The sequence below is a fragment of the Nocardioides euryhalodurans genome, from assembly GCF_004564375.1.
Taxonomy (GTDB): Bacteria; Actinomycetota; Actinomycetes; order Propionibacteriales; family Nocardioidaceae; genus Nocardioides; species Nocardioides euryhalodurans.
In genome coordinates this window covers 113,962-170,461 of sequence record NZ_CP038267.1, presented here as the reverse complement: position 1 = coordinate 170,461, position 56,500 = coordinate 113,962, and the positions used below count along the sequence as shown (strand labels likewise).

Sequence of the window (56,500 nt, the reverse complement as noted above, 5' to 3'; positions counted from 1 at the left end):
CGGACGCGTCCTCCACCAGCACTCGCCGGGCCAGGGCAATGGCTGCCAGGGACACCGGAACGGTCACCAGGAACACGGCCCGCCAACCCACGGTGCCGGCGAGCACTCCCCCGCTCACGACGCCGGTGGCTCCACCCAGCGTCGACGCAGCACCCCACGCCCCCATCGCTCTGGCGCGTTGCGCGGCGGGGAACGTGCCCAGCAGCAGGGACATGGCCGCCGGGCTGAGGCCGGCGGCACCGACCCCCTGCACGACACGGCCGATGATCAGCAGCTCCTTGTTGACCGCCGCTGCTGCGATGAGGGTGCCGACTGTGAAGAGGGACGCCCCGACGACGAAGATGCGGCGGCGGCCGAACAGGTCTGCGGCCCGGCCCGACAGCAGCAGCAGCCCCGCAAAGGCGAGCACGTAGGCGTTCACGACCCAGGTCACGGCCGCCGGACCGAAGCCGAGCTCGGACTGGATCGAGGACAGCGCGACGTTCACGATCGAGGTGTCGAGCATGACGAGGAACTGCGCGGACACCAGCAGGCCGAGCGCGACCCGGTCCCGTCGCGTCATCCTCGCTGTTGTCACGGATGAGGGGCTGGTCACCGTGGCGTTCATGGAGCTGTCCTCACGCGGCCAGTCGGGGCAGAGGGGCGTCGAACCGGGCTGCGCGGGCGGTGCCGCATCGGGGGCAGTGACGGCCTCGCACGAGATCCATGTCCTGACCGCACCAGCAGACGTCGGTGGTTTCGCCCGCTGGGGGCCGCACCTGCGTCGTGTCCGAGATCGTCGAGATCCTGTCCATCGTCCTCACCGCCTGGGTCGTGGTTGCCTGGTGTCTCCACGGTGCCGTTGCACCACGTCGGTCGAACCGGTCGAATGGCCGGGTTCCACGGGGTTGGCGCGGGTTCAGCGAGTCGTGAGGGGCGTTCCGGTGCGGACCGCCCGGACCACGGAGGTGATGGCCTGCACGGACGCTGCGGCTCCGCCCGGGTCCTCGACGATGCCGGCGTGGCTGGTAGCGGCCTCGCGGGTGACGGCGTCGCTGGACAGCTCTGCCATGTGCTCCTGTGCCCGGGTCCAGCCATCGGTGTCGCGGGCGTTCTCCGCGCTGGCCAGCACGACGAGCGGTCGGTCTCCGAGAGTGGTGAGCGCCCGAGCCTGCTCGAAGACCACGGGCAGCATCGAGAGCTCGTCGCGGGCGTTGCGCCCGGCGCGGGGTGTCGCCGACATGGCGTCGACGGGTGCCGCGTCCCCGGCGGGAAGGTGCGAACCGGCCAGCGCCACTCCGAGCCCGAGCCGCGCCAGCGTGGGCATGACGCCGTACGCGCGCCGCATCATCGCGTACTGCGTGGGGTAGCTGGGGATGGCGGTGAACTGCTCGGGGCTGGTGCTGTCCAGCAGCACCATGCCTGCAACCTCGTCGGCGTGGTTGGCGGCGTACGTCATCGCGTAGGGGCCACCGATCGAGTGGCCCACCAGCACGAACGGGCCCGTCTCGCCGGCAGCTGCGAGCAGTGCGTGGAGGTCCTCGGCCGCAGCAATGCCGTCCTGGGGGTGCTCGACGTCGTCGCTCCAGCCCTGACCCGCGCGGTCGTACGCACAGACTCGCGTGGTGGGGGCGACGCCGTCGACGATGCGCGCCCACGACGCGGAGAACTCGCCGAGGCCACTGACGAGCACGACGGTCGGTTGGCCGTGGCCGCGGCAGTCGAGGTGGAGGTCGTGGTCGCCGACGGAGCGGATCGTGCCCGGCGCCGGGAAGGTGCTGGCGAAGGAGTCGGTGGCGACGTTCCTGAGGCCGGCGCCCGCGGAGGCGGCGGCGAGGAGGACCAGCGCGATCGTCACCAGCCACCGACCCGGACCTGACAGGTGCCGGCGCATCTGGACGTACGTCCACCCGGACAACGCCAGGGCCAGCGGCGGCCAGACCCACGTGAGCAGGCTCATCGTGTGGTCCGAGGGCGCAAGCGAGATCAGCGCAGCACCGGTCGATGTCATCGCGACCGCGAGCACGACGGCCCAGGGCTGGGGGTGACCCTTTCGCCCGCCGAGGACGTGCAGCATCGCCCAGCCGAGGCCGAACCCCACCAGCGCCGCACCCACCGTCACGCCTTCTGTCGCCCCCGGGAGGACCACCATCGTCAGGAGGAGGGCGGCAGCCAGTCCACAGGCCAGCGAACCGAGGACGACCCGGCTACCCGGTCGGCCCCCGGGGCTCGTGGCGTTCGATCGGACGCGGCGGTGGACGTCGATGCTCATGGACTTCTCGCTCTCGCAGTGGTGGGTGGTGGCACTGCGGTCGAGAGTGGTCGGTCGGGCGGACGGTCACCCCGGTCAGATGGCCGGGATGTCTCGGACAGGGCAGCGAGCGACTCAGCCCAGGTCGAGCCCGGCCAGCTCGCCGCGCGAGGTGACACCTGCCTTGGCGAAGACGTTGCGAAGGTGGAAGGCCACCGTGCGCGGAGAGATCCAGCACTGCGCGGCCACGTCCTTGTTGGACATGCCCGAGCTGACGAGCTGGGCGATCTTGAGCTCAGTCGGCGTGAGCTGCAGCAGGGTCGAGGGGTCGCGCTTGCGCGCCGTCTCTCCCGAGGCCCGCAGCTCCGACTCCGCCCGTGAGGCCAGCCACTGGGCCCGGACGTCGTGGAAGGTCTCGAGGGCGCGACGCAGGTGGATGCGGGCGTCCACGCGCCGCTGGCTGCGACGCAGCCACTCGCCGTACGCCAGCTCGACGCGCGCCACGTCCAGAGGTCGACCTCCGGTGGCAGCGTCCGACAAGGCTCGCTCGAACAGCAGCTCGGCATCGACGTCGGCCGTGAGCGCCTTGCCGAACGCCACGGCGGAGAGCGCCCACGGGCGACGTGTGGCCTCGGCGAAGGCCGCGAGGTCCTCGGCCCAGGCCCGTGCCGTCGCGGCCTCACCTGCGCGGACGGCGGCCTCGATCCGCTCGGTGGCCGACAGGCGCTGGAGCACCGGCATCCTCATGCGGCCGAGCTGGTGGAAGGCGCCGGAGGCGTCTCCCGAGCTCGCCGCGCGTATGCCCATGGCCCACCGCGTCAGGTCGTGCACCGGATCCGCCATGATGCCCAGCGGATGCGCCGCGACCAGCTCCTCGAGCCGCAGCAGCAGGTCGTCGTAGTCGTCCCGGTCCTGCTGGGCCGCCAGGAGAACCAGCCAGGCGATCGGGAGCGCGGTCACCGCGGGTTGGCCGATGCTCGCGCCCAGGGCCACGGCTTCCTCGGCACTGACGCGCAGGGCGACGTGATCTCCCCTTGTCCAGTGCCCGAAGCAGAGCCGCTGAAGGCAGTAGGTCACCGCGGTGGCGGCGCCCACCTCCCGCGCGCGTGAGAGGGCGAAGGAGTAGAACTGCTGCTGCCGGTCGTCGTCCCCGAGCTGGAGGGCGGCGTTGCCGAGGTTCCACAGCACGTCGCGATCGTCGACAGCGGCACCGATCTCGAGGGCGACGTCGAGCGCATCCGCTGCGGCTCCCCAGTCCGCGTCCGCGACCAGGGTCATTGCCACGAGCATCTGCCGCAGGCACCGTGTCCGCGGAGAGCGGTCCGCGGTGGTTGCCGTCAGGAGCTCATCGGTGTGCATCGGCGTACCGCTGTCGGCACCGAAGGTGCGCATCACGGCCGCGGCGACGCCGATGTCCAGAGCTCGGACCGGGTCGGTCGGCAGCACCGCGTGCGCAGCGTCCACGAACATCCGGTGCGCCTCCGGGGCCGAGCCGATGTTGACCTCGATGTGCCCGCGCAACCGTGCCACGTCACACAGCAGGAGTGCGTCCTCCGTGCCCTCCCTGGCAGCGCCGAGCAGGGACTGCGCGCGGGCCGCCTGCCCGCATGCCCAGGCACTGCGTGCCGCGGCGAAGCCCAGGTGGGCGCGTCGAACGGCGTCGGTGGACAGCTCCGCCGCCCGCTCGTACGCCGCCAGTGCCGAACGGTGCCCACCGCGGCGTTGCGAGCGCTCCCCCACCCGCTCGAGGGCGTCGACCAGGTCGGCGTCCGGTCCCTCGGCGGCGCAGGCACGGTGCCAGACCTCGCGGTCCTCGTGCCCCGACCCGGCCAACGCCCCGGCGAGCGCCCGGTGAGCTCCCCGGCGGTCCGCCGCGGTGGCAGCCTGGTAGATCGCCGAGCGCACCAGAGGGTGTTGCAGGGACACCGAGCCTCCCGAGTCCACCAGCAGCCCGGAGTCGATCGCACGCTCCACCACGTCATCGTCCAGTCCCCAGTGGACACCCGCACGACGCAGCACATCGGGCTGGCCTGTGTCGTCGGCGGCCGCGAGCAGCAGCAGGCGCTGCACCGGGGCCGGCAGTCGACGACTGCGGTCCAGCAAGGCCTGCTCGACCCGGGCGGTGAGGTGAAGCGTCGTCGGCAGAGCGGCCGATCCATCGAGCTGGGCCGCCGTGAGCTCGCCGGGCAGCTCGAGGAGGGCCAGCGGGTTGCCGCCTGTCTCCGCGATGAGCCGTCGGGCAACCTCGTCTGCCGGGTCAGCGCCCAGCCTGGCGGCCAGGAGGGCGCGGGAATCCTCGGCGTCGAGACCAGTGAGGAGCAGCTCAGCCAGTCCGGGTGCCTCGAAGACCGCCCCCGCAGCGTCGCGCGCCGCGAACACCATGGCCACCCGGTCCGCCCCGAGTCGCCGGGCACAGAACAACAGCGCTGCCGCGCTGGCCGGGTCCAGCCAGTGTGCGTCGTCGACGGCGCACAGCACGAGGCTCTCCTCGGCAGCCGCCGTCAACAGCGACAACGTGGCCACACCGACCAGGAAGGGCTCGACCGAAGGGCCGTCATCCTCCCCGAACGCGACCGCGAGGGCACGTGCCTGAGGAGGCGGAAGCTGCTCGCGCAGACGGGTGAGCGGACGCAGCAGTCGGTGCAGTGCGGCGAAGGCGAGCGGCGCCTCGACCTCGAGGCCCTGGGTGCGCACCACGGTGGCTGCGTCGTCGTCGGCGACGATCGCGTCGAGCAACGCAGACTTGCCGACGCCCGGCTCGCCTCGTACGACGACGCTGCCGGCCGTCCCGTGGCGGGCAGCGTCGACGATCTCCGCCAGGAGCGCCCGCTCGGGGCCCCGGCCGACCAGCACGTGCCGCACGTACACGCTCACGAGCCCGAGTATTCCGTGCAACCCGGCATTTTGACCGGGGCGACCCCACCGGTCCAGCCCGCAGGATCGGTCACGTCGGGCGTCATCGCGCCCCACCTGACGATCGCCCACGAGGAGGCCCCATGCACCCCCAGTCCCCCACTGACCCCGCCCACGACCGACCCACGCGGTTGGCGCCGCGTCGGCAGATCGGCGTCCTCGTCTTCGACGGGGTGGAGGAGCTGGACGCCGTCGGCCCGTGGGAGGTCCTCTCCCATTGGACCCAGACCTTTCCCGAGGACGGCTGGGACGCCTTCTGCCTGTCGGCCGACGGGGCGCCCGTCGTCGGTGCGAAGTCCCTCGTGCTGGGGGCGCACCACTCGTTCGACGACGCTCCGCCACTCGACGTACTCATCCACCCGGGCGGGCCCGGCACCAGGCCGATGCTCCTGGACCCCGACCACCTCGGATGGGTCCGCAGCCTCCGGGACTCGGTGCCCCTGATGTCCTCGGTCTGCACCGGAAGCCTCGTCTACGCGGCCGCCGGCCTGCTGACGGGCCGTCGGGCCACCACCCACTGGGCGTCCCTGAACCTGCTGTCCGAGCTCGACCCCACGATCATCACTGACGTCGCAGCACGCTTCGTCGACGACGGCGACCTCATCACCAGCGCCGGCGTCAGCGCCGGCATCGACATGGCCCTGCACCTCGTGGCGCGGCTCACCGACGTCGAGCGTGCCCGCGAGGTCCGTCGCTACATCCAGTACGACCCCATGCCCCCGATCTGATCCCCCACCCCCGTCTGCACACCCGACAAGAAGGACACGCTCCATGAATCACGAAGCCACCGCCACGTCGACCGACGCCATGCGGGCCGTCACCCAGACCCGCTATGGCAACTCCGAGGTGCTGCGACTCGCGCAGGTGCCTCGCCCCGTCGTCCGGGACGACCAGGTGCTGATCCGCGTGCACGCCGCCGGGCTCGACCGCGGCACCGAGCACCTGTTGACCGGCAGGCCGTACGCCGTGCGCCTCGCCTCTGGCATCCGCCGACCGAAGAACCCAGTGCCCGGCCGCGACGTCGCCGGGACCGTCGTGGACGTCGGTGCGAACGTGACACGCTTCTCCCCCGGCGACCAGGTCTACGGGGTCGCGCCCGGATCCTTCGCGGAGTTCGCCGTCACCGGCGAGAACCGGTTGGCGCACAAGCCGGCCGGCCTGTCCTTCGCGGAGGCCTCCGTCATCCCGATCTCGGCGGGCACCGCCCTTCAGGCACTCACCGACGCAGGCAAGGTCCAGCCCGGCCAGTCCGTGCTGATCACCGGCGCCTCAGGCGGCGTCGGCAGCTACGCGGTGCAGCTGGCCGCCAGCCTGGGCGCCGACGTGACCGGCGTGTGCAGCAGCGCCAAGCTCGACCACGTCGCCGCCCTCGGCGCCCACCACGTCATCGACTACAGCCGCGACGACTGGGCCGACGGCACGCGCCGCTACGACCTGATCCTCGACATTGCCGGTAACCCGCCCGTGGGTCGGCTGCGTCGTGCCCTGACGCCGCGCGGGACGGCTGTCTTCGTCGGCGGCGAGAGCAGCGGCGTCATCACGGGTATGCGTCGACAGGTCGGCGGAGCGCTGCTCTCCCCCTTCATCGGCCAACGCCTCGTCCTGCTGCTGGCTCGTGAACGCTGCACCGACTACGAACGGCTCGCCCGGCTCGTCGAGTCCGGCCAGCTCATGCCTGCCCTGGACCGCTGCTACCCGCTCGAGCGTGCGGCCTACGCGGTGCAGCGCCTTGAGAACGGGGCCATCCGCGGCAAGGTCGCCATCACGATGTGACCGCACCAGCGGGTGCCCGAGATCGAGCTCCCGGGCCGGCCGGTGCGCGCTCCGGTGCAGGTCGCCTTCGCCGCCAGGGTCGGGCATCGCGTGGCATGGGTGTGGTGGCACTCCCGGATCACACTGCCCCTGACCTGCACGCATACCCGAGTCGCGACCGGGCCGCGACACGTCCTCGAGGTCCCCGACGTCACCCCGCCAGGCCGACCAGAGGGCGCGACCGCCGAGCCACACCAGGTAGAGCACCCCGATGGCCCGGATGACGGTGAACACGGTCACCGATACCGCGACGACCGCACCCAGACCGGCGACGACGCATGTACGCCCGGGCCATCGACCTGACATGCGCGGCGATTCGGATCGAACCGCTCTACGAGCCCGCCCATGCGGCGCTGATTTCCGCGCACCTGCTGGAAGGCAGCCGGCCGGCCGCCCTGCGCCAGTTCCACGTCTACGAGAGGCTGCTCGCCGAGGAGCTCGGGCTACCGCCCTCGGAGCAGCTGCTCGAGCTCGTTCTCCCGCTCAGGACGGCCTGACTGAACCCCACGGCCGCGCCGACCTGCCGCACGCGCCGCCCGTTTCGTTGCGAGCTGCAGCAGTCGCAACAGCGCCGTGGCGGCGGTGCCGCAAAGGACCGCGAGCAGCATCGGCGCCCGGGGCCCTCGGGCGAGGCCGGCGACGGCGACGCCGAGCACCTGCTGCCAGTTCCGCTCGCACGGAGTCCGTGAGAGCAGTCCCGGCCGCTGGTTCGAACCGAGCCGGGAACACTGGCGGCAGCGCACACCGGGGGCGCCCCCGCCCACGGGCGGGGGCGCCGGGGCGCCGCCCCGCCCGCGTCGCTCAGTGGCCGGTCAGCGCCGCCGGCTCGGGCACGTCGTCGTGACCCGGCGGAGTGTTGAAGTTGCCCTTGCCGCGCTCGCCGTTCACGGCCTGGGTGCTCTGGGCCAGCGTGATCGTCGCGTGGGCCGCTGCGTCGCTCATCTGGTCGAGGGCCTCCAGGCTGAGGTTGTCGATGTCGTCGCAGCCGAGGTGGTAGCACGGGTCGTACTGCTCCCCCGCGGTTCCGCCGTAGATCTCCGCCTGCGCGTCGGTCTTGATTCCCTCGGCGCCGGTGAACAGGCCGCCGGCCGGGATCCCCGCCTCGATGAACGGGCCGTAGTCGGACCGGCCACTGAACTCGGTCGGCTCGGAGGCCAGGCCCCGGGAGTCGAACCAGTCGACGAAGATCTCCTCGATCGCCGCCGACCCCTCCGGTGCGCCGCTGGGCGGCGGCACGGAGTCGGACAGGTCACCGTCGTAGACGAACCGGACGAAGTTGGGCGAGCCGACCATGTCGAAGTTCAGCATCGCGGCGATCCGGTCGAGCTCCTCCTCGCTCAGGCTGTCGACGTACGCCTCGGACCCGAGCAGCCCGGACTCCTCGGCGGCGAACCACAGGAAGCGCACCTTGTTCCGAGGCTTGACCTTCTGCATCTGCTCGGCGATCTCGAGGATCGAGGCGGAGCCCGACCCGTTGTCGTTGATGCCCGGGCCGACCCCGACGCTGTCCAGGTGCGCGCCGACGGCGATCACGTTGTCGGGGTCGCCGGTGGGCGTCTCCGCGATCACGTTTCGCGTGGTGTACGTGCCGGGTCGCCAATCGATACGGAACCGGGCCTCCCTGCCCGTGTCACCATCGGCGACTCCATCTACCAGCGTGGTGGCGGCCTCCAGGGTGATCGCAGCGGTGGGGATGTCGACGCCGTCGAAGTTGAACCAGACCGTGCCGCTGTCCCCCGGGACGGCGCTGATGAACGCCATCGCCCCCGCGCCCGAGTCCTGCGCATTGAAGATCTTGGTCGCGACTCCGCAATTGCCACGCTGCACCACCACGATCGCGCCATCGGGCACGCCGTCGAAGTCGGACACCTCACACCCGGACGTCGTGGTCGTCGGGTCCTCGAGCGCCAGGTCGATCGCCCACACCGGCGCCGTGATGTCGGTTCCGTAAGGTGTGGTCTTGTACATGCTGCCGAAGTCGCCGCCGGGCTGCGCACCGGCGATGCCGGGCACCAGTGCCGGACCACCCTCCACCGCGAGGATCGGCGCCTGCCAGTCGGCGAGGAAGTCGAGCTGGTAGTCGAAGTCCTGATATGCGACGTCGTACCCGGCCGCCGCGAGCCGGTCATGGACGTACTCCGCGGAGTCCTCGTAGCCCGCGTTGCCCGACAGCCGGTTGCCGCCACCCCACCCGTCGGCGATCGCCTGGAACGCCTGCTCGTGCTCGAGGATGCCGCCGACCGTCACCGCCCGGGTGAGCTTCGCGGAGTTGTTGTTGTTCGACGGAGGCTGCGAGACCGCTGGCAGGCTCGCGGCCAGGACGACCGCTCCGGCGCCGATGATCCCGACAAGTGGACGCTTCATGTTCTCCCCCAACCGCGGCCCGGCGACCAGTTCGGCACCGGGCCGGCCGCAGCGTCCCGGTGCCTCATCGTGACGCCCGTGCACTGTGACGTCAATCACATCCAGGCGAGGTCAGCACGCCCCGTGCGGAAGGTTCTCACCACGTGGAGGCGTCGCGCGAAGGTGCACAGTGCGGCCGAGGGCGGGATCGGGATTCCAGGTCACGCCAAAGTCGTCGGATGTGCACTCCGGTCATGGCGGGTGCGCTCAGGGCGATGTCAGCGCGTCCTTTCGCCGCATGCACGGCCGAGTTCCTGGCCCGAATGATGCCCGCGGTGATCCCCGCCTCCAACACGGCCAGCGCTGCCCACAGCGGGCGCCGCCGATCGCTTCCTGGACCTCCCACGCGCCGGAGTGCATAGGCGGAAGCGCCACAGGACCCGGCCAGTGAGAGCCGGTAGACGACAGGGTGATCGGCGAAGAACCGGCCAGGTCCATCTGCGGCCACTCGCGCATCGAAGACGGGCATGTCGTCCCTCGCGTGTGAGCGAACAGGTCAGCCTCCAGCATGCCGTGCGCTGCCGAGTGTGCAGAAGCATCACCCGGCACCGCCGTGCGTCCAACCGTCGCTTGTGGGCGCGTAGGCATGGGCGGCAACGCCCGACTGCTGACGTCGGGCGCGCCTAGACCGATAACCTGCTGACGGTCCTGGTGACCTGCCCGCCCGTGTTCTCGAGGAACACGATCTCGCCGAACTCGACGTACGACCAGCCCTCGGCGTCGTCCGTCAGGGCCTCGGAGGCGAAGATGGCGGCCGTCGCCTCGTCCTCGTCGCACGCCTCGAAGTCGTAGGTGGTGTCGTCGCTCGGGACGTGGCTACCCATCAGCATGTACATCGGCTCCAGGAGCATCGAGAGGGCGAAGTCGTCCGTGCCCGGGCCGGACTCCCGCAGCTTCTTCCAGTCGCCGACCGGGTTGGTCTCGCCCTGGTGCCCGAGACCGACGTTGACCCCGATGATCCGATTCGGCGACACCAGGGCCAGCTTCAGCTTGGTCAGGGCAGGGAGGTCGAGGTCCTTCATTGCCTGGGCAATGTGTCCGACCATCGCCTCGATCGCGCGTTGGACGTCCTGGTCGCTGTCGCCGTCGAGCAGGGAGAGCAGGAGCACGTAGAGGAATTCCGTGTCCGTCGAGCCCCGCATCTGCTTCAGGTATCTGTCCTCGCAGTGCCGCAGCAACTCCCTTTGCAGGAGCATCCAGTTCGGCAGGTCGCCGTTCTGGGCCATGATCCAGGGGGTCTCGTCGAAGGAGAAGGGGTGGCAGTTCTCGTCGACCAGGACGGTCGACGAGTTGTACAGGGCTGCCCGCACATGGGCAAGCATCGTGCTCGCCTGGAGGCTCGGGATGATGCCGTCGGCGTTGTCGTCGTAGAAGGCCGCCATGGGCCGGCGGTAGATGAATGGGGCCTCCGGCTCGAGCAGGTGCTCGCTCCAGGCACCGAATCCCCAGCCTGCCAGCTGGAGATCTGGGTAGTGCTCAGGGTCGAGGGCCTGGTTGACCAGACTGTTCGACGGTGTGAGCAGCAGGCTCTCGAGCGGGGCTTCGGGTCCGATGTAGGCGAGTACTCGGCACATGCATTTCCTTCACTGACGAGCTGACATGCCGCGGTCGGCGTCCACGAGCGTCGCCACCCTACGGGTGAGGTGCTCGTGGGGGAGACCCCGACAACGTCCGGGGGTGGCCCCTCCTCGGCGATCCGGTGCCTGCTCGACGCAGCGCGTCCCGCCCTGGAGTGGCGCATGCAAGCAGCGGCCGTTGCGGTCGCCGAGCCGAGCGAGCGGGCGTGAGTGCTCGACGAAGTGCGCTCGAGCCGTCGCCTCGCCATTCTCTTGACCACCGAGCGGCCGCAAACCTCGATGGCCCACGAGCCACCAGGCCCCGCCTGAAATGTCGGGACCACCCAAGGCCGCGGGCACGTCGTCCTGCGATCCGCCGGAACAGAATGGTTGAGCGTCCGTGATCCGCGTCAATCCGCCGCGACTGCACTCCCCCACGAGGCTGGATAGCGGCCCCCGGTGCAGCGCCCGCTCCGCGGCCTCAAAGCGAGCCATCAGGGCCTCAAAGTGAGCCTCAAGGCCAGACTTCGGCTTTGGACCTGCTGCGCGGGAATCGCATCACCGCAGGTCAGAGCAGCTCTTCGTGAGCAAAGCGACGCATTCGACGTGATGCGTCATCGGGAACAGACACATGGCGCTGAGCGTGATCGCGACTGATTGCGATCCATTGCGGCCGCCGGGGAGAAAGTGACCGCTGACCTGCGACGATACAGATATGGGCGTGCCAGCGACGGCCCGCCGCTGCGGCCCTTTGCGAATCAAAGCGAGTCCAATCCGAGCCCTCGTGTCAGCGGTCACCGACGCTCGCAAACAACTACGGCCCTCCCTGCCGCGCGGCGCGGGTAGACTGGGAACCAGTCCGATCACACGAACTCAAGACGTGCTCGATGACAGTTCTTCCAGTCGGATGGCGAGCGATCACGAAGTCCCCGGCCATGGCTACCGACCCGCAGCCACGGCCTGTACGCCGATCCCGTGCGTCCGGAGGACCTCGGCCTGTCCGTCGATCACCGTCCACTCCTTCGCCCGACGCTCGCGGAGGTCGGGCAATCCCAGCCACGGGGCAGCCTGCTCCGTTGGCACTTGCGGAACCACGATGATCGCTCAGGTCTCCGTCGCTCGGTTGGGTGCTCAGAAGCCGAGCAGCTTGCCGAGGGCCGAGAAGAGTGCGTTGAACGCCTTGACGATGGGGTTGGTGGGGCCGCGGTCGCTCGACTTCTGCCAGAAATACGGGTACGGGCCGGTGAACTCGTCGTCGACCAGTGGCGTGCTGCCCCAGAAGTACGGCCAGAACACCTCGGTGCGGCTCACGCCGACCGACAGGCGGGAGTCGAAGCCCATCACCAGGTTCTGCTCCATCTTCATGGGCCGATCGCCGGGGCTGGTCGCCTCGACGTTGCCGCTGCCCTGGACGATGAGGCTGCCGGTGCCGACGAACATGATGTAGCGCACCTGCCACGTCGCGAGGGCGGCGACGCCCCACCGCCACCGTGTCTCCAGTTCCGGTGTGCCTATGACGCCGACGAGGTGCCTCGGATGCATCACCAGACCGGGGTGGTCGGCGAAGTCGATGCGCATCAGGTAAGAGTCCGGGTCGTCAGGCGTCGCCAGCGTCGCCTCGGTGCCTTCCTCGTCGCCGATAACCCGGCTCAGCCCGTAGAGTCCGGCCGCAAAGCTGATGAACGGTGCGGTCCAGTCATAGAGCAGTCGGCCCTTAACCGTGCCGCGCACCGGCCGGAGGTGCTGCGACCGCACAGAGAGCACCTGGCCCGGGGCCAGGCTGAGCGTCAGGGTCCGCTCGGCCGGACCGGCGTGGAGGCTGGCGGCGCCGTGCTCGGACGCAGCTGTCAGGCGGATCCGCTTGTGCGTCGCCGTGACCAGCGGCATCAGCAGGACGTAGCTGACGATGCGCACGACCGGAGGAAGGAAGATGGCGAGCAGGGCGATCCCGAGGAGCCATCTCCAGACCTTGTCCCACTGGTCGACGAGCCACCCCGGCCCGGACTCCTGGGCCTCCCGCAGGTCGCCCTCCTCGGCCTTCGCCTGATCGATCCTCTGCTCGACCTCGGCCAGCTGGTCCTCCACCTCCTCGACCGCCTCCTCTGCGGCCTTGCAGGCGTTCCCGGGCATGGGCTTCGCCAGGAGGTTCTCCCAGAAGCCGCAGATCTCATCGCGACGCTTGATCTCGGCCTTCTTCAGCTCCTCCAACTCGGCCTTGAGAGCGAGTTGCTCCTCGCTCACCACCTCTAGCCGCTCCCTTTGTGCCACGGCCTCCTGGAAAGCCGGGACCACTGCCCGAACGGCCAGGTAGCCGAGGAACAGGACGACCAGCATCAGCACCAGGAACCCGAGCTTCCGCAGGAGGAAGCCGACGACGCTCAGGACCAGATGCACGCGCGGGATCCTAGTTGCGTGCCGCGGCTGAGATCGCAGAACGACTCGAACGCGCTCGAGGCGATGGGCAGGTGAGGCTCGGCTCCAATCCCTCGCGCGACGTGGCCCCTGGGGCGTCGCGTCCCGCTCACCTGAGAAGCACCCGCCGCAGGGTCTTCCTGAGCAGTTTCACCGTGCGCTCCGCGTGCGACCGTTCGTGCTCGCAGGCGTCCCGCTCTCCGAGTCGTGCCGCACGCGGTCGCGCGCCTGCCGCCAGGGGATCTCCTGCGCCTCGTTCCACGTGATCAGCTCGGTGAATGCGGAGAAGCGCAAGGGACCCAAGAGCGTCGACCTCCCGGACATCGTCGAGATGCTCGTCGCCACAGGCATGCGCATCGGCGAGCTGCTGGCCCTGCGATGGTCCGACATCGAACTGACCCCCGCCGCCCGCGCGACCGCGATTCTGCGCGTACTCACGCCTTCGAGTGCGCCTGACGTGCGGATTGCCACAATTCCGATCAGGCGGCGGGTCGGCGCAAGGCGAGCCCAAAGCGAGCCATAAGACGCCACCAGTCGGATTGTCGGAGGCAAATTGCGTAATCGCGAACCACGTCATGGAGGTCAGAGCTGCTTTTCTCAAGCAGCCCCACACATTCGACGTGGTGCGTGAAGACCCAAATGATCCTGAGCGTGACCTCGATCCTTTGCGATCGGCCGCGATCATGAGCCCAAACTAGCCGCTGACCTGCGGCGATGCCGTATGAGGCCTGTAGCGGCATCAGCACACCGCGGCGGGCCATTGCGATTCAAAGCGAGCCCAATCCGAGCCCTCGTGGCAGCCGGCTCCGACGGTCGCAAGCGACCGCAGCCTCATGTTCCGCCGCAGCTGCGGCATCGGCTCCGGCTACGCACACATGATCAGACAGCCCAGGAAGTCCGAGCCCGCGATCTAAGGCCGCCACCGGAAGAAGTCGAACAATTGCCAGGCGGCCCACAGCCTCCCCGCGCCTCTTGGCGGTGACACGGGTCGTCCGGCCCCAGCCCCTTTCGCCGCGACTGCACTCCCCCACGAGGCTGGATAGCGGCCCCCGGCGCAGCGCCCGCTCCGCGGCCTCGAAGCGAGCCATCAGGGCCTCAAAGTGAGCCTCAAGGCCAGACTTCGGCTTTCGACCTGCTGCGCGGGAATCGCATCACCGCAGGTCAGGACCGGTTTTGGTGAGCAAAGCGACGCATTCGACGTGATGCGTCATCGGGAACAGGTCGAAGGCCCGCAGCGTCCTGAGCCCGTAGCCGTGCTCGGCGAAGATCGCGACGTCCCGGGCGAGCGCAGCTGGGTCGCAGGCGACGTACGCGACGGCGCGGGGCGCCCGGTCGACGACCTGCTCGACCACCGCGCGCCGAGCTCCCTCGCGGGGTGGGTCGAGCACCACCAGGTCGAACGGCTCGTCGTACGCCGTGGCCAGCACCCGGTCGACGGGGCCGGTCGCGACCTCGACGCGGTCGCCGAGGTTGAGCCGGGCATGCCGGCAGGCCTCGCGGTCGGCCTCGACGGCCACCGCACGCGGTCCCGGGCCGGCGGCCTCGGCGAGGAATGCGGCGAAGAGGCCCACGCCGGCGTAGAGGTCGAGCACCGACTCCCCCGGCTGCGGCGCCAGCAGGTCGAGGACCGTCGCCACCAGCACCTCGGGCGCTCCCGGGTGGACCTGCCAGAAGCCGCCGTCGGCGACCGAGAAGGCCCGCCCGCGCACCTCGTGCCGCGGCGGCTCCGCCGACTCCAGGAGGCACTCGTCGACCGGCACGACCTCGTGGGACCGGTGCTTGCGCATCCCGATCCGACCGTCGGGGAGCGCGACGTAGCGCTGGCGGGTGCGCCAGTGCAGGCCCTGGTCGTCGCCCGGGACGGCCTCCACGTCGACGTCCACCTCGAGCCGCGCGAGCCGGGCGAGCTGCTCCCGGACGACAGCGGCCTTCAGGTCCCGCTGCGCCGGCAGCGCGACGTGCTGGAAGTCGCAGCCACCGCACGCGTCCGGTCCGGCGTAGGGGCACGGGGCGTCGACCCGGTCCGGCGAGGCGGTCAGGACCGCGACCGCATCGGCGCGCCAGAACCGATCACCCTCGGTGCCCTCGGTGACCACGATCTCGACGGACTCGCCGGGCAGCGCGTGCCGGACGAAGACGACGCGTCCGTCCTCACCGGAGTCGCCGTCGGCGACCCGGGCGACGCAGTGGCCGCCGTGCGCGACGCCACCCACCTCGACGGTGAAGCGCTCCCCCACCCGCGACCGGCCGCGGGCGCGGCGGGCGCGGGGGTGGCGGCTCACCGGTGCACCTGGCGGTCCGAGCCCGTCCGGTCCACGACGTTGCCTCGCCGCAGGTCGCCCGGACGGCTGCGGGCGTCCTCCCGGCCCGCACGCTCGCGCGCGATGGCCGAGGAGCGCAGCTGGTAGGGCACCGAGATCACCATCACGCCCGGGGCGAACAGCAGCCGGCCCTTGAGCCGGAGCGCCGTCTGGTTGTGGAGCAGCTGCTCCCACCAGCGGCCGACGACGTACTCGGGGATGTAGACGGCCACCACGCCCCGCGGGTTGGCCGCGCGGATCTCCTGGGCGTAGTCGACGATCGGGCGCACGATCTCGCGGTAGGGAGAGTGCAGCACCTTGAGGGGTACGCCGAGGTTGCGCTCGTCCCACTCCGAGAGCATCCGGCTGGTGGCCGCGCCGTCAACGGAGACGTAGACGCCCTCGAGGACGTTGGGCCGGGACGCCTTGGCGAAGGCGAGCGCCCGCAGCGTCGGCTTGTGCAGCTTGCCGACGAGCACGATCGCGTGCACCCGGGTGGGCAGCACCTTGTCGTCCTCGTCGGCGGCGAGCTCGAGGGAGACGTTGCGGTAGTGCTTGCTGATCGCCTGCATGATCACGAAGAAGATGCCCATGGCCAGGATCGCGATCCAGGCGCCGGCGAGGAACTTCGTCACCAGCACCACGACGAGGACCACGCTGGTGAACGAGAGCCCGATCGCGTTGATCAGCCGGGAGCGCTGCATGTGCCGCCGGGCGTTGGCGTCCTTCACGGTCCGCAGGTGGCGCGTCCAGTGCCGGATCATGCCGAGCTGGCTGAGGTTGAAGGACACGAAGACGCCGACGATGTAGAGCTGGATCAGCCGGGTCACCTGCGCGTCGAAGGCCCAGATCAGCGCGATCGCCATCACCGCGAGGAACACGATGCCGTTGCTGTAGGCGAGCCGGTCGCCGCGCGAGGCCAGCGCCCGCGGGGCGAGGCCGTCCTCGGCGAGGATCGAGCCGAGGACGGGGAAGCCGTTGAAGGCGGTGTTGGCGGCGAGCACGAGGATCACGCCGGTCACGACCACCACGAGGTAGTAGCCCGGGGGGAAGCCGCTGAACAGCGCCTGCGCGATCTGGGCGATCACGGTGTCCTGGTTGTAGCTCGCCGCCACCGGCGTGCCGTCGGCGTTCAGCAGGCGGTCGAGCTCGTGGGGGTCGACGTAGCGCAGCCCCATCTGACGGGCGAGCGTGATGACGCTCATCATCATCGCGATCGCGACGAGCGCGAGCAGGAGCAGCGTGGTCGCGGCGTTGCGGCTCTTGGGCTTGCGGAACGCCGGCACGCCGTTGGAGATCGCCTCGACACCGGTGAGCGCGGCACAGCCGGACGAGAAGGCGCGGGCGAGCATGAACATCAGCGCCAGTGTCGTCAGCTCGCCCTCGTAGCCGGGCGCCGCCTCGATCTGCAGGGAGGCGCTCTCGACCTCGGGCAGCTGCCCGAGCAGCAGCAGCAGCATGCCGTAGCCGCACATCGAGAGCATCGCCCCGATGAAGAGGTACGTCGGGATCGCGAAGAACGTGCCCGACTCGCGGATGCCCCGCAGGTTCATCGCCGCCAGCAGGACGACCAGCCCGATGGCGAAGGTGGCCTCGTGGTCGTGCAGGAAGGGGATGGCCGCCGCGGCGTACTGGGCGCCGGAGGAGATCGACACCGCCACCGTCAGGACGTAGTCGACCAGCAGCGCGCTCGCGACGGTGACGCCGGCGGTCCGGCCGAGGTTCTCGGTCGCCACCTCGTAGTCGCCACCACCGCTGGGGTAGGCGTGCACCGTCTGGCGGTACGACGCGATCACGGCCGCCATCACCAGCGCGACGGCGATGCCGATCTTCCACGAGAACGTGTAGGCCGAGGCGCCCGCGATCGAGAGCATGATGAAGACCTCGTCCGGGGCGTACGCCACCGACGACAGCGCGTCGCTGGCGAAGACCGGGAACGCCACCTTCTTGGGCAGCAACGTCTCACCCAGCTGCGAGCTGCGCAGCCTCTGCCCAAGCAGGATCCGCTTGGATACGTCGCCGACACCCACGAGCGGAAAGGCTAGACCCTGCCGGGCCGCGGCGGGCCATCGACGCCCGAACGGCTGGGATACGGTGTGCAGCGTGCACGTCGTGATCATGGGCTGCGGCCGCGTCGGCTCGACGCTCGCCCGCAGTCTCGAGGACCGCAACCACACCGTCTCGATCATCGACAGCGAGCCCGACTCCTTCCGCCGGCTCGGCCCGTCCTTCAACGGTGACAAGGTCACCGGGTACGGCTTCGACCAGGAGGTCCTGCAGAAGGCGGGGATCCGGCGGGCCGAGGCCTTCGCCGCGGTCTCCAGCGGCGACAACTCCAACATCATCGCCGCGCGCGTCGCCCGGGAGACCTTCGGGATCGAGAAGGTCGTCGCCCGGATCTACGACCCCGGGCGCGCCGAGGTCTACCAGCGGCTCGGCATCACCACCGTCGCGACCGTGAAGTGGACCGCCGACCAGGTGCTGCGCCGGATGCTGCCCGCCGGCGCCGAGCCCGACTTCCGCGACCCCTCCGGCACGATCAGGGTCGACCACGTCCCGGCCCCCGAGGCCTGGATCGGTCACCGCACCGTGCAGTTCCAGGAGCAGGCCAAGTCCCGCATCGCGTGGATCGACCGCCTCGGGGAGGGCATGCTGCCCACCCGCGACTCGGTCATCCAGGAGGGCGACCTCCTCCACCTGGTGATCCGCGAGGAGAACGCCGCCCACGCCTACTCCGTCCTCGACGACGGCCCCGAGGAGCAGTGAGATGCGCGTCGCCATCGCCGGAGCCGGGGCCGTCGGCCGTTCCATCGCCCGGGAGCTGATCACCAACGGCCACCAGGTCCTCCTCATCGACAAGAAGCCCTCGGCCATCCGGCCCGAGCGCGTCCCCGACGCGGAGTGGCTGCTCGCCGACTCCTGCGAACTCTCCTCCCTCGAGGAGGCGCAGCTCGACCGGTGCGACGTGGTCATCGCCGCCACCGGCGACGACAAGGCCAACCTGGTCACCTCGCTGCTCGCCAAGACCGAGTTCGGCGTCCCTCGCACCGTCGGCCGGGTCAACCACCCCAACAACGAGTGGCTCTTCAGCGAGGCCTGGGGCGTCGACGTCAACGTCTCGACCCCGCGGATCATGTCCGCGCTGGTGGAGGAGGCGGTCACGATCGGCGACCTGGTGCGGCTGTTCACCTTCCGCCAGGGCAACGCCAACCTCGTCGAGCTGACGCTGCCCGAGGACTCGCCGTACGTCGGCAAGCCGGCCGGGCTGATCCCGTTCCCCGAGAACTGCGCGCTGGTGACGATCCTGCGCGACGGCCAGGTCTACGTGCCGAGCCAGGACCAGCCGCTGGAGTCCGGGGACGAGCTGCTCTTCGTGGTGAGCGCCGACAAGGAGGAGGAGCTCGAGCGGCTGCTCGCGCCCTCCCTCCACGGAGGCTGAGGCCGCACGATCAGGTCGAGGCCGGGCGCGACTCGATCGGCGTGTGGTTGCGGGCGAGCAGCCAGACCATGGCCGCGAGCGCGGCCAGCTGCAGCGGCCAACCCAGCCCGACCTTGAGGATGCCGAGCACCGCGACGGCGGTGTCGGCCTCCATCGTGCCGGAGCGGCCGGCGAGGTAGACCGGCGCCTGGGCGGCGACCCGCACGATGCACGGCAGCACCAGCAGCCAGGTCAGGCGCGTGGTCAGCCGGACCACCTGCTTGTCGTCGTGCCAGGCGGTGGGGTCACCGGTGACGCTGCCGACCATGAAGCCGACCAGCGGCCAGCCCACCAGGCAGGTGAGGGCGAGCACGACGGCGTAGCCGGAGTTGTAGAGGATCCCGGGCAGGAAGTACGCGAGGGCCTGCTCGTCCTCGCTGGCACCGCCGCGCGCCGACATCGACACGAACAGCCAGCCGATGCCGATGCCGACGAGCGCGTTGACGACGAACTGGACGGTGGAGCGCTGCACGAGCCGGACCACGAGCATCAGCAGGGCCGCGGCCACGCTCACCACGAGCGCCGTCTGCAGCTCGCGGGTCGTGATCCAGAGCACCGTGAAGACGATGGTGGGGACCGCGGCCTCGACCATGCCGCGGCGACCGCCCAGGGCCTTGGCCAGCTGGCCGCGGACCACCTGCTCGACGGTCTGCACGTCCGGGTGGGGGCGCGTCTGGTCGCCCTGCTGGCCGCTCATGGCAGCAGCTCGTAGCGCGGGTTGTAGATCACCCGTGCGCCGTCGTGGACCCCGATCCGCCCGCGCACGCGCAACGACCTGCCGGGCGCGATGCCGGCGATCCGCCGGCGGCCGAGCCAGATCAGGGTCAGCACGGCCGAGCCGTCGAACAGCTCCGCCTCGAGCGCGGGGACGCCGCCGCGCGGACGGAGCGTGACGGTGCGCAGCACGCCGCGGACGGTCACGAGCTGGCGGTCCGGGGCCTCCTCGATGGCGAGCTCGCCTGAGGCACGCTGGTCGCGCTGCAGCTCCCGGGCGTGGAGCTCCGAGCTGCTCGCCGACCACCGGCTCAGGCTGCGCCGCAGCCGCCCTGCGGCGTCCATGTCAGGTCGATCCACCGTCGGGGCCGGGGGCCGCGGCACCGGAGCCGGGCTGGGCCGGCGGCGGGGTCACGCGTCGCGCCTGCTCGGGCAGCACGATCGGGAGCGGGTCGCCGACGGGCATCGCACCCTCACCCCGGCGTACGGCGACGCCGGTGAGCGCCTCCTCCCACGTGGCGGCGCTCTCGGGGTCGACCGCGGGCTTGCCGAGGAAGGTGGCGCGCAGCATCCAGCGGGAGCCGTTGATGCCGATGATCCGCGAGGGCTGCTGCCCGGTCCGGCCGTCGGGCGCCTTGACCGAGAGCTGGCAGGCCAGCTCGGTGCCGAACGGGCCGTCCTGCTCGGTCGCGGTGCCGCCCCGCCGAGCCATGTCGGCGGCGAGCTGCGGGCGCACCTGGCTCCAGAGGTCACCGTTGCGGGGAGCGGAGAAGGCGCGCAGCTCCAGGGCCCCCTCGGGGCCGGCGAGCACCACGGCCTGCACCTGCTGGGTGCGCTCGTCGACCTGGATCCGCAGCTCGCGGCCCGGGGTCGGCGGGATCAGCAGCGAGCCGAGGTCGACCCGCTCCACGCCGTCTCCCTCGACGTCCGCGGCGTCGTACGGACCCGGGGCCGCCGGCTCGGGCGCCGCCGTCGCGTCCGTCGTGGCACCCGGTTCCTCCGGTGCCTCGGACCGGGACTTGCGACGAAACTTCACGACTCCTCCGACGGGTCTGGCTGGGATGAGAACCCTCCGGTAGAACCGTAGCCCCCGGCCCCTCGGACGGAGTCGGGGAGTCGGTCGACCTCGACGAACCGGGCACGCTCGAACCGCTGGACGACCAGCTGGGCGACACGGTCCCCGCGCCGGAGCTCGACCGGCTCGACCGGGTCGTGGTTGACGAGCAGCACCTTGACCTCGCCGCGGTAGCCGGCATCGATCGTGCCGGGCGTGTTGACGATCGAGAGCCCGTGACGGGCCGCCAGCCCGGAGCGCGGGTGGACGAGGGCGACGTACCCGTCGGGCAGCGCGAGCGCCACGCCGGTCGGCACCATCGCCCGCTCCCCCGGCTGCAACGTCACGTCGACCGCCGTCACCAGGTCGGCGCCCGCGTCGCCGGGGTGGGCGTACGCCGGGGCGGGCAGGTCGGGATCGAGCCGGAGCAGCTGGACGTCGAGATCGTGGGGCACGGGGCGTGACCCTACCTCCAGCGCGCCACCGCCCGGCTCCTACGATGCACCCCGTGGAGAACGGCACTGACACCCACTACTCCGAGCGGCTCGCCGTGCCGCTGCGGTGGTGGGTGCAAGGGACGATGCTGGTGGCGAGCCTGTGGCTGGCCGTCGTCGTCGCGCTGCCCGAGGCGCTCGCCTGGGCGATCAGCGGCGCCGCGATGGCGCTGCTGGTGGTGCTGCTGCTGGCGTACGGCTCCGCACGCATCGTCGTCGGCGACGGCGAGCTGCGCGTGGGTCGCGCCCGGATCGAGGCCCGGCACCTCGGCGGGGCCAGCGCCCTCGACGCCGATGCCACCCGCCGGCAGGCCGGGGTCGACGCGGACGCCCGCGCCTACCTGCTGCTGCGGCCCTACCTCAAGCGCTCGGTCCGGGTGGACGTCACCGACGACGCCGACCCGGCGCCGTACTGGCTGGTCAGCACCCGGCACCCCGAGCAGCTCGCGGGCGCGCTCTCCGCGATGACGAGGTCCACCCCGGCGGGGTGAACCCGGGCGCCCCACCGTGCCCTAGGGTCGGGAACATGGCAAAGGGTTCTGACAGCTCCAAGGTCTGGTCGGCGTTCTCGCTGGTCGCGGTGCTCGGCGCCGCCGCCGTCGCGAAGAAGGCCCTCAACACCTCGTGGAAGGCGGCGACGGGCAAGACCCCGCCGGCCAACCCTGCCGATCCCGACGTCGACATGAAGGAGGCCGTCGCGTGGGCGGTCGTCAGCGGCGCCCTGATCGGGCTGGCCAGGATGTACGCCGCCCGGCGGGCGGCCGGCTACTACGCCAAGTCGACGGGCCACCTGCCGCCCGAGCTGAAGGCGGACCGGCAGGACCCGGACGCGGAGACCCCCACGACCTGAGCGGGATCCCCGGCGGCCGCGCCCGGACAGGCGCGGCCGGTCAGCGCGCGATCACGCGCGCTCCGTGACGGCGCTCAGGCGCAGTCGGTGCAGATCATGCGGCGCTCGTCCTCGAGCTGGCTGCGGTGGCGCACCAGGAAGCAGCTCATGCAGGTGAACTCGTCCTCCTGCTTGGGCTTCACCTCGACGGCCAGCTCCTCGTGGGAGAGGTCGGCTCCGGGCAGCTCGAACGACTCGGCGGCCTCGGCCTCGTCCTCGTCCACCTTGCCGGAGTTCTTGTCGTGGCGACGCGCCTTGAGCTCTTCGATGCTCTCCTCGGACTGGTCCTCTTCGTTCTTGCGAGGCGCGTCATAGTCAGTCGCCATATTCGTGTCTCCACTCCCCTCGCGCCGCGCCCCTGTCCGCGGCATGCGTACGTGTCTCGTCGGCGGGCCAGATTGTGCACCATCCGTCCAAGCCGGTGCACACCGGATTCCGACGCGTGGGCTGAACCCGGGTGACGTCGGTGCTATTCCCGCTCGTCGGCCACGAATCCGCACTCGGTGAGCAGGCTCACGAAGTCGTCCCAGCCGTCCGCCGGGGCCGCCGTCACGAGGGTGCGTCCGGGGTGGCCCAGGAGCTCGGTCGCGAGGGTCCCGGGGAGCAGCTCGAAGCGCGCACCCGCCTCGGTCGCGACCAGCGAGCCGGCGGCGTGGTCCCACGGGTTGGGGCCCTCCTCGACGTACCCGTCGGCACTCCCCTCGGCCACGTGGCACAGGTCGAGGGCGCAGGACCCCATCCGCCGGATGTCCCGCACCCGCGGCAGCATCCGGGCGACCCGCTCGGCCTGTCCGGCCCGGACGTCGGTGCGGTAGCCGAAGCCCGTCAGCACCAGCCGCTCGGCCACCGGGGGCGCCGGACGCACCCGCAGCGGCACCCCGTCGCGGGTCGCGCCCAGGCCGCGGGCGGCCGCGTACTCGACGCCCGTGGCGGCGTTGACGACGGCGCCGGCCACCACCTCCCCGGCGACCTCGGCCGCGATCGAGACGGCGTACTCCGGGAGGCCGTAGAGGAAGTTGACGGTGCCGTCGACGGGGTCGACGACCCACCTGACGTCGCTGGTCCCGACCAGGTCGTCGCCCTCCTCGCCCAGGACCGAGTCGTCGGGCCGGGCCGCCAGGAGCAGCCGGCGGACCAGCTCCTCGCTGTCGCGGTCGGTGTCGGTGACGACGTCGACGGTGCTGGACTTGGTGTCGGCGACGAGGACCTCGCCACGGCTGCGCTCGCGCACCAGCGCGGCCGCCTGCCGGGCGACGTCGAGGGCCAGGTCGCGCAGCGCCTCGGGCGTGGCGGCGACGCTCATACGGACAGCCCGCCGACGGTGGGCCGGTCGGCGCGGGGGTTGGGGCAGCAGGTCCGCGGGCACCGGTCGTGCGACGCCGGCATCCGGCCGACCGTACGCCGCCTCGGCGCCTCGCCCCGCTCGGCGGCGGCCCGCTCGACCAGCAGGTCCCGGACCAGGGAGACGAAGCGGGGGTCCACCCCGGGGGTCGCCGCACGGGCCGCGGCCAGGCCGAGCTTGTCGGCGGTCGCGAGCGCCTCGGTGTCGAGGTCGTAGATGACCTCCATGTGGTCGGAGACGAACCCGAGCGGCACGATCACCACGCCGGCGGCCCCCTGGCCGGAGAGCCGCTCGAGGTGGTCGTTGACGTCCGGCTCCAGCCACGGCACCGACGGCGGTCCGGACCGCGAGCAGTAGACGAGGTCGTGGGCGGGCCGGTGGCCGGTCTCCTGGCGGACGCGCTCGACGACCTCGGCCATCGCGGCCTCGTGCTGGGCGACGTAGGCACCGCCCTCGGGCCCGCTCCCGTCGTTCATCGCGTCGGGCACCGAGTGGGTGACGAAGACCAGCCGGGCCGCCTCGCGGACGTGGTCGGGCAGCTCGGCCAGCGCGGCCAGGGTGGCGTCGACGACCGGCTCCACGAAGCCCGGGTGGTTGAAGTAGTGGCGCAGCCGGTCCAGCTGCGGCGCGCCCTCGACGCCCGCCGACGCCTCGGCGAGGTCCTCGCGGTACTGCCGGCAGCCGGAGTACGACGAGTAGGCGCTCGTCACGAAGCAGGCCGCCCGGGTCACCCCGTCGGCCGCCATCTCGCGCAGCGTGTCGGCGAGGTAGGGGTCCCAGTTGCGGTTCCCCCAGTAGACCGGCAGGTCGATCCCCGCGCCGGCGAGGTCCTCACGGATCGCCGCGAGCAGCGCGCGGTTCTGGTCGTTGATCGGCGACCGGCCGCCGAACTGGAAGTAGTGCTCCCCGACCTCGGCGAGCCGCTCGCGCGGGATGTTCTTGCCCCGGGTGACGTTCTCGAGGAACGGGATGACGTCGTCAGGCTGCTCGGGTCCGCCGAACGACACCAGCAGCAGCGCGTCGTACGGGCTCACGTCGGGACTCATGGACCCCATCGTAGGAAGCGTCGCCGAGTGGGAGGCCGGCCGTCCTCGGTCGTACGCTCACGAGCGCCATGCTCTCGACGTACCGCCGGATCCTCAGCGTCCCCGGAGGCCTGCGCTTCTCGGCCGCCGGGATGGTCGGCCGGCTGCCCATCTCGATGATGGGGCTGGGCATCGTGCTGCTGGTCCAGGCCGCCACCGGTTCCTACGGTCTGGCGGGATCGGTGGCGGCGGCCTACGTCGTGGCGAACGCGGTGTTCGCGGTCGTGCAGGGCCGGTTGCTCGACCGGCTCGGCCAGGCGCGGGTGCTGGTCCCCGTCGTCCTGGTCTTCGCCGCCGCCGCGATCGCGCTCGTGGTCTCGGTCCAGGCCGGCTGGCCCCGCTGGACGTCGTGGCTGCTGGCCGCGGTCGCCGGCGCCGGGCTGCCGACCGCCGGTACCTGTGTCCGGGCCCGCTGGTCCTACGCCCTCCGCGGGCGACCGCGTGACCTCCAGACCGCGTTCGCGCTGGAGGCCGTGGTCGACGAGAGCGTCTTCATCCTCGGGCCGATCCTGGTGACCGTCCTCGCCACGGCGGTGCACCCCGTCGCCGGCCTCGCCACCGCCGTCGGCACCGGCCTGCTCGGCACCCTGGCGCTCGCGGTCCAGCGCGGCACCGAGCCACCCCCGGCCCCACCCCGCGACCCGGCCGTGGCGCACCAGCCGCTCCCCTGGCGGACGCTGGTGCCGCTGCTGGTCGTGCAGCTGGCGCTCGGCACCCTCTTCGGGGCGGCCGAGGTGGTCACCGTCGCGTTCGCCGACGAGCAGGGCAGCCAGGCGTACGCCGGCCCGCTGCTCGCGGTGTGGGCGCTCGGCAGCCTGCTCGCCGGGCTGGTCACGGGGGCGATCACCTGGCGACGCGGACCGGACGTGCGGGTCCGGGTCGGCGCCGTCGGGATGTTCGTGGCCATGGCGCCGCTGGCGTTCATCGGCTCCGTCCCCCTCATGGGCCTGGCCCTCCTGGTCGGCGGCTGCGCGATCGCCCCCACCCTGATCGCGTCGACGTCGCTCACCGAGCAGGTGGTGTCACCGGGGCGGCTCACCGAGGGGATGGCGCTGCTCCACACGGGCATCGTCGCCGGCGTGGCGCCGGGTGCGACCGCCGCCGGCTTCGTGGTGGACCACGCCGGCGCGAGCGCTGCGTACCTGGTGCCGCTGGGCGCGGGGGCGGTCGCCGCCGTCGCGGCGCAGCTGCTCCCGCGCCGGGCGCAGGAACGGTCCCCCGTCACCGCCCTCGACCAGTAGCCTCGGGCCCGTGGAGTGGCGCAACTGGTCCGGACTCGCGTCCGCCACCCCGCGCGAGGCCTACGCGCCGCGCACCACCGACGACGTCCGTACCGCCGTCACCGCCGTCCGGGCGGCCGGGTCCACGGTCAAGATGGTCGGCACCGGCCACAGCTTCACCGCGATCGCGGCGCCCGAGGACGTGCTGCTGCTGCCGACCGCCCTCACCGGCATCGTCGGGGTCGACCGCGAGGCGATGACGGTGACGGCCCGTGCGGGCACGCCGCTCCACGTCCTCAACGACGAGCTCGCCCGCCTCGGGCTCTCCCTGCACAACATGGGCGACATCGCCGAGCAGACGGTCGCCGGAGCCGTGTCGACCGGCACCCACGGCTCCGGCGGGCGGGTCGCGTCGCTCTCGGCCCAGCTGCGCGGTCTCGAGCTGGTGACGGGGACCGGTGAGCTGCTCCGGGCCTCGGCGACGGAGAACGCCGACGTCCTGGAGCTCGGCAGGATCGGGCTCGGGGCGCTGGGGGTCCTCACCACGGTCACCTTCGCCGTCGAGCCCGCCTTCCTGCTGCGGGCCCACGAGCGGCCGCTGGGCTGGGAGGAGTGCCTGGCGGGCTTCGAGGAGCTGGCCGCCGCGCACGACCACGTCGACGCGTACTGGTTCCCCCACACCGACCTGATGCAGGTCAAGACCAACGACCGGCTCGCCGTGCCGGTCGAGCAGGCCGAGCCGCTCCCCCGCTGGCGGGCGTGGCTGGACGACGACTTCCTCGCCAACACGCTCTTCGCGGGCCTGGTGCGGACGGGCCGCGCCGCGCCGCGCACCATCGCGCCGATCAACCGGTTCGCCGCCCGGGCGCTCAGCGAGCGCAGCTACATCGACGTGTCCCACCGGGTCTTCACGACTCCGCGCCGGGTCCGCTTCCGTGAGATGGAGTACGCCGTGCCCCGCGAGGCCGGCATGGCCGCGCTGCGGGAGGTCCGGCGCGCGGTGGAGGCCTCCGACTGGCGCATCGGCTTCCCTGTCGAGATCCGGGTGGTGCCCGCCGACGACGTGCCGCTGTCGCCGGCGTACGGACGCGACTCGGTCTACCTCGCCGTCCACACCCCGGCCCGTACCGACCACCTGCCCTACTTCACCGGGGTGGAGCAGATCCTGCGCGACCACGGCGGCCGCCCCCACTGGGGCAAGCTGCACACCCTCGGGCGCGAGGACCTCGCGCTGCTCCACCCGCGCTACGCCGACTTCCTCGCGCTGCGCGACCGGCTCGACCCCGACCGGGTGTTCGCGAACGGGCACCTGCGGCGCGTGCTCGGGGAGTGAGCGGGCCGGCAACGACGCAGGCTCAGACGCTGGCCGGACCCGACGGCAGCGGTGCCTGCCACTGCCGCCACATCGCGAGCAGCCGCCAGACCAGGCAGACCCCGCCTCCCAGCAGGGTGCTGACCAGGACCGGGAGGTCGAGCTCGGCCCCGGCGACCGCGATCGCAGCGCCGGCCAGCGCGGGTGTGGCGTAGAGCTCGCCGCGGAACACCACCGGGACCCGGCCGGTGAGCACGTCGCGGAGCATCCCGCCGCCGATGCCGGTGACCATGCCCATCAGCGCCGACGGGACCGGGCCGAGCCCCAGCTCGAGCGCCTTGAGGGCACCGGTGACGCAGAACAGCGCCAGGCCGAAGGCGTCGAAGACCGACACCTGCCGCTCCACCCTCCCGACCGCCGGGTGGAACCAGAAGGTGAGCAGCCCGGCCGCGACCGGGACCATCAGGTAGCGCCAGTCGGCGAGCGCCGCCGGGGGCGTCGCGTCGATCAGCACGTCGCGCAGGAAGCCCCCTCCGAGACCCGTCGCCCCCGCCAGCACGAGCACCCCGAAGACGTCGAGCTCCTTGCGCACCGCGACCAGCCCGCCGGAGATCGCGAAGACGAAGATGCCGGCGAGGTCGAGCACGACGAGGGTGGGCGAGGACACGGCCGGAGGTTACCGGGGCGCGCCGGTGCGGTGAGCCCGGCGTACCCCACCGCTGGCGTAGGCTCGCTCCATCCGGACGACGACCAGGAAGAGCGACACCACCCATGGCCCACCTCACGCTCGCAGGACTGAGCGATGACGGGAAGCGCCTGCTCCTGGTCAGCGACAAGGGCGTGGAGTTCACCCTCGACGCCGACGACCGCCTCCGGGCCGCCCTCCGGGGTGACCACGCACGACTCGGCCAGTTGGAGATCAAGATGGACAGCGCCCTCCGCCCCCGCGACATCCAGGCTCGGATCCGGTCCGGCGAGACCCCCGAAGCGGTGGCCGAGGCCGCGCAGACGACCGTCGACAAGATCATGCCCTTCGCCGCGCCCGTGATGGCCGAGCGCCAGCACGTCGCCGACCGCGCCCAGCGCTCCTCCGTACGCCGCAGCGGCCAGGCCGGCGGCGCCCGCACCCTCGGCGACGCGGTCGCCGCTCACCTCCGGGGCGCCAACGTCGACCCCGACTCCGTGGAGTGGGACGCCGCCCGGCGCGAGGACGGCCGCTGGAACCTCACCGCGGAGTTCTCCACGATCGCCCGCAGCGGCGTCGCCCGGTTCACCTTCGACGCCCCCGGCAACTACGTCGTGGCCGACAACGACGACGCCGGCTGGCTGCTCGGCGAGGTCCGCGCCGCACCTGCCCCGACCGCGGCCGCACCGGCCGGGAACGACCTCGCGCGGGCCCGCGCCCGGCGGCTCTCCGTCGCCGGCGAGGCCGAGCTCCCCCTCGGCGACGACGCCATCTCGCTGGTCAGCGACGAGGACGCGCCCATCGGCTCGGAGCAGCCGGTCGAGGCCTACCTCGACGACGACCGACCCACCACCGAGACGCCCGCGGTCCGCGACGAGCCCGCCACGGACGCCGTCGCCGAGCTCGACGAGGCAGAGCAGGCCGAGACCGACTCCGAGGACCCCTCCCGCGGTCCGGCCCCGCGCAAGCCCGCCAAGAAGCGTGGCCGCGCCTCGGTGCCGAGCTGGGACGAGATCATGTTCGGCGGCGGCAAGTCCGACTGACCGCCGAGATGGGCCCCCGCAACGTGTGAGCTGGGCGTCTGCACCACGTGACGGGTTGCGTACGCCCAGCTCGAGGGTTGCGCGCGCCTCACTCGACGAGTGTTGTCGGGGAAGGCCCACGAGTAGTCTCCGGCCATGTCGTACTTCGTCACCGGCGCCACCGGCTTCATCGGCCGCTTCCTCGTCGAGGAGCTGCTCGACCACCGCGAGGGCGACATCCACGTCCTGGTCCGTGAGGGGTCCCTCCCCCGCCTGCAGCGCATGATCGACCGGTGGGAGACCACGCGGGTCGTCCCCGTGCTCGGGGACCTGTCGCAGGACCGGCTCGGGGTCGACCCCGAGTGGGTGGCCGCGCACCGCGGCTCGGTCGACCACGTGTTCCACCTCGCGGCGATCTACGACATGACCGCCGACGACGCCACCAACGACGCGATGAACGTCGACGGCACCCGACACGCCCTGGCCCTCGCCGAGGAGCTCGACGCCGGGTGCTTCCACCAGGTCTCGTCGGTCGCCGCGGCCGGCGACCACCGCGGCGCCTTCGACGAGACCATGTTCGCCGAGGGGCAGCACCTGCCCTCGCCGTACCACCGGACGAAGTACGAGTCCGAGCGGATCGTGCGCGAGGAGGCAACCGTCCCGTGGCGGGTCTATCGTCCGTCGATCGTGATCGGCGACAGCCAGACCGGCGCGATCGACAAGATCGACGGCCCCTACTACTTCTTCCCGGCCATGAAGCAGCTGCGCGAGCGCCTGCCTGCGTGGCTGCCGCTGCTCGGCGCCGACCTCGGCGACACCAACGTCGTGCCGGTCGACTACGTCGCCAAGGCGATGGACCACCTCGCCCACCTGCCCGACCGTGACGGCGAGGCCTTCCACCTCGTCAACCCGGAACCGCAGCCCGTCGTCGAGATGATCAACCTCTTCTGCGCCGCGGCCGGGGCCCCTCGCTTCGCGACGCCGGTCGACCGGACCCACACGCACGCCGGACCGCTCGCCCTGCTGCCGCGGGCGCTGCGGCCGCTCGAGCTGGTGAGCTCGGTGGTCCGCTCCGCCCCGGGCCAGCTGGTCCTCGACCAGACCCTGGGGCGGCTCGGCGTGCCGGCCGAGGTGCTCGCCCACACCCGGTTCACCGCGACCTTCGACTCGCGGCGGACCGAGAAGGCCCTCGCGGGCTCGGGGATCGACGTGCCGGACCTCGAGTCGTACGCCCGGACCCTGTGGTCGTACTGGGAGGAGCACCTCGACACCTCGACCGCCCGCGACGCCGCGGCTCGGGCGGCGCTCCAGGGCAAGTACGTCGTGATCACCGGCGCCTCGTCGGGGATCGGTCAGGTGACGGCCCTCAAGGTCGCCCAGGCCGGCGGCATCCCGGTGCTGGTCGCGCGTGGCAAGGACAAGCTCGAGGCGACCCGGGCAGCCATCGAGGACCGGGGCGGGACGGCGTACGTCTTCGCGTGCGACCTCTCCGACCTCGAGGCGATCGACCGGCTCTGCGAGCAGATCACCACCGAGCTGCCGGCCGTCGACTTCGTGGTCAACAACGCCGGCCGCTCCATCCGGCGCTCGCTGAAGCTCTCGCAGGACCGGTTCCATGACTTCGAGCGCACGATGCAGCTCAACTACTTCGGCGCGATCCGGCTCGTGATGGGGCTGGTGCCCGCGATGCGCGAGCAGCACCGCGGCCACGTCGTCAACGTCTCCTCGATCGGCGTCCAGACCAACCCGCCTCGGTTCTCCGCCTACGTCGCCTCGAAGGCGGCGCTCGACTCGTGGAGCAACGTCGTCGCCTCCGAGCTGGTCGGCGACGGGATCTCCTTCACGAGCATCCACATGCCGCTGGTGCGGACGCCGATGATCGCTCCGACCAAGCTCTACGACAAGTTCCCGACGATCAGCCCCGCGCAGGCCGCCGACCTGGTGGTGAAGGCGCTGGTCGAGCGCCCGCACGAGATCAACACGCTGCTCGGCAACGCCGGCGCGGTCGCGCACACGGTGGCCCCCAAGACCGCCTTCAGGATCCTCAACATGGCCTACCACGTCTTCCCCGACTCCGCCGCCGCCCGCGGGCAGGAGGGCGCGTCCGGGACGCGGGAGTCCGAGCAGATCATGCTGGCGCGGGTGTTCCGCGGGGTGCACTGGTAGGCGGGACCTGGGGTGATGTGCTTTTCCCCGGCCGGCCGGGGAAACCCGGGGTTCGTCACGCAACCGAGGGGCACGAACCCCACGACTCGCGGACCAACCTCGTCCCGGACCGGCGCCGCCCCGACCGTGCCGCCCCGACCCGTGCCGCCTCAGCCCGTCTCGACCGGCCGCCCCGGATCCGCCACCCAGTCCGACCAGCTCCCGGGGTAGAGGGCGGCCCGGATGCCGGCCACCTCCATCGCCAGCACGCCGTGGCAGGCGGTGACGCCGCTCCCGCAGTACGCCGCCACGTCGGTGTCCGGCCCGGCCCCGACCGCGGCGTACGCCTCGGCCAGGTCGCGGGGCGACCGGAAGCGTCCTGACGCGTCGAGGTTGGCCTCGGTGGGCACGTTCACGGCGCCCGGCACGTGGCCGGCGACGGGGTCGATCGGCTCGGTCTCGCCGCGGTAGCGCTCGGGCGCCCTGGCGTCGACCAGCACGGCCACGCCGGGGGCGTCGAGCGCGTCGACGACCGTCATCCGCCCGGGCGGGCCGGCCAGGTCGCCGGCCTCCCGGTCCCGCGAGCCGCCGGTCTCGACGTCGCCGCCCGCCGCGACCCAGGCCGCCCAGCCCCCGTCCAGCACCCGCACCTCGTCGTGGCCGTGGTGGCGCAGCAGCCACCAGCAGCGCGACGCGGCCCGCCCCTGCCAGTCGTCGTAGACCACGACGGGGTGGCCGGCCGAGACCCCGGCGCGCCGCATCGCCGCGTGGAAGACGTCCGTCGGCGGCAGCGGGTGGCGCCCACCTCGGCCCGGGGGCGCAGCCAGGTCGGCGTCGAGGTCGACGTACGCCGCGCCGGGCACGTGCCCGGCCTCGAAGTCCTCCCGGCCGGGCGGACCGCCGGTGCGGTAGCGGACGTCCAGCAGGGTCACGTCGCCGAGCTGCGCGCGCAGCTCGGCCACCGAGATCAACGGTCCGGTCATGCCGCTCATCCTGCCCGAGGGGCCTGTGACAGGATCCTCCCCCGTGGCCGAACTGCACTTCTTCACCGGAACCATGGACTCGGGCAAGAGCACCCTGGCCCTGCAGACCAACCACAACCACGCCGCGCGCGGACGGGTCGGTCGGATCTTCACGGCGCACGACCGGGCCGGCGAGGCGACCCTCTCGAGCCGGCTGGGCCTCACCCACCAGGCGACCGAGGTGCCGGCCGACTTCGACTTCTGGCGCTACGTCGTCGACACCCTCACCCAGGGCGGCCGGATCGACTACCTCATCTGTGACGAGGCGCAGTTCTACACCCGCGACCAGATCGACCAGCTCGCGAAGGTCGTCGACGAGCTGCAGATCGACGTGTTCACCTTCGGCATCCTCACCGACTTCCGCGGCAGCCTCTTCGTCGGCAGCGCCCGCCTCGTCGAGCTCGCCGACCGGATGCAGACCCTCCAGGTCGAGGCGCTGTGCTGGTGCGGCAAGAAGGCGACCCACAACGCCCGGACCGAGGACGGCGTGATGGTGACCGAGGGCGAGGTGATCGTGGTCGGCGACGTCGAGGGCGACCACGTCCCCCCGTCCGACGAGGTGAACGTCGCCTACGAGGTGCTCTGCCGGCAGCACCACCGCAGGCGGCTGACGGCCGCGCGGGCCAAGGCGGTCAGCCTCGCACCCGAGCCGTTGCCATTCGGCTGAGCCGGCCCACTGGTCCAGACCAGCCGGAAATCGGGTTCCCAAGCAAGCTCGATGCGAGGAAATTGCTAGGCGGAATCATTCGTCGAGCCGGGGGGACTCGAGATGAGGGCTACTTACCGCGTACTCGCGTACGCCATCGCACTACTCGTCGTGGTGCAGGCCGGGGCACTCGCCTGGGCCTTCTTCGGGATGACCGACTGGATCTCCAACGAGAACGGCGTGGTCGACAAGGCGCTGCTGGAGTGCACCGACTGCGAGCAGCGGTTCACGGCCGAGTGGGGCTTCGCGATCCACATGTTCTTCAACGGGCTGCTGCTGATCCCGCTGATCTCGCTGCTGCTCCTGATCGTGTCGTTCTTCGCGAAGGTCCCGGGCGGCGTCCTGTGGGCGCTGGGGATCGTGCTGCTCATCGTGCTGCAGGTGATCCTGCTGCCGATGCTGTCGCGCGAGGTCGACCCGGCCTTCGGCGCGCTGCACGGCGTCAACGCGATCGTGCTGCTCGTGGCGGCCGTGATGGCCGGCCGCAAGGCGTCGGCGGTCCCGAGGGACGCACCCGAACGCACCGCCGTCACCGCCGGCTGACCGGCGGATGGCGCTGCGCCGCCGGATCCGCGTCACCCTCGCGGCCGTGGCCACCCTCACGGTGGTCGCGCCGCTGGGGTGGATGTGGCAGTCCAGCCTGCTCCCGGACAGCTACGACCTCGCGGCGATGGGGTACGCCGACTGGGGCGGCGGACCGCGCCCGGAGTCGGGCCACGACCACGGCTCGGGCGAGGGCGAGGGCCCTGGCGAGGTCGCGGTGGCCGACCTGGTCGCCGACCCGGCCCTGACGGCCGACGTGACCGCCGAGCTCGTGGTGCGCGACGAGGGTGACCGCGTCACCGTCAACGGGTCCACCCCCGGACCGCTTCTGCGGGCGACCGAGGGCGACCTCGTCGAGGTGACGCTCGTCAACGAGGACGTCGCCGACGGGGCCACCCTCCACTGGCACGGTGTCGACGTGCCCAACGCGGCCGACGGGGTCGCCGGGGTGACCCAGGACGCGGTGATGCCTGGCGAGGAGTTCGTCTACCGCTTCGTGGCCGAGCAGGTCGGGACCTACTGGTACCACTCCCACCAGGTCTCCCACGAGCAGGTGCAGCAGGGCCTGTTCGGCGGCCTGGTGGTCGATCCGGCCGACCCCGAGCCGGTCGACGTCGACGAGGTCGCGCTGGTCCACCGCTACGGCGGCGCGGGCACCCTCAACGGTGCCGAGGGCACGACGGCGATCGAGGCCGAGCCGGGCGACGACGTACGCCTGCGGGTGGTCAACACCGACAACGGCGTCGCCACGGTCTGGCCGGCCGGGGTGCCGTTCCGGGTGCTCGCCGTCGACGGCACCGAGGTCAACGGCCCGGACGAGGTGACCGGTGAGGCGGTGGCGGTGCCGGCCGGCGGGCGGGTCGACCTCGGCTTCACGGTCCCCGAGGAGGGCGTCCGCGTCGACTTCTCGGGCGGCACGTCACTGACGGTCGGGTCCGACCCCACCGGCCGGCGTACGCCTGCACCGTCGACCGTCGTCGACCTGCTGCACTACGGCGCGCCCGCCGACCCGCCCTTCGCCGTCGACGACCCCGACCGGCGGTTCGACTACGTCATCGACCGTCGACCCGGCTTCCTCGACGGGCGGCCCGGGATGTGGTGGACCGTCAACGGCGGGCTCTACCCCGACGTGCCGATGTACATGGTCGAGGAGGGCGACGTCGTGGTCTTCGAGATCGACAACCGCAGCAGCGACGCCCATCCCATGCACCTGCACGGCCACCACGGCCTGGTGCTCTCCCGCGACGGGGAGCCGGCCACCGGCAGCCCCTGGTGGGTCGACTCGCTCGAGGTGGGCGTCGGTGAGACCTACGAGGTCGCCGTCCTGGCCGACAACCCCGGCGTGTGGATGGACCACTGCCACAACCTGCCCCACGCCACCGAGGGCCTGGTCGCCCACCTGATGTACGCCGGCGTGCGCTCGTCCTTCCGGGTCGGCGGCGACCACGGCAACCACCCGGAGTGACGGCTCGGGCTGGGTCCGGGCTCAGCTCACCAGCAGCGGGATCAGCATCTCGGCGGGGGTCAGCGAGCCGTGCAGGCCGACCAGCGTCGCCTCGTACGGGAAGTCGCGGGTCGAGAGGATCGCGGTGTCCCCGGTGCAGGCCACGACCACGTCGCCGAGGCGGGGCCGGACGCCGGGCTGGACCGCGCCGAACCAGCCGCGCAGGATCGCCTCGTCCCGGGTCAGCACCTCGGCACGGGTGCCGAGGTGGGCGCGCCAGGCCGCGAAGACGTCGTCGACGGCACCTCCCCGGGCGTAGAGGTGCCGGAAGCGGGCCTCGCCACCGACCAGCACCAGCCCGTCGCGCAGCTCGGGGTGGTCGGCCACGTCGACCCGGCTCTCCGGCGGCGAGTCGATCATCCCGTGGTCGGCCACCACGACCAGGCGGACGTCGTGGGGGAGCGTCTCGCGCAGCTGCTCGGCCTCGGCGTCGACCATGGCGAGCTGCTGCAGCCACTGGCTGGAGGCGACACCGAACTTGTGGCCGGTCCAGTCGAGGTCACCGTCGTACATGTAGGTCAGCGACGGCCGCTGGGACGAGGCGGCCACGACACCGGCGATCCGCTCCCCCACCCGGTCGGCGCCGACGAACTCGGCGCCCCGGTGGGCTGCGATCGTGAGTCCACTGCCGCGGAACTCACGCTTGTTGACCGCGGTGACCGTCACGCCGGCCGCCGCCAACCGGCCGAACGCGGTGGGGTGCGGCTGCCACGCGACGGGGTCGACCGACCTGTCCCACGCCAGCGCGTTGAGCAGCGAGTCGGTGCCCGGGATCCGCGAGGTGAAGCCGACCAGCCCGTGGGCGCCGGGCGGAAGGCCGGTCCCGAGCGAGGTCAGGCTGGTCGCGGTCGTGGACGGGACGCCGGCGGTCATCGGCTCCTGCTCGTCGAGCAGCGAGGCGAGGAAGGGCGCGGAGTGGGCGTAGCGGCGCAGCAGCTCGGTCCCCATCCCGTCGACCAGGAACACGACGTACGACGACGCCGCGGGCAGCGTGAGGCCGGAGGGTGCCGCGCCCAGCGGGTGGCCGAGCGCCTCGGCCACGGCGGGGACCAGGTCCCCGAGCGAGCGGCAGTCGTAGGCGGGTTCGACGAAGCCGGCCGGGCCCGGCGGCTGCGTCACGCGGAGTGGGTCCTCGCCGACAGCGACTCGGCGAACTCCAGCAGCCGGTCGACGCCGTCGGCCCCCTCCGCCGCGGCCGAGACCCGCAGCGAGAAGTCGTCGGAGGTGAGCGACCCGGTGTAGCCGTGGTCGGCGTCGCACTCGGGGTCGGAGCAGCCTGCGGGTTCCAGCTCCAGCCGGCCGACCGCACCCCAGCCGATCGTCAGCATCGCCTCGGCGGGCAGGCTCGGCCCCTCGGCGGGGCTGGTCACCATCCGTGTGACCAGGACGGACTTGACCGCCGACAGGGCGATCGCCTCGGTCGAGGTCGACGTGTAGGGCTCGGGCAGCAGGTCGTCGCCGGCGTGCTCGTCGGTGTGGGCCAGCACCAGCCGGCTCGGCGTCAGCACGACCACGGTCAGGTGGCGGCGTACCTCGTCACGGTCGAAGGTCGGCTCGTGGTGGACGAAGAACGCCAGCACCGGCTCCCCCGCGACCGCGGCCCGCACGCCGTCGGCGACGACCTCGGGGTAGTAGCCGGTGCGGTCGATGGCCTCGCGCAGCTCGCTGGCGCGGTCGAGTTCGGAGGACGTGCGGGAGCGCATGGTCGCAGTCTGTCACGGCACCGGGACGCTCACCCGGGGAGCGTGTCCCCCGGCACCGTGGGCATCCGGCGCGCGAACCAGTCCGAGCGCGAGTCGGCGACCGGGTCGACCCGCACCGAGGCCCGCAGCACCGAGACCCGGTCGGCGCCCACGAGCACCAGGGGCAGGTCCAGCGCGCTCACCTGCGGCAGGTCGTGCTGGAGCTGCGCGATCTGCAGGATCAGCCGCTCGACCTGCGCCACGTCGACGATCTCGGAGCCGCGGTAGCCGAAGAGCATCGGCGAGGCCTTGATCTCGCGGACCATCGCCGCGGCGTCGCGCTCCCCGATGGGCGGGATGCGGTAGGCGCGGTCGCCGAGCAGCTCGGTCATCGGCCCGGCGATGCCGAAGGAGACGACCGGCCCGAACAGCGGGTCCTCCAGGCTGCCGACCGCGACGGGCACGCCAGGCGGGGCGTTCTTCTGGACCACGAAGCCGGCCTTGTCGGTGCTGGTGATGAGCGCGTTGAGCGACGCCCAGGCGTCGGCCATCTCCTCCGGGGTGTCGATGTTGCGCCACACGTGGGCCAGGTCGGGGCGCTCCCGGAGGTGGCCGGCCGTCGCCTTGAGGACGACGTCCCAGCCGAGCTGCTCGCCCGCTTCCTGCGCGGCGGCGAGGGTGTCCGCGGCCCGTTCGGTCCAGAGCGTGATGCCGTACGCCGCCAGCAGCGCGACCACGTCCTCCTCGGAGAGCTGGGTGCCCTCGGGGTGGCGCTGGAGGGCCGCGCTGACCAGTCCCCGGGCGCGGGCCGTGTCGAGGTCGGAGGTGTCGAGCGCGGCACCGTCGGGGGTGCGCAGCCACACGGCGTACCCGACGACGCGCGCGAGCGCGCGCACCGCGGCCTCCACCGCGGGGTAGGACGGCACCGACCCGCGGCCCGCCGACTGCCCGGCGACGTCGGGGACCCGGAGCAGCTCCGGCACCCCCTCGGCGCCCAGGAAGCTGGAGACCAACGGCTTGTCGGACTGCTCCCCCACGGCGGCCAGGACGTTGGCGACGTCCTCGCCGGAGACGTTGAGGGGCGGGATGTAGACGGCCACGACGGCGTCGACGTCGGGGTCGTCGATCGCCTGGTCGAGGGCGTCCTCGAAGTCCTCGGCCGTCGCCTCGGCACCCAGTGCGACCGAGCGGTTGACGACGAGCCCCACCTCGGCGGCCGCGTCGGCCGCCAGCAGCCCGAGCGCGTCGGAGTTGCCGACCACCGCCACCCGCCGGCCGCGCGGCAGCGGCTGGTGGGCGAGCAGCTGGGCGACGTCGAACATCTCCTCGAGGGTGTCGACCTGGATCACGCCGGCCTGGCGGAACATGGCGTCGACGGCCTGCACCGGCGCCGCGATCTGGCGCACCATCTGCCCCATCGGCACGCCCTGGGTGGTCCGGCCCGACCGGACAGCGATGATCGGCTTGCGCAGCGAGACTCGGCGGGCGATGCGGGAGAACTTGCGCGGGTTGCCGATCGACTCGAGGTAGAGGAGCACCACCTCGGTGGTGTCGTCCTCCTCCCAGTACTGCAGGAGGTCGTTGCCCGACACGTCGGCACGGTTGCCCGCGCTGACGAACGTCGAGAGGCCCAGCCCGCGGTTGTTGACCTTCTCCAGGATCGCCGAGCCCAGCGCGCCGGACTGGCAGAAGAAGCCGGCCCGGCCCCGCGGGGGCATCACGGTGGAGAGCGAGGCGTTGAGCGAGATCGCGGACTCGGTGTTGATGACGCCGAGGCAGTTGGGGCCGATCAGGCGCAGGCCGTAGGAGCGGGAGAGCCCGAGCAGCCGGCGCTGCCGCTGGCGGCCCTCCTCGCCGGTCTCGGCGAAGCCCGAGGAGATCACGACCAGGCCGTGCACGCCCTTGGCCGCGCAGTCGAGGACGACGTCCTGCACCGCCTCGGCCGGCACCGCCACGATGGCGACGTCGACCTCGTCGGGGATGTCGTTGACGGTGGCGTACGCCGGCAGCCCGGAGACCGCCTCGGAGCTCTGGTTGACGGCGTAGACGCGGCCGGTGAAGTTGCCGGTGACCAGGTTGCGGACCAGCGCCGCCCCGATCGTGTCGCGACGTCGGCTGGCCCCGATCACGGCCACCGAGCGCGGGTGGAAGAAGCGGTCGATCGAGGCGGCCTCCGCGCGGTGCTCGCGCGAGGTCATCACGCCGACCGAGGTGTCGGTCGGGTCGATCGGGAACTCCAGCATCATGACGCCGTCCTCGTACTCGGAGGCGACGTGGTAGCCGGCGTCCCGGAAGGTCCGGATCATCTTCTGGTTGTCGGGGAGCACCTCGGCGACGAAGCGGTCGATCCCGCGCTCCCGGCCGGCCTGGGCGAGGTGCTCGAGGAGCAGCTGGGCGATGCCGCGGCCCTGGTGGCGGTCCTCGACGAGGAAGGCGACCTCGGCCTCGCCCGGCTGGACCACGTCGTAGCGCCCGACCGCGATCATCTGGCCGCCGAGCAGCATCACCAGGGCGACCCGCTCGACGTGGTCGACGTTGACGAAGCGGTGGACGTCCTTGTCGGACAGGGTCGGCATCGGCGAGAAGAACCGGTAGTACTTCGACTCGTCGGACACGCGTCCGTAGAAGTCGACGAGGAGCTCGCCGTCGTCGCCCCGGATCGGGCGGATCTGGGCGGTCCGGCCGTCGCGCAGCAGCACGTCCGCCTCCCAGTGCCTCGGGGGCAGGGCGGTCTCCTCGGCCTGCGACATGGTCCGAATCTATCGGTCCCCCACCACCCCCACGTGCACACGACCCCTCCCGAACGCGCCACCTCCCGCGAGGTCTGGGACCTCCTCGGTGGGTCGCCGCCGGATCGGGGGGCGGCGCCGGGGACAATGGCGCCCATGGCACGCCGGACGACCAAGCAGCCTCCCCCGGAGGACTTCGAGGAGCACATCCTCGACACCGACATCAGGGACGAGATGCAGTCGTCGTTCCTGGAGTACGCCTACTCGGTCATCTACTCGCGCGCCCTCCCCGACGCCCGTGACGGCCTCAAGCCGGTGCAGCGCCGGATCCTCTACACGATGAACGACATGTTCCTGCGGCCCGACCGCGGTCACGTGAAGTCGGCCCGCGTGGTGGGCGAGGTGATGGGTCGGCTGCACCCCCACGGCGACGGTGCGATCTACGACGCCCTGGTCCGGATGGCGCAGCCGTGGTCCATGCGGCTGCCGATGATCGACGGGCACGGCAACTTCGGCTCCCCGGACGACTCCCCTGCCGCGATGCGCTACACCGAGTGCCGGATGGCGCCACCCGCGGTGGCGATGACCGACTCGATCGACGAGGACACCGTCGACTTCAAGCCCAACTACGACAGCCGCGAGACCGAGCCGGTCGTGCTCCCCGCGGCGATCCCGAACCTGATCGTCAACGGCACCACCGGCATCGCGGTCGGCATGGCCACCAACATCGCGCCGCACAACCTCGTCGAGGTGGTGCAGGCGCTCCGGCACCTCATCAAGCACCCCGAGGCGAGCCTCGACGACCTGATGCGCTTCGTGCCCGGCCCGGACCTGCCCACGGGCGGCAAGATCGTCGGCCTCGACGGCATCCGCGACGCGTACGAGACGGGCCGGGGCAGCTTCCGGATGCGGGCCACCACCCGCGTGGAGACCGTCGGCCGCCGCAAGGGCATCGTCGTGACCGAGCTCCCCTACGGCGTCGGCACCGAGAAGGTCGTCGAGCGGATCAAGACCCTCGTGCAGGGCAAGAAGCTGCAGGGCATCGCCGACATCAAGGACCTCACCGATCGCGAGAAGGGCCTGCGGCTCGTCATCGAGGTCAAGAACGGCTTCGTCCCCGAGGCCCTCCTCGAGCAGCTCTACAAGCAGACGCCGATGGAGGACTCCTTCGGCATCAACTGCGTGGCGCTCGTCGACAGCCAGCCGCGCACCCTCGGTCTCAAGCAGCTGCTCGAGGTGTTCCTGGGCCACCGCTACGACGTGGTCCGCCGCCGGTCCCAGTTCCGCCGCGACAAGAAGGCCGACCGGCTGCACCTCGTCGACGGCCTGCTGATCGCGCTGCTCGACATCGACGAGGTCATCCAGGTGATCCGGACCTCCGACGACACCGGGGCCGCGCGCGAGCGGCTGATGAGCGTCTTCGACCTCTCCCAGGCGCAGGCCGACTACATCCTCGAGATGCAGCTGCGCCGCCTGACCCGCTTCAGCAGGATCGAGCTCGAGAAGGAGCAGGAGACGCTCAAGCGCGAGATCGAGGAGCTCGACGCGATCCTCGCCGACGAGGGGCTGCTGCGATCCCTGGTGGCCGAGGAGCTCGCCGAGGTCGCGAAGACGTACGGCACGCCGCGGCGGACCGTGCTGCTCCAGTCGGCGGGCAGCGCCGCGGTCACCGCCGCCGCGACCCCGCTCGAGGTCGCCGACGACCCCTGCTTCGCCTACCTCTCCGCGAGCGGGCTGCTCGCCCGCTCCGGCAGCGACGACCTGCCCGGCCAGGGCGAGGCGCGCGCCAACCACGACGTGGTCGTCTCGGCCGTCCGGACCACCGCGCGCGGCGAGGTCGGCGTGCTGACCTCACGGGGCCGCTGCCTGCGACTGAGCGTGCTCGACCTGCCCCAGCTGCCCGCATCGGCCAACGACCCCAACCTGCAGGGCGGACTGCCGCTCACCGAGATGCTCCCGCTCGACCAGGGCGAGTCCGCGCTGGCGCTCACCTCGCTCGCCACCGAGGGGCCGGGGCTGGCCCTCGGCACCCGTCAGGGCGTCGTCAAGCGGGTCAACCCCGAGGTGCTCGGCCGCGACGAGTGGGACGTGATCTCGCTCAAGGACGGCGACGAGGTCGTCGGGGCCGTGGAGCTCGCGACGGGCGAGGAGACGCTGTGCTTCGTCACCGCCCATGCGCAGCTGCTGCAGTTCAGCGCGTCGTCCGTGCGGCCGCAGGGTCGCTCCGGGGGCGGCATGGCCGGGGTCAAGCTCGGTCCGGGCGACCGCGTCGTCTCCTTCACGGCGTTCGACCCGGCCGACGCGGTCCTGGTGACCGCCTCCGGCTCCGGGACCGCCCTGCCCGGGACCGAGCCGGGCGCGGTCAAGGTGACGCCGTTCGGCGAGTACCCCCCGAAGGGCCGGGCCACCGGCGGCGTGCGCTGCCACCGGTTCCTCAAGGGCGAGGACACCCTGGTGTTCGCCTGGGCAGGTCCGGCACCGGCCCGCGCGGCCGCCGACAGCGGCGCGCCGGTCGAGCTGCCCGCGGCCACCGGTCGCCGGGACGGCTCCGGGGTCCCCGGGACCCAGCCCATCGCCGCCTGCGCCGGGCCCGTCGCCGTACGCCTCGGGGCGACCGCCGGTGTGGGAGGCTGACGGCATGCGCCGACTCGTGCCGGTCCTCGCCGTCGGCCTGGTGGTCCTGACGGCCTGCAGCGACGCCGACACCGCGACCGGTGAGCGCACGCCCGCCGAGGTGATGGAGCTCGCGAAGACGACGCTCGACGAGACCAGCGGCGTGGCGATCACCATGACCGGGGAGGACCTCCCCGAGGGCGTCACGGCGATCCGGGCGGCCGAGGGTGTCGGCACCCACGCCCCGGCCTTCGACGGCACGCTCACGGTGGTCCTGGCCGGTACCGACTTCGAGGTGCCCGTCGTGGCCGTGGACGGCACCGTCTACGCCCAGATCCCGCTCACGCCCGGCTGGTCCGACGTCGACCCGGCCGAGTACGGCGCCCCCGACCCGGCCGGCCTGATGAGCACCGAGGAGGGACTGTCCTCGCTGCTGCCGGCGACGACCGACCTCGAGGCCGGTGAGAGCGTCCGTGGCGGCGAGGACAACCGCGAAGTCCTCACGGAGTACACCGGCACCGTCCCCGGCGACGTCGTCGGGAACGTGATCCCCAGCGCGTCCGGCGACTTCGACGCGACCTACACCGTCACCGACGAGGGGGAGCTGCGCTCCGCCCGGCTGACCGGCGTCTTCTACCCCGACACCGAGCCGATGACCTACGTCATCGACTTCGACGACTACGGCACCGAGCAGGACATCACCGCCCCATGAGCGCGCCGCGGGCTGGGGCCGTCGACGGTCGGGCCCGGCTGCTGCTGGCGCTGGCGTCCGTCGCGGTGGCGTTCGCCGCCGCCGACACCTACGTCGTGGTGCTGGCGCTGCCGGAGATGATGAACGCCGTCGGCATCCCCATCGACCAGCTGCAGCGGGCGGCACCGATCGTGTCCGGGTTCCTCCTCGGGTACGTCGCGATGCTGCCGCTCATCGGCCGGATCGCCGACCTCCGCGGCCGGGTGCCCGTGCTCACCGCAGCGCTGGTCCTGTTCGCCGTCGGCAGCCTGGTCACGACGCTCGCCTACGACATGCCGACGATGGTGACCGGCAGGTTCCTGCAGGGCGTGGGCGGCGGTGGCCTGGTCCCGGCCACGCTCGCCCTGGTCGCCGACCTCTACCCCACCGAGCGGCGCGGCGTGCCGCTCGGCGTGGTCTCCGCCGTCCAGGAGCTCGGCAGCGTCGTCGGGCCGCTCTTCGGGGCCCTGGTGCTGTCCGTCGCCGACTGGCGGGCCATCTTCGCGGTCAACCTCGTGGTCGGACTGGTCCTCGCCGCGGCGATCCGGGCGGCGGCACCGGACACCCGGACCCGCGGCCGCCCGGACCTGGTCGGGGCGGCGCTGCTGCTGGTGACCCTGGTGGCGGGCGGCCTGGTCTTCGTGCAACCCCCGCCGCTGCTGCGCGACCTCACGTGGGGCCAGCTGTTCATCCCCGTGGTGGGCAGCGGGCGGTGGCTCACGCCGCTCGGGCTGACCGCGATCCTCGCCCTCGTGCTGCTCGTCGTCCGCTGCCTGACCGCGACCCGGCCGCTGGTCGACCTCCGCGGCTGGGCAGCCGGGGCCCGCGAGGCCGACCTGCTCGGGTCGGCGTACCTCGCGCTCGCGCTGGGGGGCGTGATCCTCGCGTTCGCCACCGCGGACCCGAAGCTGCAGGTGTTCTCGGACCAGGGGCTCTGGTACCTCCTCGGAGCCGCCGCCGCCACCGCGGCGTTCGTGCTCCACCTCCGCCGGGCCGACGCGCCGCTGGTGCCCCGCGGCGCCCTCGCTCGTACGCCGGCCTGGGGCTCGATGCTGGTCAGCTTCTTCGTCGGGGCGGCACTCATCGCGGCCCTGATCGACATCCCGCTCTTCGCGCGCACCACGGTCCACGGCGACTCCCAGCTGCTGGCCGCGCTGGTGCTGGTCCGGTTCCTCGTGGCCCTCCCGGTCGGAGCCGTGCTGGGCGGCTACCTGGTCCGGACCCTGCCGGCCGGCGTGGTGACCGCGGTCGGCATGGCCTGCGCAGCCGTCGCGTTCGTCCTGATGAGCCGGTGGGGGCTGACCTCGCTCGACCAGGCCACGTCCACCGTGCCGCTGGTGCTCGGCGGCCTCGGCTTCGGCCTCGCGCTGGCCCCCGTCAACGCGGCGGTGCTCGCCTCGACCGACGACGACGTCCACGGGCTGGCCTCCGCCTTCGTCGTGGTGGCGCGGATGGTCGGCATGCTGGTCGGGATCTCCGCCCTCACCACGATCGGCCTGCGCCGCTACTACGCGGAGCAGGCCGACCTGCCGGACGTGCGGGACGTCTGCGGCGGCGACAGCCGCTGCGCCGAGTTCACCCTGCTGCTCAAGGAGGCGGGGATCGCCCAGGAGCAGACGGTCTTCCTCGGGGCCGCCCTGTGCGCGGTCATCGCCGCCGGCCTCGCGCTGGTGCTCTTCCGCGGCGCCCCCACCCGCGGCGTCGCGACCGCGGTGTCGCTCCGCGCCCAGGGCTGAGTCAGCGCACCGGGAGCGGCCGGGGTGCGAGCTCCGGTCCCAGGTGCTCGGCGACGAACGCGGCGATGTCCTCGGCGGTGGCCCCCGACGCCAGCGCCGCGCGGGCGGTCTCCGCCAGCTCGTTCGGGCAGTCGAGCTCCAGGGCGATCCCGTCCGGGTCCCGGAAGTTCAGGTGCGAGCCCATCTCCATGTCCCGGATCGGGGTGTACGTGACACCCCACTCGTCGAAGCGTCGGACCCACTCCTCGAGCTCCTCCCGCGACGAGGCGGTCAACCCGAGGTGGTCCAGTCCGGTGCGCAGCTCGGTGAAGGGGCCGCCGTACGCCTCCTCGTGCCGCGCCAGGCCCAGTGTGAAGCCGGTCCCCGGGTGCATCAGGACCCGGCCGTGACCGACGTCGAGCACGGTGACGAAGTCGAGGACCTCGGTGTAGAACCGCTCGCTCACGTCGAGGTCCGTCACGGTCAGGGCGAGGTGCGAGATGCCGGCGAAGGTGATCACGGCCCCTCCTCCCCGGACGTGCTGCGTCGCGGTCCGCTCCGGACCCGCGGAACGGGCCGGAGCAACGGTCGCGCCGGGAGGAGGGCGCAGTAGGCCCATCCCGGTGAGCCTGCCCACCGCTCCAGCGCACCTAGGATGCGAGGTGATGTCCGCACCGGGGCCTCCTCTCCACGACCTGCCTCCCGGCGAACCTCCCACCGGGAGCGATCCGGTCGCGTCCGGCAGATCCCTCGGTCCGGCGGGTGTGGTGGGGCGTGACGGCGAGCTGCAACGGATCGCCGAGGTGCTCGCGGACGCCGCCGCCGGGCGCTGCTCGACCCTCCTGCTGGAGGGTGATCCCGGGGTCGGCAAGACGACCCTGCTCGAGGCCGCCCGCGCGATGGCGACGGGCTTCACGTGCCTGACCGCGCGCGGCGCGGAGAGCGACTCCTCGCTCGCGCATGCCGGCCTGCTCGAGCTGTGCAGCCCGGTCCGTGACCTGTTGTCCGACCTGGCGCCGGTGCAGGCCGAGGCCCTGACCGCGGCGCTCGGCTGGTCGGACCTCCCGTCGGTCGCGGACCGCTTCCTCGTCGCAGCCGCGACCATGTCGCTGCTGGCTGCCGCCGCGGAGCGCGGCCCGGTGCTGGTCCTCGTCGACGACCTCCAGTGGCTGGACCGGGAGTCGGCGGCAGCCCTCACCTTCGCCGCCCGGCGGCTCGGACCCGACGCGGTCGCCTTCGTCGCCACCACGCGTCCAGGCGGCTCACACCCGGACCTCACCCGCGGCCTGGCGCTCCTCCCGGTGGTCGGCCTGGCCACCCCGGCCGTGGCCTCCCTGCTGCCTCCGGGGACGGCATCGGCGGTCGTGGAGGACCTCCGAGAGCGCACCGGCGGGAACCCCTTGGCCCTGCTGGCCGTCGCCGAGGGGCTCGACGACGCCCAGCGGGTCGGGGCCGCACCCCTGCCCGACCCGCTGCCGGCCGGCGACCGGGTCGGGGAGCTGCACCGGGCGACGATCTCCGGGCTGTCACCGGCAGCCTCGGAGGCGGCGCTCCTGCTCGCCGTGGCCGGCCGGACCAGCGACGCCGCGGCCGCGGTCGCCACGGTCCTCACCACCTCCGGGGTCGACGTGGCCGACGCCCTCGACGAGGCCCGCGACCGGGGCGTGCTGGCCGCGGTCTCCGGCCGCCCCGAGTTCCGTCACCCCCTGCTGCGCAGCGCCGTCCTCTCCCTCGCCCCGCCGTCGCGGATCCGCGCCGCCCACCGTGCGCTGGCCGGCGCGCTCCCTGCCGGCGACCGGTCACGGACGTGGCACCGGGCGTACGCCGTGACCGGCCCGGACGCCTCCCTCGCCACCGAGCTGGCCGCGGTGGCCGAGGCCGACCGTGACCGGCTGGGTCACGCCGCGGCATCGGCAGCGCTCGAGCGAGCGAGCGAGCTCACCCCGGACCGCGACCTCGCCGCCCACCGGCTGGCCGGGGCGACCCACGATGCGTTCGTGGCCGGTGACGTCGCCCGGGTCCGAGTGCTGGCAGGCCGGCTGCTGTCCGGGACCACCCCGGAGGAGGCACGGGGCGAGGCGCTGCTCGTCCTCGGCACGCTCGAGCAGTACGCCGGCTCCGTCCCCCTGGCCGTCGAGCACCTCGAGGACGCCTCGCAGTTGCTCCGCGGGGCGATGCTGGTCCGGTCGCTCACGGAGCTCGCGATGGCACGGTTCCGGCTCAACGACGTCGCCGGCCTCGTCGCGTGCGCCACCCGGGTCGACGAGGTCGTGGACCCCGGCGACCCCGAGCAGCAGCTGCAGGCGCACTTCGTCGGAGGCGTCGCCTCGGTCCTCACCGGTCACCCCGAGGAGGGGCTGCCCCGGCTGGCCGAGGTCCGACGGCTGGCGGACGAGCCTCGGCTGCGCCACGACGCCGGCGCGCTGCTGCTGATGGCGCTGGCGGTCGCGTTCACCGGTGAGATGGGCGACGCGGTCACCGTGGGGACGGCGCGGATGCAGGACGTGCGCCGCCGCGGCGCCATCGGCGTTCTGGTGCCGCTGCTGGCCATCAGCGCCGCCGGCAGGGCGTGGGTCGGCGACCACACCGGCGCCTTCGCCGACTCCGGTGAGGCGGCCGAGCTGGCCGCCCACCTCGGCTATGCCGCGGACGCGTCCGTGGCCGTCGAGATGCTGGCGTGGCAGCAGGCTGCCCGCGGCTCGCACGAGGAGGCGCGCACGTCCCTGGCCCGAGCGCGCGAGCTCACGGACCGCGCCGGCACCACTCCCCACGCGGCACACCAGGCGCTCACCGCCGCGTTCTGCGCGCTCTGCCGTGGCGACCTGGCCGAGGTGGTGGCGCTGCTGGAGCCGAGGCTCGCGCTCGACGGTGGCGTGGGCGCGTCCGGCGAGCCGCTGGGGGTGGCGCCGCTGCTCGTCGAGGCCTACCTCGGGCTGGGGCGGGTCGCCGACGCCCGCGCCCTGACCGACCGGTACGCCGCCGCGACGCCGGCCGTGGCGCCTCCCCTCTCCACGGCGCTTCTGCAGCGGTGCCGGGCCCTCACCCTCGAGGACCCGGCCGCGGCGACGGCAGCGTTCGAGGCCGCCCTGGCGGCCCACGAGGCCGCGCTCGACCCGTTCGAGACCGCCCGGACCCGCCTGCTCCACGGTGGTCGGCTGCGCCGGTCGGGGCAGCGCGTGGCCGCCCGCGAGCAGCTGGAGCTCGCCCGCTCGGCGTTCACCTCGATGGACCTGACCCACTGGGCGACCGTGGCCTCCCAGGAGCTGGCGGGGACCGGCGCCACGGCCCGGCGCGGCGACGGTTCGGGGGACGCGCCCCTGACCTCCCAGGAGACGCGGGTGTCGCTGCTCGCGGCGCAGGGGCTGTCCAACCGTGAGATCGGTGCCGCGCTCTTCCTCTCGCCCAAGACCGTGGAGCGCCACCTGAGCAACGTCTTCCGCAAGCGCGGCTTCCGGTCGCGGACCGAGCTCGCGGCGGCGTGGGCGGCTCAGGCGTCGAGCGCCTCCACGTCGACCTCGTAGGCGCCCTGCACGATGAACTCCTTGCGCGGCGCGACGTCGGAGCCCATCAGCAGGTCGAAGACGCGGGCGGCCTCGTCCGCGTCGTCGACCGTGATCCGGCGCAGCGTCCGGTGGCGCGGGTCCATGGTGGTCTCGGCCAGCTGGTCGGCGTCCATCTCACCGAGGCCCTTGTAGCGCTGCACCGGGTCCTTCCAGCGCACGCCCTTCTTGGCCAGCTCGGCCAGCTTCCGCTGCAGCTCGTCGTCGGAGTAGGTGTAGACGTACTTGTCCATGCCCTTCTTGGGGTTGGACAGCTCGATGCGGTGCAGCGGCGGGACCGCGGTGAAGACCCGGCCGTCGATGATCAGCTCGCGCATGTAGGTGAAGAAGAGCGTGGCCAGCAGGGTCCGGATGTGGGCACCGTCGGAGTCGGCGTCGGCCATGAAGATGATCCGGCCGTAACGACGGGCGTCGAGGTCGAAGGTCCGACCCGACCCGGCTCCCACGACCTGGATGATCGAGGAGCACTCGGCGTTCTTGAGCATGTCGCCGACCGAGGCCTTCTGGACGTTGAGGATCTTGCCGCGGATCGGCAGCAACGCCTGGAACTCGGAGTTGCGGGCCAGCTTGGCGGTGCCGAGCGCCGAGTCGCCCTCGACGATGAAGAGCTCGGTCCGCTCGTTGTCGGCGGCGCGGCAGTCGGCCAGCTTCGAGGGCAGCGCCGAGGACTCCAGGGCGTTCTTGCGACGCTGGGTCTCCTTGTGCTGACGGGCCGCGATCCGGGTCTTCGAGGCGCCGACGACCTTCTCCATCAGGAGCTTGGCCTGCGCCTTCTCGGCCCGCTTGGTCGACGTCAGGAACTTCTTCAGCTCCGCCGAGACCACCTTGCGGACCACCGAGCGCGCGGCCGGCGTGCCGAGGATCTCCTTGGTCTGGCCCTCGAACTGCGGCTCGGCCAGCCGGACGGTCACCACCGCGGTCATGCCCTCGAGGACGTCGTCCTTGATGACGTCGTCGTCGTTGACCTTGAGCGCCTTGGTCGCACGCATGGCGTCGTTGAAGGTCTTGGTGAGGGCGGCCTCGTAGCCGCTCACGTGGGTGCCGCCCTTGGGGGTCGCGATCACGTTGACGAAGGACCGCACCTCGGTGTCGTAGCCGGTCCCCCACCGGACCGCGACGTCGACGGTCAGCTCCCGCTCGACCTCCTGGGGCGTCATGTGGCCCTGGTCGTCGAGCAGCGGCACGGTCTCGGTGAAGGTGTCCTGCCCCTGCAGGCGGAGCACGTCGGTCACGGGCTCGTCGTGGGCGAGGAACTCCACGAACTCGCCGATCCCGCCGTCGTGGCGGAACTTCTCCTCCACCGGGCCACTGCCCTCGGGGCCGGTGTCGCGCAGGTCGCGGATGACCAGCTCGAGGCCGGGGACGATGAACGACGTCTGCCGGGCCCGGCCGAGCAGCCCCTCGAACTCGAAGCGCGCGTCCTTGGTGAAGATCTGGCGGTCCGGCCAGAAACGGATCCGGGTGCCGCTGCTGCCCTTGGCGACCCGCTTGCCCTTGCGCGTGAGCCCCGACCTCGCCGTGAACGGGGTGCCGGGCCCGTCGCCGTCGAAGGTGCCGGGGACGCCGCGCTGGAAGCTGAGGCCCTGCTGCGACGGCGACCGGTCGACGTCGATGTCCATCCGCGCCGACAGCGCGTTGACGACCGAGAGGCCGACGCCGTGCAGACCGCCGGTGGCGACGTAGGAGCCGCCGCCGAACTTCCCGCCCGCGTGGAGCTTGGTCGCCACCACCTCGACGCCCGGGAGCCCGGTCTTGGGCTCCTTGTCGGTTGGGATGCCACGACCGTCGTCGTGGACCTCGACGGAGTCGTCCGCGTGCAGCGTCACCTCGACCCGGTGGGCCTCGCCGGCCAGCGCCTCGTCGACGCCGTTGTCGATGATCTCCCACAGGCAGTGCATGAGGCCGCGGGTGTCGGTCGAGCCGATGTACATGCCCGGGCGCTTGCGGACCGCGTCCAGCCCCTCGAGGACGAGGAGGTGTGCGGCGTTGTAGGTGTTGTCGGCGATGGTGCTGCTCCGTTGCGTCCTGGCGGTGGTCCCCGGACCCCGGCGGAAATCCGCGGCCCGTGCTGCTCCGAATCTACCTGCGACACGCCGGACGCCGACGCAGGCTCGCCTGCCGGTGGCCCCGGGGTGGCAGGACTACCGTTGGACGCAGTCGAGCAACACCGCACCACCCGGCGTACGTCACGAAGTGGAAACGAAGGGCCACCGGTCCTCCGGTTCTGCAACGGAACGGCTGCCACCCGCGTCACACTCAGCACCACCACAGCTCCACAGCGTCGAATCCTCCGCAGCGGCGGGGTCTCGTCCGAGGCCCGGGACGTCCAGCCGGAGGGCAGACATCTCCATGATTGGATGAACGTGTCCGGCAACACGTGGGGACGGGAATCTTTGGCTCCCGTCGCTAGTTTGGACTCACGTAGAGACGGGCACCGCCGAGAAGAGAAATGAGGCCGATGTGACCACTGCCGTTGCCCCTGGTGCACCGACGCTGAGCGCTGCAGACCGCTGCGACCGCTGCGGAGCGCAGGCCTACCTCCGTGTCGAGCTGCAGTCGGGCGGTGAGCTGCACTTCTGCGCCCACCACGCCCGCGAGCACGGCGAGGCGCTCCGTGAGGTCGCCGCCGCCGTCCAGGACGAGACGCACAAGCTCGTCGACACCCCCGCCGTCACGCCCGAGGACGAGCGCTGACCCCCGACCACGACTCGCACAGCGGCCCCGGACCTCGAAGGTCCGGGGCCGCTGTCGTACATGCGCGTGGGAGGGTGAGCCGGTGACACCGCTCGAGGTGGTCGTGGCCGTCGCGATCCTGCTGGGACTCGTCGGCATCGTGGTCCCGCTGCTCCCCGGGGTGCTGCTCGTCGGGGCGGCGATCCTGGTGTGGGCGATCGACACCGGCGGCCGGACAGCGTGGGTGGTGCTCGGGGTCGCGCTGGCCGTGATCCTGATCGGCGCCGTGCTGAAGTACGTCCTCCCCGGACGGCGGCTGCAGGACAGCGGCGTCCCGACCGTCACCATCTGGACCGGCGCCGGCCTCGGGGTGATCGGGTTCTTCGTGATCCCCGTGGTCGGGTTGTTCCTCGGCTTCGTGCTCGGCGTCTACCTCGCCGAGCGCGCCCGGGTCGGCGACGCCGCCCGGACCTCGACGACCGCCGCGCTGCGCGCGGTCGGCCTCAGCATCCTGATCGAGCTGACGTCGGGGGTGCTGGCGGCGGCGGCCTGGGTGGTGGGCGTGACCGCCACGTGATCGCGGTCGGCCTCGCGCTGCTGTCCGCGCTGGCGTACGGCCTCTCGGACTTCGTCGGCGGCGTGTTCTCCAAGCGGGCCAGCCCGTGGAGTGTCGCGCTCGTCGGCCAGCTCGCGGGCGCGGCGGTGGTGCTCGGCCTCGCCGCGCTCACCGACGGTACGCCGACGGGCACCGCCCTGGGCTGGGCGGTCGTCGCCGGCGTCGGCAACGGCCTGGGCACGGCCTTCCTCTACCGAGGGCTCTCCTCGGGACGGATGGGCGTCGTGGCGCCGCTGTCGGGCGTCGGGGCCGTCCTGGTGCCCGTCGCGGTGGGCCTGGTGACCGGCGAACGACCCCCGACCCTGGTCTGGGTGGGCATCCTCGCGGCATTGCCCGGCATCTGGCTGGTGGCCCGCGAGCCCGCCACCGGCGACGTCACCGGTGCCGCGTCGGGCGGTTCCGGCGCGGTCGACGGGGTGCTCGCCGGGCTCGGCTTCGGCGCCCTCTTCGCGACCCTCGCCCAGGTCCCCGACTCCGCCGGCTTCCTCCCGCTGGCCCTCAACCAGCTGGTGGCCGCCGTCGTGGTGGTCGTCGTCGCGTCCCTGCTGCGCGCCCCCTGGCTGCCCCGCGAGCCCGCCGCGGCCGCGGGGGTGCTGACCGGCGTGCTGGGCGCGCTGGCGACCGGGGCGTTCCTCGTCGCCAGCCAGCAGGGCTTCCTCACCGTCACCGCCGTCCTCGCCTCCCTCTACCCCGCCGTCACGGTCGTGCTCGCTGCCACCGTCCTGCGCGAGCACATCCATCGTGCGCAGGCCGCCGGCCTCGTGCTCTGCGGCGTGGCCGTGGCGCTGGTCGCGGCGGGCTGACAGGTACTGTTCCCGGCATGAGCGACAGCCAGCAGACGCCGGCCGATCCCGGGACGCCCGACGACGGCACCGCCACCTCCGCCACCGGCGGCACCGCCACCAGCCAGGAGTCCGGACGGACCCAGGACCCGCTCCGCGGGTCACGCACCAGCGGCCTGTGGGTGGCCGTCGTCCTCAGCGGCCTCATCCTGGTGCTGCTCATCATCTTCATCGCCCAGAACACCGACCCGGTCAGCATCCGGTTCCTCGGCTGGGAGGGCGAGACGCCTCTGGCAGTCGCGCTCCTGGCAGCCACCGTCGCCGGCCTGTTCCTGGCCACCGTGGCCGGCTCGTTGCGCATCCTGCAGCTGCGTCGGCGGGTGAAGCGCGAGAAGCGCTGACCCACGTGCACCGGGCGGCGGGTGCGCTGGCGGCAGCCGGGCTGCTGCTCGCCGCGTGCAGCCCGGCCGCCACGCCCGAGGCCGACCCCGGGGTCAGCAGCAGTCCCGCACCGACCACGGAGGCCCCCTCCCCGAGCGTCCCGCCCACCCCTCCGGAGCCGGAGCCACGACCGCCACTGACCCGGGTGCTGCTCGTCGGCGACATCATGCTCGGGAGAGGGGTGGCGGTGCCCGGCGACCCGGTGCACCCCCTGCGCTTCATGGCCGACCGGATCCGCAGCGCCGACCTCGCCGTCGGCAACCTGGAGAGCACGCTGGCCGACGACGGCCCGCCCCAGCAGGACCCGGTGACGGACTCCTTCGCCTCCCCTCCCGGCACCCTGCGCGGGCTCGCGGACCTGGGCTTCGACGCGATGTCCCTGGCCAACAACCACACCGGCGACTTCGGCGAGGCGATGCTGCTCGACGTCGTCGACCGGTTCGCGGCCGGGAGGGTGGTCGGTTTCGGCGCGGGCCGCGACCTGGCGGCGGCCAGCCGGCCTGCGGTGCTGACGCACGAGGGGGTCCGCTTCGGGTTCGTGGGGTTCAACGCGATCGGCGAGACGCCGAGGGCGACACCGGGCTCCCCCGGCGCACTGTCCGTGCGGATGCCACCGCGGACCGGCCCCCTCCAGCAGGCGGACCTCGACCACGTCCGTGACGTCGTACGTCGGCTGGCCGACCGGGTCGACGTCGTGGTGGTGCTCCCCCACTGGGGCAACCAGTACACCCACGTCGCCGAGCCGGTGCAGTCGCAGGTCGGGCGCGCGCTGGTCGGCGCCGGGGCCGACCTCGTCGTCGGCGGCCACCCCCACTGGGTCCAGGGCCTCGAGCCGGTCGGCGACGCCGTGATCGCCCACTCGCTGGGCAACTTCGTCTTCGACATGGACTTCTCCGAGCAGGCAATGGAGGGCGTCACGCTGACGGCCACCTTCCGCGGCGACCGGTTGGTCGACGTGGCGCTCGGGCCCTACCGGATGGGGGCGGACTTCGCCCCGCGCCCGGTCAGGGGCGAGGCGGCCGAGGCGATCCTCGCCGACGTGCGCGAGCACAGCCGCGGGCGGTTCCGCTCACCCTGACGGGGAAAGCCAGGGACCGCCTGGCCAGGGTGACCGGAACGCACGTCACGGATCAGGTGGTCCCGATCTTGAAGCGACGCGTCTTGATGACGTCGTCGTAGCGGGTGCACCATCCGTCGTCGCTCGCCGTGCAGGAGTCCTGCGACGTCTTGATGTTCACCTTGAAGTGCGGCCGCTTGCCGCTCTCCACGCGCACCCACCGGGTGATCGACGTGCGGCGCACCTGACGCATGCCCTTGGCCGTGTACTTCGTCCGGGCCTTGCCGATCTTGTCGCGCTTGAGCTCGGCGAAGTTCCCGCCGCAGAAGTTGACGTCCCCGGAGGCCGAAGCGCTCAGCCCCGGCACTCCCGCGCTCAGACCCACCGAGACCGGAGCGCAGTCGGTGTCCCTGCTGAAGGCCGTGCTCTCACCGGAGTCGACCAGCCGGTGCTTCTCGGTGACCAGGTTGATGTCGTACCACCCCAGGTTCGACGAACCCGAGGCGTTCGGGTTCCGCACGTCGGCGTAGATCATGTAGACGTCGTGCCTGAGGTTCTCGACCACCTTGTACGTCGTGAGCTTGACCTTCAGCGTGCCCTCGACCTTCCGGTAGCCGTGGTTGCACTTCTCACGCTTGTGCGTGGCTCCCGACGGCCCGGTCCAGTAGTGGACGCAGTTGTCCCGGGCATAGTTCTTGTAGGCGATCTTGAACATGCCCGAGGCTGGTTTGGATTGCTCGGCCCGCACCTGCTGGCCGACCGGGACGTCCGCCGACGACGGGACCGCCATGAGCATCCCGAGGACGACGAGCGAGGACAACGTGGTGATCGCTAGTCTCTTCAACATCGGGCGATCCTGCTCAGAGTCGGCACCCGATCTGAACCCCCGTCGCCGGAGAGTTATCCAGTTGTGACCGGCAACCAACAGACCTCTCCTCGCTGTACCGCGGGGGCGCCAGCGCTCACCCTGACGGGGAGAGCCACGCGAGCACGATCCGGCCGGTCCGCTGGAGCTGGGCACGGTCGACGACGGCCGGGACGTCGTCGGGCGAGTGGTAGGCGGCGTACGAGGTGCTGCCGAGGCGGGCGGCGGGGAGCCCGTCGCGGACGAAGGACCAGTGGTCGCTGCTGCGGCTCTCGGCCTCGGGGAGGGCGGCGACGCGGGCCCGCCGCGCCGCCTCCAGCAGGGACTGCTGGACCGGGTCGCTCGCCCCCGCGGACCCGACCGGCACGGTGGCGCCGACCCCGACCCGGTCCAGCGAGACCATGCCCTGCATGGCAGTGCGCTCGCGCCCGGTCATGGCGGCGACGTACGCGCGCGAGCCGTAGTGGTGGTCGTCGTCGGTCGGTCCCCGCGGCTCCTCGGCCCCGAAGGCGACCCACACGACCGGCAGCCGGGTGCGGCGCTGCGCCGCCGCGTGGGCTGCGGCCAGGAGCACGCCGACCCCCGAGGCGTTGTCCTCGGCACCCGGCGCCTGCGGGACCGTGTCGAGGTGGGCACCCACCACCAGGTGGGGGCGTGCCGGGTCGAAGCCGCGCGGGGTGGCGACGACGTTCACCGACGTGCCCGCCGGCACCGGCACCCCCCAGGAGACGCCCCCGGGGGCCCGGAAGCGCTGCTGCTCGACGCGGTAGCCGAGCCCCGCCAGCTCCGCGTCGACCCACCGGACGGCCCGGGCGAACGCCGGGCTGGTGCCGTGCCGGGGCCCGATGGTCCCCGCCAGGTGGCGTACGACGGCCTCGGCACGTCCCACCCGGAAGTCGTCGGCGCCCACCGGTGCCGGCCGCGGCTCCTCGGTGGTCGTCGGGCTGGAGGTCGGGTCGGCAGGGGTCGGCGTCGCCGGCGTCGACGGCGACGAGCTCGGGCTCGGGGGCCGGTCCGCGGGAGCTTCGGCGGCCGGTCCCCCGCAGCCGGCCAGCAGCACGACCGCCGCCGTCAGGGCGTACCCGGCTGCTCCCCGCATGCGGCGAACGCTACGCCGCCACACCAATGCGAACACGTGTTCGATAGTCTCCGGGGATGGCGGGAGGGATGCGACGACGCGAGCCGCTCGGCTCGGTGGCCGACCGCGTCGCCCGGTCCGGGACGCCGTCCGCCCCCGCTCCCGCGACCCCTCTGGTCAAGCACTGCTGGGTGGACGGGACGCACGGCCGCGTCGCAGGGCTGCTCCTGGCGTGGGAGCAGCGGGGGGACGGCTGGTGGGGGCGCGTGGTCCACCCCGTCGCGACCGACGCGGACGGCTGGGCGGTCGTGGTCGAGTGGGTGCCGGCCGCGCTCCTCGAGGGCGTGTGACCCGGCCTCGTCACCAGTAGGGTCCGGACCATGGCCGACGTCGAGCAGCCCCAGCCCTCCGACCCCACCGCCGCCGTGCAGGCGGCCGTGGACGCCGTCCTGACCCGTCACCGCGAGCACGGCGTCACCGACATCGCGGAGTCGCTCGAGCGCGAGCTGGCGCGCCGCGACGTCCAGATCGACGACGACGCCTGGCTCGCCGAGATGGCCGAGCACATCCGACGGGGCACAGCGGTCGTCTTCGGCGACGAGCCCGGGGGTGACGCGGGCTAACCCCTGCCCTCAGTCGAGGTAGTCGCGCAGCACCTGGGAGCGGCTCGGGTGACGCAGCTTCGACATCGTCTTCGACTCGATCTGGCGGATCCGCTCGCGGGTCACGCCGTAGACCTTGCCGATCTCGTCGAGGGTCTTGGGCTGGCCGTCGGTGAGGCCGAAGCGCATCGACACCACACCTGCCTCGCGCTCGGAGAGCGTGTCGAGGACGGCGTGCAGCTGCTCCTGGAGCAGCGTGAACGAGACCGCGTCGGCAGGGACGATCGCCTCGGAGTCCTCGATCAGGTCGCCGAACTCGGAGTCGCCGTCCTCGCCCAGCGGGGTGTGGAGCGAGATCGGCTCACGGCCGTACTTCTGGACCTCGATGACCTTCTCGGGGGTCATGTCGAGCTCCAGCGCCAGCTCCTCCGGCGTGGGCTCACGACCGAGGTCCTGCAGCATCTGCCGCTGCACGCGGGCCAGCTTGTTGATGACCTCGACCATGTGGACCGGGGT

General features: G+C 72.4%; 51 protein-coding genes (2 of these 51 running past the window's edge). 26 read left to right on the top strand and 25 right to left on the bottom strand.

The genetic code is table 11. The features are described 5' to 3' along the window. The 3 genes from EXE57_RS00765 to EXE57_RS00755 form a co-directional block, all read right to left on the bottom strand. Nucleotides 1-562: the 5' end (the start) of an MFS transporter gene (locus tag EXE57_RS00765; RefSeq protein ID WP_167305771.1), read on the bottom strand. The gene continues 806 nt to the left of window position 1, outside the view; 562 of the gene's 1,368 nt are visible here — the first part of the coding sequence; its start codon is at nucleotides 560-562; its stop codon lies beyond the left edge, outside the window. Nucleotides 563-898: 336 nt separating this feature from the next. Further along, nucleotides 899-2,251 (bottom strand): alpha/beta hydrolase, encoded by a 1,353-nt coding sequence (locus EXE57_RS00760; protein WP_135073086.1) that lies wholly within the window; start codon nucleotides 2,249-2,251, stop codon nucleotides 899-901. A gap of 114 nt (nucleotides 2,252-2,365) precedes the next feature. Further along, complete coding sequence (locus EXE57_RS00755; RefSeq protein ID WP_208542925.1) at nucleotides 2,366-5,104, bottom strand: helix-turn-helix transcriptional regulator; 2,739 nt, start codon at nucleotides 5,102-5,104, stop codon at nucleotides 2,366-2,368. Between the two features lie 122 nt (nucleotides 5,105-5,226). Between EXE57_RS00755 and EXE57_RS00750 the strand changes: the two genes are divergently transcribed. The 3 genes from EXE57_RS00750 to EXE57_RS00740 all read left to right on the top strand — a co-directional run bounded on the left by EXE57_RS00750 (nucleotide 5,227) and on the right by EXE57_RS00740 (nucleotide 7,452). Next, nucleotides 5,227-5,871, top strand: a complete 645-nt coding sequence (locus EXE57_RS00750) for a DJ-1/PfpI family protein (protein WP_135073084.1) — start codon at nucleotides 5,227-5,229, stop codon at nucleotides 5,869-5,871. 43 nt (nucleotides 5,872-5,914) lie between these two features. Further along, nucleotides 5,915-6,916: an NAD(P)-dependent alcohol dehydrogenase gene (locus tag EXE57_RS00745; protein WP_244246930.1), complete on the top strand. Its 1,002-nt coding sequence runs from the start codon at nucleotides 5,915-5,917 to the stop codon at nucleotides 6,914-6,916. 317 nt (nucleotides 6,917-7,233) lie between these two features. Then, the gene (locus EXE57_RS00740) at nucleotides 7,234-7,452 is read left to right on the top strand and encodes a BTAD domain-containing putative transcriptional regulator (protein WP_135073082.1); all 219 of its coding nucleotides are present in this window, start codon (nucleotides 7,234-7,236) and stop codon (nucleotides 7,450-7,452) included. A 304-nt stretch (nucleotides 7,453-7,756) separates the two neighbouring features. On the opposite strand, the gene EXE57_RS00735 is transcribed toward EXE57_RS00740, so the two are convergent. The 3 genes from EXE57_RS00735 to EXE57_RS19535 all read right to left on the bottom strand — a co-directional run bounded on the left by EXE57_RS00735 (nucleotide 7,757) and on the right by EXE57_RS19535 (nucleotide 13,254). Next, on the bottom strand, nucleotides 7,757-9,319 hold the full coding sequence (locus EXE57_RS00735) for a M28 family metallopeptidase (protein WP_135073080.1): 1,563 nt from the start codon (nucleotides 9,317-9,319) through the stop codon (nucleotides 7,757-7,759). Nucleotides 9,320-9,981: 662 nt separating this feature from the next. Further along, nucleotides 9,982-10,932 (bottom strand): class II glutamine amidotransferase, encoded by a 951-nt coding sequence (locus tag EXE57_RS00730; RefSeq protein ID WP_135073078.1) that lies wholly within the window; start codon nucleotides 10,930-10,932, stop codon nucleotides 9,982-9,984. A 1,113-nt stretch (nucleotides 10,933-12,045) separates the two neighbouring features. Continuing rightward, complete coding sequence (locus EXE57_RS19535; RefSeq protein WP_167305770.1) at nucleotides 12,046-13,254, bottom strand: hypothetical protein; 1,209 nt, start codon at nucleotides 13,252-13,254, stop codon at nucleotides 12,046-12,048. 238 nt (nucleotides 13,255-13,492) lie between these two features. Here EXE57_RS19535 and EXE57_RS00720 point away from each other — a divergent pair, with 238 nt between their 5' ends. Beyond that, entirely contained in the window at nucleotides 13,493-13,849 is a 357-nt protein-coding gene (locus EXE57_RS00720; RefSeq protein ID WP_167305769.1) for a hypothetical protein, read from the top strand. Between the two features lie 628 nt (nucleotides 13,850-14,477). Here the strand turns inward: EXE57_RS00720 and EXE57_RS00715 are convergent. Then, entirely contained in the window at nucleotides 14,478-15,608 is a 1,131-nt protein-coding gene (locus EXE57_RS00715) for a class I SAM-dependent RNA methyltransferase (protein ID WP_135073076.1), read from the bottom strand. Then, a complete protein-coding gene (locus tag EXE57_RS00710) occupies nucleotides 15,605-17,656 on the bottom strand; it encodes an APC family permease (RefSeq protein ID WP_244246929.1) in 2,052 nt (683 codons plus the stop codon). Before EXE57_RS00710 ends, EXE57_RS00715 begins: the two co-directional genes overlap by 4 nt. Nucleotides 17,657-17,729: 73 nt before the next feature. On the opposite strand from EXE57_RS00710, the gene EXE57_RS00705 reads away from it, so the two are divergent. Next, nucleotides 17,730-18,392 carry a potassium channel family protein gene (locus tag EXE57_RS00705; protein ID WP_135073072.1) on the top strand — a complete coding sequence of 221 codons (663 nt, stop codon included), beginning with the start codon at nucleotides 17,730-17,732 and terminating at the stop codon, nucleotides 18,390-18,392. A 1-nt stretch (nucleotide 18,393) separates the two neighbouring features. Continuing rightward, nucleotides 18,394-19,065, top strand: coding sequence for a potassium channel family protein (locus EXE57_RS00700; RefSeq protein WP_135073070.1), 672 nt, complete (start codon nucleotides 18,394-18,396; stop codon nucleotides 19,063-19,065). 10 nt (nucleotides 19,066-19,075) lie between these two features. Here EXE57_RS00700 and EXE57_RS00695 read toward each other — a convergent pair whose 3' ends face one another. From EXE57_RS00695 to dut, 4 genes are read right to left on the bottom strand one after another with little or no spacing between them, the layout of a single operon-like run. Further along, a complete protein-coding gene (locus EXE57_RS00695; RefSeq protein WP_135073068.1) occupies nucleotides 19,076-19,801 on the bottom strand; it encodes a DUF3159 domain-containing protein in 726 nt (241 codons plus the stop codon). After that, nucleotides 19,798-20,163: an OB-fold nucleic acid binding domain-containing protein gene (locus EXE57_RS00690; RefSeq protein ID WP_135073066.1), complete on the bottom strand. Its 366-nt coding sequence runs from the start codon at nucleotides 20,161-20,163 to the stop codon at nucleotides 19,798-19,800. The genes EXE57_RS00695 and EXE57_RS00690 overlap by 4 nt, the downstream gene beginning before the upstream one ends. 1 nt (nucleotide 20,164) lies before the next feature. Then, nucleotides 20,165-20,854 (bottom strand): DUF3710 domain-containing protein, encoded by a 690-nt coding sequence (locus EXE57_RS00685; protein WP_135073064.1) that lies wholly within the window; start codon nucleotides 20,852-20,854, stop codon nucleotides 20,165-20,167. Beyond that, nucleotides 20,851-21,327 carry a dUTP diphosphatase gene (gene dut / locus EXE57_RS00680; protein WP_135073062.1) on the bottom strand — a complete coding sequence of 159 codons (477 nt, stop codon included), beginning with the start codon at nucleotides 21,325-21,327 and terminating at the stop codon, nucleotides 20,851-20,853. Before dut ends, EXE57_RS00685 begins: the two co-directional genes overlap by 4 nt. 53 nt (nucleotides 21,328-21,380) lie before the next feature. Between dut and EXE57_RS00675 the strand changes: the two genes are divergently transcribed. Both EXE57_RS00675 and EXE57_RS00670 read left to right on the top strand, forming a co-directional pair. Then, on the top strand, nucleotides 21,381-21,857 hold the full coding sequence (locus tag EXE57_RS00675; protein WP_244246928.1) for a DUF3093 domain-containing protein: 477 nt from the start codon (nucleotides 21,381-21,383) through the stop codon (nucleotides 21,855-21,857). Between the two features lie 35 nt (nucleotides 21,858-21,892). Next, entirely contained in the window at nucleotides 21,893-22,216 is a 324-nt protein-coding gene (locus EXE57_RS00670) for a DUF4235 domain-containing protein (protein WP_135073058.1), read from the top strand. Nucleotides 22,217-22,290: 74 nt separating this feature from the next. On the opposite strand, the gene EXE57_RS00665 is transcribed toward EXE57_RS00670, so the two are convergent. The 3 genes from EXE57_RS00665 to EXE57_RS00655 all read right to left on the bottom strand — a co-directional run bounded on the left by EXE57_RS00665 (nucleotide 22,291) and on the right by EXE57_RS00655 (nucleotide 24,643). Beyond that, nucleotides 22,291-22,581 (bottom strand): DUF4193 domain-containing protein, encoded by a 291-nt coding sequence (locus EXE57_RS00665; RefSeq protein ID WP_135073056.1) that lies wholly within the window; start codon nucleotides 22,579-22,581, stop codon nucleotides 22,291-22,293. Nucleotides 22,582-22,724: 143 nt separating this feature from the next. Beyond that, nucleotides 22,725-23,558: an inositol monophosphatase family protein gene (locus EXE57_RS00660; protein WP_135073054.1), complete on the bottom strand. Its 834-nt coding sequence runs from the start codon at nucleotides 23,556-23,558 to the stop codon at nucleotides 22,725-22,727. Next, a complete protein-coding gene (locus EXE57_RS00655; RefSeq protein ID WP_135073052.1) occupies nucleotides 23,555-24,643 on the bottom strand; it encodes a ferrochelatase in 1,089 nt (362 codons plus the stop codon). Before EXE57_RS00655 ends, EXE57_RS00660 begins: the two co-directional genes overlap by 4 nt. 68 nt (nucleotides 24,644-24,711) lie before the next feature. On the opposite strand from EXE57_RS00655, the gene EXE57_RS00650 reads away from it, so the two are divergent. Together EXE57_RS00650 and EXE57_RS00645 are read left to right on the top strand one after the other, a co-directional pair. Then, nucleotides 24,712-25,923 carry an MFS transporter gene (locus EXE57_RS00650; RefSeq protein ID WP_135073050.1) on the top strand — a complete coding sequence of 404 codons (1,212 nt, stop codon included), beginning with the start codon at nucleotides 24,712-24,714 and terminating at the stop codon, nucleotides 25,921-25,923. Nucleotides 25,924-25,933: 10 nt separating this feature from the next. Next, the gene (locus EXE57_RS00645) at nucleotides 25,934-27,235 is read left to right on the top strand and encodes a D-arabinono-1,4-lactone oxidase (RefSeq protein WP_135073048.1); all 1,302 of its coding nucleotides are present in this window, start codon (nucleotides 25,934-25,936) and stop codon (nucleotides 27,233-27,235) included. A gap of 22 nt (nucleotides 27,236-27,257) precedes the next feature. Here the strand turns inward: EXE57_RS00645 and EXE57_RS00640 are convergent, their stop codons facing one another. Beyond that, nucleotides 27,258-27,881 carry a trimeric intracellular cation channel family protein gene (locus EXE57_RS00640; RefSeq protein WP_135073047.1) on the bottom strand — a complete coding sequence of 208 codons (624 nt, stop codon included), beginning with the start codon at nucleotides 27,879-27,881 and terminating at the stop codon, nucleotides 27,258-27,260. Between the two features lie 104 nt (nucleotides 27,882-27,985). Between EXE57_RS00640 and sepH the strand changes: the two genes are divergently transcribed. Next, complete coding sequence (sepH, locus tag EXE57_RS00635; protein ID WP_135073045.1) at nucleotides 27,986-28,942, top strand: septation protein SepH; 957 nt, start codon at nucleotides 27,986-27,988, stop codon at nucleotides 28,940-28,942. 135 nt (nucleotides 28,943-29,077) lie between these two features. Further along, on the top strand, nucleotides 29,078-31,087 hold the full coding sequence (locus EXE57_RS00630; protein WP_135073043.1) for an SDR family oxidoreductase: 2,010 nt from the start codon (nucleotides 29,078-29,080) through the stop codon (nucleotides 31,085-31,087). Nucleotides 31,088-31,236: 149 nt separating this feature from the next. Here the strand turns inward: EXE57_RS00630 and EXE57_RS00625 are convergent, their stop codons facing one another. Further along, complete coding sequence (locus EXE57_RS00625) at nucleotides 31,237-32,049, bottom strand: sulfurtransferase (protein ID WP_208542924.1); 813 nt, start codon at nucleotides 32,047-32,049, stop codon at nucleotides 31,237-31,239. Nucleotides 32,050-32,092: 43 nt separating this feature from the next. On the opposite strand from EXE57_RS00625, the gene EXE57_RS00620 reads away from it, so the two are divergent. The 3 genes from EXE57_RS00620 (at nucleotide 32,093) to EXE57_RS00610 (ending at nucleotide 34,802) form a co-directional block, all read left to right on the top strand. Then, nucleotides 32,093-32,755: a thymidine kinase gene (locus EXE57_RS00620; protein ID WP_135073039.1), complete on the top strand. Its 663-nt coding sequence runs from the start codon at nucleotides 32,093-32,095 to the stop codon at nucleotides 32,753-32,755. Nucleotides 32,756-32,857: 102 nt separating this feature from the next. Then, the gene (locus EXE57_RS00615) at nucleotides 32,858-33,337 is read left to right on the top strand and encodes a hypothetical protein (protein WP_135073037.1); all 480 of its coding nucleotides are present in this window, start codon (nucleotides 32,858-32,860) and stop codon (nucleotides 33,335-33,337) included. Between the two features lie 46 nt (nucleotides 33,338-33,383). Beyond that, nucleotides 33,384-34,802, top strand: coding sequence for a multicopper oxidase family protein (locus tag EXE57_RS00610; protein ID WP_244246927.1), 1,419 nt, complete (start codon nucleotides 33,384-33,386; stop codon nucleotides 34,800-34,802). A gap of 21 nt (nucleotides 34,803-34,823) precedes the next feature. On the opposite strand, the gene EXE57_RS00605 is transcribed toward EXE57_RS00610, so the two are convergent. The 3 genes from EXE57_RS00605 to EXE57_RS00595 are packed head-to-tail and all read right to left on the bottom strand — an operon-like array spanning nucleotide 34,824 to nucleotide 39,273. Beyond that, a complete protein-coding gene (locus tag EXE57_RS00605) occupies nucleotides 34,824-35,960 on the bottom strand; it encodes an alkaline phosphatase family protein (RefSeq protein WP_135073033.1) in 1,137 nt (378 codons plus the stop codon). Beyond that, nucleotides 35,957-36,544 carry a DUF5998 family protein gene (locus EXE57_RS00600; protein ID WP_135073031.1) on the bottom strand — a complete coding sequence of 196 codons (588 nt, stop codon included), beginning with the start codon at nucleotides 36,542-36,544 and terminating at the stop codon, nucleotides 35,957-35,959. The genes EXE57_RS00605 and EXE57_RS00600 overlap by 4 nt, the downstream gene beginning before the upstream one ends. A gap of 29 nt (nucleotides 36,545-36,573) precedes the next feature. Continuing rightward, a complete protein-coding gene (locus EXE57_RS00595) occupies nucleotides 36,574-39,273 on the bottom strand; it encodes a bifunctional acetate--CoA ligase family protein/GNAT family N-acetyltransferase (protein ID WP_135073029.1) in 2,700 nt (899 codons plus the stop codon). A gap of 135 nt (nucleotides 39,274-39,408) precedes the next feature. Between EXE57_RS00595 and EXE57_RS00590 the strand changes: the two genes are divergently transcribed. From EXE57_RS00590 to EXE57_RS00580, 3 genes are read left to right on the top strand one after another with little or no spacing between them, the layout of a single operon-like run. Next, nucleotides 39,409-41,886, top strand: coding sequence for a DNA gyrase/topoisomerase IV subunit A (locus EXE57_RS00590; protein WP_135073027.1), 2,478 nt, complete (start codon nucleotides 39,409-39,411; stop codon nucleotides 41,884-41,886). 4 nt (nucleotides 41,887-41,890) lie between these two features. Then, a complete protein-coding gene (locus tag EXE57_RS00585) occupies nucleotides 41,891-42,577 on the top strand; it encodes an LppX_LprAFG lipoprotein (RefSeq protein ID WP_135073025.1) in 687 nt (228 codons plus the stop codon). Beyond that, the gene (locus EXE57_RS00580; RefSeq protein WP_135073023.1) at nucleotides 42,574-44,331 is read left to right on the top strand and encodes an MFS transporter; all 1,758 of its coding nucleotides are present in this window, start codon (nucleotides 42,574-42,576) and stop codon (nucleotides 44,329-44,331) included. Before EXE57_RS00585 ends, EXE57_RS00580 begins: the two co-directional genes overlap by 4 nt. Before the next feature lies 1 nt (nucleotide 44,332). Here EXE57_RS00580 and EXE57_RS00575 read toward each other — a convergent pair whose 3' ends face one another. Continuing rightward, nucleotides 44,333-44,830 carry a VOC family protein gene (locus EXE57_RS00575; RefSeq protein ID WP_167305768.1) on the bottom strand — a complete coding sequence of 166 codons (498 nt, stop codon included), beginning with the start codon at nucleotides 44,828-44,830 and terminating at the stop codon, nucleotides 44,333-44,335. Nucleotides 44,831-45,077: 247 nt separating this feature from the next. Between EXE57_RS00575 and EXE57_RS00570 the strand changes: the two genes are divergently transcribed. Next, a complete protein-coding gene (locus EXE57_RS00570) occupies nucleotides 45,078-47,831 on the top strand; it encodes an AAA family ATPase (RefSeq protein WP_167305767.1) in 2,754 nt (917 codons plus the stop codon). Here EXE57_RS00570 and EXE57_RS00565 read toward each other — a convergent pair. Next, complete coding sequence (locus tag EXE57_RS00565; protein ID WP_135073017.1) at nucleotides 47,798-49,876, bottom strand: DNA gyrase/topoisomerase IV subunit B; 2,079 nt, start codon at nucleotides 49,874-49,876, stop codon at nucleotides 47,798-47,800. The genes EXE57_RS00570 and EXE57_RS00565 overlap by 34 nt on opposite strands. Before the next feature lie 454 nt (nucleotides 49,877-50,330). On the opposite strand from EXE57_RS00565, the gene EXE57_RS00560 reads away from it, so the two are divergent. The 5 genes from EXE57_RS00560 (at nucleotide 50,331) to EXE57_RS00540 (ending at nucleotide 53,460) form a co-directional block, all read left to right on the top strand. Further along, complete coding sequence (locus EXE57_RS00560; RefSeq protein ID WP_135073015.1) at nucleotides 50,331-50,564, top strand: DUF7455 domain-containing protein; 234 nt, start codon at nucleotides 50,331-50,333, stop codon at nucleotides 50,562-50,564. Between the two features lie 82 nt (nucleotides 50,565-50,646). Next, entirely contained in the window at nucleotides 50,647-51,120 is a 474-nt protein-coding gene (locus EXE57_RS00555) for a DUF456 domain-containing protein (RefSeq protein WP_135073013.1), read from the top strand. Continuing rightward, complete coding sequence (locus tag EXE57_RS00550; protein WP_244246926.1) at nucleotides 51,117-51,962, top strand: DMT family transporter; 846 nt, start codon at nucleotides 51,117-51,119, stop codon at nucleotides 51,960-51,962. The genes EXE57_RS00555 and EXE57_RS00550 overlap by 4 nt, the downstream gene beginning before the upstream one ends. Nucleotides 51,963-51,979: 17 nt before the next feature. Then, complete coding sequence (locus EXE57_RS00545; protein WP_135073011.1) at nucleotides 51,980-52,342, top strand: lipopolysaccharide assembly protein LapA domain-containing protein; 363 nt, start codon at nucleotides 51,980-51,982, stop codon at nucleotides 52,340-52,342. 5 nt (nucleotides 52,343-52,347) lie between these two features. Further along, a complete protein-coding gene (locus tag EXE57_RS00540) occupies nucleotides 52,348-53,460 on the top strand; it encodes a CapA family protein (protein WP_135073009.1) in 1,113 nt (370 codons plus the stop codon). Nucleotides 53,461-53,512: 52 nt separating this feature from the next. On the opposite strand, the gene EXE57_RS00535 is transcribed toward EXE57_RS00540, so the two are convergent. Then, on the bottom strand, nucleotides 53,513-54,286 hold the full coding sequence (locus EXE57_RS00535; RefSeq protein WP_135073007.1) for a hypothetical protein: 774 nt from the start codon (nucleotides 54,284-54,286) through the stop codon (nucleotides 53,513-53,515). A 115-nt stretch (nucleotides 54,287-54,401) separates the two neighbouring features. After that, complete coding sequence (locus tag EXE57_RS00530) at nucleotides 54,402-55,403, bottom strand: M28 family metallopeptidase (RefSeq protein ID WP_135073005.1); 1,002 nt, start codon at nucleotides 55,401-55,403, stop codon at nucleotides 54,402-54,404. 56 nt (nucleotides 55,404-55,459) lie between these two features. On the opposite strand from EXE57_RS00530, the gene EXE57_RS00525 reads away from it, so the two are divergent. After that, complete coding sequence (locus EXE57_RS00525) at nucleotides 55,460-55,732, top strand: hypothetical protein (RefSeq protein ID WP_208542923.1); 273 nt, start codon at nucleotides 55,460-55,462, stop codon at nucleotides 55,730-55,732. Nucleotides 55,733-55,762: 30 nt separating this feature from the next. Further along, nucleotides 55,763-56,005 carry a hypothetical protein gene (locus EXE57_RS00520; protein WP_135073003.1) on the top strand — a complete coding sequence of 81 codons (243 nt, stop codon included), beginning with the start codon at nucleotides 55,763-55,765 and terminating at the stop codon, nucleotides 56,003-56,005. A 9-nt stretch (nucleotides 56,006-56,014) separates the two neighbouring features. Here EXE57_RS00520 and EXE57_RS00515 read toward each other — a convergent pair whose 3' ends face one another. Continuing rightward, nucleotides 56,015-56,500: the 3' portion of an RNA polymerase sigma factor gene (locus tag EXE57_RS00515; protein ID WP_135073001.1), read on the bottom strand. The gene runs 1,002 nt beyond the window's last position; 486 of the gene's 1,488 nt are visible here — the last part of the coding sequence; its start codon lies beyond the right edge, outside the window — the gene reads right to left on this strand; it ends in the stop codon at nucleotides 56,015-56,017.

What these genes read in the sequence shown, in the direction of transcription:
- EXE57_RS00760 (WP_135073086.1), bottom strand. Translation starts at nt 2,251, where the DNA reads ATGAGCATCGACGTCCACCGCCGCGTCCGATCGAACGCCACGAGCCCC.
- EXE57_RS00750 (WP_135073084.1), top strand. Translation starts at nt 5,227, where the DNA reads ATGCACCCCCAGTCCCCCACTGACCCCGCCCACGACCGACCCACGCGG.
- EXE57_RS00745 (WP_244246930.1), top strand. Translation starts at nt 5,915, where the DNA reads ATGAATCACGAAGCCACCGCCACGTCGACCGACGCCATGCGGGCCGTC.
- EXE57_RS00740 (WP_135073082.1), top strand. Translation starts at nt 7,234, where the DNA reads ATGTACGCCCGGGCCATCGACCTGACATGCGCGGCGATTCGGATCGAA.
- EXE57_RS00735 (WP_135073080.1), bottom strand. Translation starts at nt 9,319, where the DNA reads ATGAAGCGTCCACTTGTCGGGATCATCGGCGCCGGAGCGGTCGTCCTG.
- EXE57_RS00730 (WP_135073078.1), bottom strand. Translation starts at nt 10,932, where the DNA reads ATGTGCCGAGTACTCGCCTACATCGGACCCGAAGCCCCGCTCGAGAGC.
- EXE57_RS00700 (WP_135073070.1), top strand. Translation starts at nt 18,394, where the DNA reads ATGCGCGTCGCCATCGCCGGAGCCGGGGCCGTCGGCCGTTCCATCGCC.
- EXE57_RS00695 (WP_135073068.1), bottom strand. Translation starts at nt 19,801, where the DNA reads ATGAGCGGCCAGCAGGGCGACCAGACGCGCCCCCACCCGGACGTGCAG.
- EXE57_RS00690 (WP_135073066.1), bottom strand. Translation starts at nt 20,163, where the DNA reads ATGGACGCCGCAGGGCGGCTGCGGCGCAGCCTGAGCCGGTGGTCGGCG.
- EXE57_RS00670 (WP_135073058.1), top strand. Translation starts at nt 21,893, where the DNA reads ATGGCAAAGGGTTCTGACAGCTCCAAGGTCTGGTCGGCGTTCTCGCTG.
- EXE57_RS00665 (WP_135073056.1), bottom strand. Translation starts at nt 22,581, where the DNA reads ATGGCGACTGACTATGACGCGCCTCGCAAGAACGAAGAGGACCAGTCC.
- EXE57_RS00660 (WP_135073054.1), bottom strand. Translation starts at nt 23,558, where the DNA reads ATGAGCGTCGCCGCCACGCCCGAGGCGCTGCGCGACCTGGCCCTCGAC.
- EXE57_RS00655 (WP_135073052.1), bottom strand. Translation starts at nt 24,643, where the DNA reads ATGAGTCCCGACGTGAGCCCGTACGACGCGCTGCTGCTGGTGTCGTTC.
- EXE57_RS00650 (WP_135073050.1), top strand. Translation starts at nt 24,712, where the DNA reads ATGCTCTCGACGTACCGCCGGATCCTCAGCGTCCCCGGAGGCCTGCGC.
- sepH (WP_135073045.1), top strand. Translation starts at nt 27,986, where the DNA reads ATGGCCCACCTCACGCTCGCAGGACTGAGCGATGACGGGAAGCGCCTG.
- EXE57_RS00630 (WP_135073043.1), top strand. Translation starts at nt 29,078, where the DNA reads ATGTCGTACTTCGTCACCGGCGCCACCGGCTTCATCGGCCGCTTCCTC.
- EXE57_RS00625 (WP_208542924.1), bottom strand. Translation starts at nt 32,049, where the DNA reads ATGACCGGACCGTTGATCTCGGTGGCCGAGCTGCGCGCGCAGCTCGGC.
- EXE57_RS00615 (WP_135073037.1), top strand. Translation starts at nt 32,858, where the DNA reads ATGAGGGCTACTTACCGCGTACTCGCGTACGCCATCGCACTACTCGTC.
- EXE57_RS00600 (WP_135073031.1), bottom strand. Translation starts at nt 36,544, where the DNA reads ATGCGCTCCCGCACGTCCTCCGAACTCGACCGCGCCAGCGAGCTGCGC.
- EXE57_RS00595 (WP_135073029.1), bottom strand. Translation starts at nt 39,273, where the DNA reads ATGTCGCAGGCCGAGGAGACCGCCCTGCCCCCGAGGCACTGGGAGGCG.
- EXE57_RS00590 (WP_135073027.1), top strand. Translation starts at nt 39,409, where the DNA reads ATGGCACGCCGGACGACCAAGCAGCCTCCCCCGGAGGACTTCGAGGAG.
- EXE57_RS00585 (WP_135073025.1), top strand. Translation starts at nt 41,891, where the DNA reads ATGCGCCGACTCGTGCCGGTCCTCGCCGTCGGCCTGGTGGTCCTGACG.
- EXE57_RS00580 (WP_135073023.1), top strand. Translation starts at nt 42,574, where the DNA reads ATGAGCGCGCCGCGGGCTGGGGCCGTCGACGGTCGGGCCCGGCTGCTG.
- EXE57_RS00545 (WP_135073011.1), top strand. Translation starts at nt 51,980, where the DNA reads ATGAGCGACAGCCAGCAGACGCCGGCCGATCCCGGGACGCCCGACGAC.
- EXE57_RS00535 (WP_135073007.1), bottom strand. Translation starts at nt 54,286, where the DNA reads ATGTTGAAGAGACTAGCGATCACCACGTTGTCCTCGCTCGTCGTCCTC.
- EXE57_RS00530 (WP_135073005.1), bottom strand. Translation starts at nt 55,403, where the DNA reads ATGCGGGGAGCAGCCGGGTACGCCCTGACGGCGGCGGTCGTGCTGCTG.
- EXE57_RS00525 (WP_208542923.1), top strand. Translation starts at nt 55,460, where the DNA reads ATGGCGGGAGGGATGCGACGACGCGAGCCGCTCGGCTCGGTGGCCGAC.
- EXE57_RS00520 (WP_135073003.1), top strand. Translation starts at nt 55,763, where the DNA reads ATGGCCGACGTCGAGCAGCCCCAGCCCTCCGACCCCACCGCCGCCGTG.